42 protein-coding genes are annotated in these 42,852 nt (G+C 73.2%); 30 read left to right on the top strand and 12 right to left on the bottom strand.

Translation table 11 applies throughout. The features are described from left to right. Positions 1 to 160: 160 nt before the first annotated feature. Both FXF52_RS28525 and FXF52_RS28520 read right to left on the bottom strand, forming a co-directional pair. Entirely contained in the window at positions 161 to 2,131 is a 1,971-nt protein-coding gene (locus FXF52_RS28525; protein ID WP_148801424.1) for a PQQ-binding-like beta-propeller repeat protein, read from the bottom strand. A gap of 54 nt (positions 2,132 to 2,185) precedes the next feature. After that, complete coding sequence (locus FXF52_RS28520) at positions 2,186 to 3,433, bottom strand: Gfo/Idh/MocA family protein (RefSeq protein ID WP_148801423.1); 1,248 nt, start codon at positions 3,431 to 3,433, stop codon at positions 2,186 to 2,188. Positions 3,434 to 3,580: 147 nt separating this feature from the next. Between FXF52_RS28520 and FXF52_RS28515 the strand changes: the two genes are divergently transcribed. From FXF52_RS28515 to FXF52_RS28485, 7 genes are all read left to right on the top strand, one after another. Further along, complete coding sequence (locus FXF52_RS28515) at positions 3,581 to 4,822, top strand: ABC transporter substrate-binding protein (protein ID WP_148801422.1); 1,242 nt, start codon at positions 3,581 to 3,583, stop codon at positions 4,820 to 4,822. Between the two features lie 63 nt (positions 4,823 to 4,885). Further along, the gene (locus FXF52_RS28510) at positions 4,886 to 5,779 is read left to right on the top strand and encodes a carbohydrate ABC transporter permease (protein WP_222870726.1); all 894 of its coding nucleotides are present in this window, start codon (positions 4,886 to 4,888) and stop codon (positions 5,777 to 5,779) included. Beyond that, on the top strand, positions 5,776 to 6,669 hold the full coding sequence (locus tag FXF52_RS28505; RefSeq protein ID WP_222870725.1) for a carbohydrate ABC transporter permease: 894 nt from the start codon (positions 5,776 to 5,778) through the stop codon (positions 6,667 to 6,669). The genes FXF52_RS28510 and FXF52_RS28505 overlap by 4 nt, the downstream gene beginning before the upstream one ends. Positions 6,670 to 6,724: 55 nt before the next feature. After that, on the top strand, positions 6,725 to 7,738 hold the full coding sequence (locus FXF52_RS28500) for a hydroxyacid dehydrogenase (protein ID WP_222870724.1): 1,014 nt from the start codon (positions 6,725 to 6,727) through the stop codon (positions 7,736 to 7,738). 55 nt (positions 7,739 to 7,793) lie between these two features. Further along, positions 7,794 to 8,675 carry a Gfo/Idh/MocA family protein gene (locus tag FXF52_RS28495; RefSeq protein WP_148801421.1) on the top strand — a complete coding sequence of 294 codons (882 nt, stop codon included), beginning with the start codon at positions 7,794 to 7,796 and terminating at the stop codon, positions 8,673 to 8,675. A gap of 106 nt (positions 8,676 to 8,781) precedes the next feature. Further along, complete coding sequence (locus FXF52_RS28490; RefSeq protein WP_148801420.1) at positions 8,782 to 9,798, top strand: NAD(P)-dependent oxidoreductase; 1,017 nt, start codon at positions 8,782 to 8,784, stop codon at positions 9,796 to 9,798. Positions 9,799 to 9,806: 8 nt separating this feature from the next. Next, positions 9,807 to 10,862: a dihydrodipicolinate synthase family protein gene (locus FXF52_RS28485; RefSeq protein WP_222870723.1), complete on the top strand. Its 1,056-nt coding sequence runs from the start codon at positions 9,807 to 9,809 to the stop codon at positions 10,860 to 10,862. 42 nt (positions 10,863 to 10,904) lie between these two features. On the opposite strand, the gene FXF52_RS28480 is transcribed toward FXF52_RS28485, so the two are convergent. After that, complete coding sequence (locus FXF52_RS28480) at positions 10,905 to 12,125, bottom strand: hypothetical protein (protein ID WP_148801419.1); 1,221 nt, start codon at positions 12,123 to 12,125, stop codon at positions 10,905 to 10,907. 82 nt (positions 12,126 to 12,207) lie between these two features. Here FXF52_RS28480 and FXF52_RS28475 point away from each other — a divergent pair, with 82 nt between their 5' ends. From FXF52_RS28475 to FXF52_RS28440, 8 genes are all read left to right on the top strand, one after another. Beyond that, positions 12,208 to 13,383 (top strand): DegT/DnrJ/EryC1/StrS aminotransferase family protein, encoded by a 1,176-nt coding sequence (locus FXF52_RS28475; protein WP_148801418.1) that lies wholly within the window; start codon positions 12,208 to 12,210, stop codon positions 13,381 to 13,383. After that, positions 13,380 to 14,276, top strand: coding sequence for a dihydrodipicolinate synthase family protein (locus FXF52_RS28470; RefSeq protein WP_148801417.1), 897 nt, complete (start codon positions 13,380 to 13,382; stop codon positions 14,274 to 14,276). Before FXF52_RS28475 ends, FXF52_RS28470 begins: the two co-directional genes overlap by 4 nt. Next, positions 14,273 to 15,022, top strand: coding sequence for a hypothetical protein (locus tag FXF52_RS28465; protein WP_148801416.1), 750 nt, complete (start codon positions 14,273 to 14,275; stop codon positions 15,020 to 15,022). The genes FXF52_RS28470 and FXF52_RS28465 overlap by 4 nt, the downstream gene beginning before the upstream one ends. Continuing rightward, positions 15,019 to 15,756, top strand: coding sequence for an amidohydrolase family protein (locus tag FXF52_RS28460; RefSeq protein ID WP_148801415.1), 738 nt, complete (start codon positions 15,019 to 15,021; stop codon positions 15,754 to 15,756). The genes FXF52_RS28465 and FXF52_RS28460 overlap by 4 nt, the downstream gene beginning before the upstream one ends. Positions 15,757 to 15,800: 44 nt before the next feature. Continuing rightward, positions 15,801 to 16,223: a hypothetical protein gene (locus FXF52_RS28455; protein ID WP_255472429.1), complete on the top strand. Its 423-nt coding sequence runs from the start codon at positions 15,801 to 15,803 to the stop codon at positions 16,221 to 16,223. A 404-nt stretch (positions 16,224 to 16,627) separates the two neighbouring features. Beyond that, the gene (locus FXF52_RS28450; protein ID WP_148801414.1) at positions 16,628 to 18,853 is read left to right on the top strand and encodes a PQQ-binding-like beta-propeller repeat protein; all 2,226 of its coding nucleotides are present in this window, start codon (positions 16,628 to 16,630) and stop codon (positions 18,851 to 18,853) included. A gap of 354 nt (positions 18,854 to 19,207) precedes the next feature. Continuing rightward, on the top strand, positions 19,208 to 19,762 hold the full coding sequence (locus FXF52_RS28445; RefSeq protein WP_255472427.1) for an RNA polymerase sigma factor: 555 nt from the start codon (positions 19,208 to 19,210) through the stop codon (positions 19,760 to 19,762). After that, complete coding sequence (locus tag FXF52_RS28440) at positions 19,755 to 21,023, top strand: sialidase family protein (protein ID WP_148801412.1); 1,269 nt, start codon at positions 19,755 to 19,757, stop codon at positions 21,021 to 21,023. The genes FXF52_RS28445 and FXF52_RS28440 overlap by 8 nt, the downstream gene beginning before the upstream one ends. 39 nt (positions 21,024 to 21,062) lie before the next feature. Here the strand turns inward: FXF52_RS28440 and FXF52_RS28435 are convergent, their stop codons facing one another. Together FXF52_RS28435 and FXF52_RS28430 are read right to left on the bottom strand one after the other, a co-directional pair. Further along, positions 21,063 to 21,773, bottom strand: a complete 711-nt coding sequence (locus tag FXF52_RS28435; RefSeq protein WP_148801411.1) for a B3/4 domain-containing protein — start codon at positions 21,771 to 21,773, stop codon at positions 21,063 to 21,065. Positions 21,774 to 21,782: 9 nt separating this feature from the next. Further along, positions 21,783 to 22,394: a LysE family translocator gene (locus FXF52_RS28430; RefSeq protein ID WP_148801410.1), complete on the bottom strand. Its 612-nt coding sequence runs from the start codon at positions 22,392 to 22,394 to the stop codon at positions 21,783 to 21,785. A gap of 29 nt (positions 22,395 to 22,423) precedes the next feature. On the opposite strand from FXF52_RS28430, the gene FXF52_RS28425 reads away from it, so the two are divergent. Continuing rightward, complete coding sequence (locus FXF52_RS28425; protein WP_148801409.1) at positions 22,424 to 23,899, top strand: PLP-dependent aminotransferase family protein; 1,476 nt, start codon at positions 22,424 to 22,426, stop codon at positions 23,897 to 23,899. Between the two features lie 77 nt (positions 23,900 to 23,976). Here the strand turns inward: FXF52_RS28425 and FXF52_RS28420 are convergent, their stop codons facing one another. Then, positions 23,977 to 24,969 carry a YafY family protein gene (locus tag FXF52_RS28420; protein ID WP_148801408.1) on the bottom strand — a complete coding sequence of 331 codons (993 nt, stop codon included), beginning with the start codon at positions 24,967 to 24,969 and terminating at the stop codon, positions 23,977 to 23,979. A gap of 44 nt (positions 24,970 to 25,013) precedes the next feature. Here FXF52_RS28420 and FXF52_RS28415 point away from each other — a divergent pair, with 44 nt between their 5' ends. Genes FXF52_RS28415 through FXF52_RS28405 form a run of 3 tightly spaced genes read left to right on the top strand, consistent with a single transcriptional unit; the run spans position 25,014 to position 26,489 of the window. After that, entirely contained in the window at positions 25,014 to 25,490 is a 477-nt protein-coding gene (locus FXF52_RS28415; protein WP_148801407.1) for a hypothetical protein, read from the top strand. Beyond that, a complete protein-coding gene (locus FXF52_RS28410) occupies positions 25,490 to 25,945 on the top strand; it encodes a hypothetical protein (RefSeq protein ID WP_148801406.1) in 456 nt (151 codons plus the stop codon). Before FXF52_RS28415 ends, FXF52_RS28410 begins: the two co-directional genes overlap by 1 nt. 10 nt (positions 25,946 to 25,955) lie before the next feature. Continuing rightward, complete coding sequence (locus FXF52_RS28405) at positions 25,956 to 26,489, top strand: hypothetical protein (protein WP_148801405.1); 534 nt, start codon at positions 25,956 to 25,958, stop codon at positions 26,487 to 26,489. On the opposite strand, the gene FXF52_RS28400 is transcribed toward FXF52_RS28405, so the two are convergent. Beyond that, on the bottom strand, positions 26,459 to 27,121 hold the full coding sequence (locus FXF52_RS28400; RefSeq protein WP_148801404.1) for a TetR/AcrR family transcriptional regulator: 663 nt from the start codon (positions 27,119 to 27,121) through the stop codon (positions 26,459 to 26,461). The genes FXF52_RS28405 and FXF52_RS28400 overlap by 31 nt on opposite strands. A gap of 116 nt (positions 27,122 to 27,237) precedes the next feature. Between FXF52_RS28400 and FXF52_RS28395 the strand changes: the two genes are divergently transcribed. Genes FXF52_RS28395 through FXF52_RS28385 form a run of 3 tightly spaced genes read left to right on the top strand, consistent with a single transcriptional unit; the run spans position 27,238 to position 30,490 of the window. Then, on the top strand, positions 27,238 to 28,731 hold the full coding sequence (locus FXF52_RS28395) for an NAD(P)/FAD-dependent oxidoreductase (RefSeq protein WP_148801403.1): 1,494 nt from the start codon (positions 27,238 to 27,240) through the stop codon (positions 28,729 to 28,731). A gap of 17 nt (positions 28,732 to 28,748) precedes the next feature. Continuing rightward, positions 28,749 to 29,642, top strand: a complete 894-nt coding sequence (locus tag FXF52_RS28390; RefSeq protein ID WP_148801402.1) for an SDR family oxidoreductase — start codon at positions 28,749 to 28,751, stop codon at positions 29,640 to 29,642. Further along, the gene (locus tag FXF52_RS28385) at positions 29,639 to 30,490 is read left to right on the top strand and encodes an alpha/beta fold hydrolase (protein WP_148801401.1); all 852 of its coding nucleotides are present in this window, start codon (positions 29,639 to 29,641) and stop codon (positions 30,488 to 30,490) included. The genes FXF52_RS28390 and FXF52_RS28385 overlap by 4 nt, the downstream gene beginning before the upstream one ends. A gap of 11 nt (positions 30,491 to 30,501) precedes the next feature. On the opposite strand, the gene FXF52_RS28380 is transcribed toward FXF52_RS28385, so the two are convergent. After that, on the bottom strand, positions 30,502 to 31,299 hold the full coding sequence (locus tag FXF52_RS28380; RefSeq protein WP_148801400.1) for an inositol monophosphatase family protein: 798 nt from the start codon (positions 31,297 to 31,299) through the stop codon (positions 30,502 to 30,504). A 65-nt stretch (positions 31,300 to 31,364) separates the two neighbouring features. Here FXF52_RS28380 and FXF52_RS28375 point away from each other — a divergent pair, with 65 nt between their 5' ends. From FXF52_RS28375 to FXF52_RS28365, 3 genes are all read left to right on the top strand, one after another. Beyond that, entirely contained in the window at positions 31,365 to 32,468 is a 1,104-nt protein-coding gene (locus tag FXF52_RS28375; protein WP_148801399.1) for a CapA family protein, read from the top strand. 71 nt (positions 32,469 to 32,539) lie between these two features. Beyond that, a complete protein-coding gene (locus tag FXF52_RS28370) occupies positions 32,540 to 33,202 on the top strand; it encodes a GntR family transcriptional regulator (RefSeq protein ID WP_148801398.1) in 663 nt (220 codons plus the stop codon). Next, the gene (locus FXF52_RS28365; protein WP_148801397.1) at positions 33,199 to 34,506 is read left to right on the top strand and encodes a nitrate/nitrite transporter; all 1,308 of its coding nucleotides are present in this window, start codon (positions 33,199 to 33,201) and stop codon (positions 34,504 to 34,506) included. The genes FXF52_RS28370 and FXF52_RS28365 overlap by 4 nt, the downstream gene beginning before the upstream one ends. Before the next feature lie 64 nt (positions 34,507 to 34,570). Here FXF52_RS28365 and FXF52_RS28360 read toward each other — a convergent pair whose 3' ends face one another. After that, entirely contained in the window at positions 34,571 to 34,990 is a 420-nt protein-coding gene (locus tag FXF52_RS28360) for a hypothetical protein (protein ID WP_148801396.1), read from the bottom strand. 145 nt (positions 34,991 to 35,135) lie between these two features. Between FXF52_RS28360 and FXF52_RS28355 the strand changes: the two genes are divergently transcribed. After that, positions 35,136 to 36,224 carry an S-(hydroxymethyl)mycothiol dehydrogenase gene (locus tag FXF52_RS28355; protein WP_148801395.1) on the top strand — a complete coding sequence of 363 codons (1,089 nt, stop codon included), beginning with the start codon at positions 35,136 to 35,138 and terminating at the stop codon, positions 36,222 to 36,224. Then, positions 36,221 to 36,850, top strand: a complete 630-nt coding sequence (locus tag FXF52_RS28350; RefSeq protein ID WP_148801394.1) for an MBL fold metallo-hydrolase — start codon at positions 36,221 to 36,223, stop codon at positions 36,848 to 36,850. The genes FXF52_RS28355 and FXF52_RS28350 overlap by 4 nt, the downstream gene beginning before the upstream one ends. Positions 36,851 to 36,896: 46 nt before the next feature. On the opposite strand, the gene tsaA is transcribed toward FXF52_RS28350, so the two are convergent. From tsaA to FXF52_RS28335, 3 genes are all read right to left on the bottom strand, one after another. Further along, positions 36,897 to 37,319: a tRNA (N6-threonylcarbamoyladenosine(37)-N6)-methyltransferase TrmO gene (gene tsaA / locus FXF52_RS28345; RefSeq protein ID WP_148801393.1), complete on the bottom strand. Its 423-nt coding sequence runs from the start codon at positions 37,317 to 37,319 to the stop codon at positions 36,897 to 36,899. 117 nt (positions 37,320 to 37,436) lie between these two features. After that, positions 37,437 to 37,898, bottom strand: coding sequence for a helix-turn-helix domain-containing protein (locus FXF52_RS28340; protein ID WP_148801392.1), 462 nt, complete (start codon positions 37,896 to 37,898; stop codon positions 37,437 to 37,439). Positions 37,899 to 38,191: 293 nt separating this feature from the next. After that, a complete protein-coding gene (locus tag FXF52_RS28335) occupies positions 38,192 to 38,932 on the bottom strand; it encodes an AraC family transcriptional regulator (protein WP_148801391.1) in 741 nt (246 codons plus the stop codon). Between the two features lie 1,131 nt (positions 38,933 to 40,063). Between FXF52_RS28335 and FXF52_RS28330 the strand changes: the two genes are divergently transcribed. From FXF52_RS28330 to FXF52_RS28320, 3 genes are all read left to right on the top strand, one after another. Beyond that, the gene (locus tag FXF52_RS28330; protein WP_148801390.1) at positions 40,064 to 40,528 is read left to right on the top strand and encodes a VOC family protein; all 465 of its coding nucleotides are present in this window, start codon (positions 40,064 to 40,066) and stop codon (positions 40,526 to 40,528) included. A gap of 51 nt (positions 40,529 to 40,579) precedes the next feature. Next, complete coding sequence (locus FXF52_RS28325) at positions 40,580 to 41,683, top strand: DUF3626 domain-containing protein (protein ID WP_148801389.1); 1,104 nt, start codon at positions 40,580 to 40,582, stop codon at positions 41,681 to 41,683. A 260-nt stretch (positions 41,684 to 41,943) separates the two neighbouring features. Continuing rightward, positions 41,944 to 42,792 carry a hypothetical protein gene (locus FXF52_RS28320; RefSeq protein WP_148801425.1) on the top strand — a complete coding sequence of 283 codons (849 nt, stop codon included), beginning with the start codon at positions 41,944 to 41,946 and terminating at the stop codon, positions 42,790 to 42,792. Positions 42,793 to 42,852 lie beyond the last annotated feature (60 nt).

Genomic DNA, 42,852 nt, shown 5'->3' with positions numbered 1-42,852 from the left:
TTCGGCCGTGTGCTCTCCCGTTCGGGCCCCCCCGCCCGTCGGCCTGCCTGCCCGTCGGTTCTGCGCCGCCGACGGCGGACCCGGCCCGGCGCCGCGGTGGTTGCGCCATCAGCACGGGGGGGGGGGGGGGCATGGCCGCCCGCCCCCGCGCCTGCCGGGCTCAGCGGGTGAGCCGGTAGAGCTCACCGCCCCGCGCGTAGTACATGACGCCGTCGGCGTCCATGGTCCAGACGTCGTCGATGCCGGTGGCCAGCCGGTCGACCGCCAGTGTGGTGGTGTCCACGCACGCGACGGTGTTCCGGAAGTTGCCGCACAGCGCGCCGTCCGGGGCGAACGCCAGGTGGTCGCTGCGCCAGACGTGGTCGACGTTCCAGTCGAAGGGCTGCACCTCGAGCGTCCGGAGCACCGTACGGTTCACCGGGTCGAACTCGAACAGCGTGCCGGCGGTCGACCCCCACACGTGGCCGTTCGGTGCGACGATCAGTGCGGTGATCGCCTTCGCGCCGGGGATGGCGGGGCCCTCCCAGACCTTCGTCGCGGTCGCCGGGTCCCAGAGGAACAGCCTCGCCTCGGTCTGGGTCGGTACGGTGCCGAGACCGCCCCACACACCGGTGCCGGCGAGCACCAGGTCGCCGACGGTGGTCAGCGCGGTGACGCTCTGGTCCGGCACGACGTTGCGGTGCACCTCCTGCGCCCCGGTTGCTGGGTCCACGAACGAGAGCGCCCCGCCGAGCTGCCCGTACTCGGGGATGGTCCCGAAGGCGACGCGCGCGCCGACGCCGGTGATGGCGAACGGACGGTCCTGGTGGTCGTTGCGCAGGGTCCCGAACTGCCGGGGATTGCTGCCCCGCACGACGGGCTTCGCCGGGTCCAGTTCGAACAGGTTCGCGCCCGGGTAGACGCCGGCGTAGATCTTGCCCTGGTAGGAGCGCAGCCCTTCCGCCTGACCCAGCGCGCCGGCGTTCTCGCTGAAGGTGCCGGTGGCGGGGTCGTACGCGGTGATCCCCCCGCTGGGGTAGGCGCTGGACCAGATCCGGCCGTCCGGGCCGGCCACCAGCGTCTGCAGTTGCGCCGGCAGCCCCGGTACCCCGGACGGCGCGACCTTGTGCGCCCCGGTCTGCGGGTTGTAGTAGTACAGCACCCCGCTTAGGTTGATCGTGACCAGCGTCCGGCCCGGCCACTCCTTCGTGTCCAGGTGCGTCCAGCCGTAGCCACGGGCGGTGCCGAATCCGGTGAAGCCGGTCGGGGTGAGGGCGCGGGTGTCGAGGTTGTAGGCCATCAGCCGGCCGCTGGTCGAGCCGAAGTAGACGTTCTTCTTCGCGTCCGGCGGCGAGACGTTGAGCCCGTTGCTGGTGCCCAGGTCGGCGATCCATTCGCCGGTCCGCAGGTCGTGCACCAGCATCCGGTTGCTGTTGGCGAGCCGGGCGAACAGCGTCTGCTGGTACACGTCGAGGTCGTAGACGAACTGTTCGGCGCGGTACGGCTCGGGCAGCGGGATCTCCCGCCGCGTGCCGGCGGCGATGTCGATCTCGACGAGTCGGGCGACGGTGCCGAGACCGGCGTAGAGCTTGCCGTTCGCCGCGGCGATGCTGCGCACGTACTGCTCGCCGGGCCAGATCTGGCCGTAGTCGCGTACCTCGCCGGTGCGGTGGTCGAAGGAGTAGACCTTGCCGCCGGGGTAGGTCCCGACGAAGACGTGGCGCCCGTCGTTCGCCAGCCGCCAGGCCGTCGTCTCGCCGGGCACCGGCGAGCCCAGGTCGTCCACGCTCGCGGCGCCGGGCCGGTAGCGGAAGAGCTTGCTGTCGGCGCCAAGGTAGGCCGTGCCGTCGGGCATGACCGTGCCGCCCCAGGAGCCGCCCGCTCCTGGTAACGGCATGGTCCGAATGACGGTGGCCGTCCGGGTGTCGATGACGCTCAGCGCGCCGGTGGTGCCCCGCGCGACGGCGTACGCGTAATCGCCGTCGGGGCTGGAGCCGAAGGTGGCACCGTAGATGGCGAGGTTGTGATGCGGCACGCCGACCAGGGTCTCCGTCGGCGTGGCGGCGTGGGCGGGAGGGGCCGCGGCGGCCGCCGCGAGCAGGGTGGTGAGGACTGCCAGCGGTGCGGCGCGGCGTAGTCGGTGAAGAACCATGGGCCGTCCTTTCCTGGATTATGGCCCCCACCGTAATCCTCGAGACATCGAAGATCAAACGTCCATCGGGAGTCCGCCGGCGAGTCGGCTGCGCTCCGCGGCGAACGCCATCCGGTGGCTGTCGAGCGACTCCCGCGGCCCGGAATGCACCAGGGACCGGTCGCCGGTCCCGACCGCCTCGACGAACGCGGCCATCAACCCGTGGTCGCCGCCGCCGTGGCCGGACCCCGCGTCCGCCCCGCCGGCCGCCGTGTCCAGCGTGGACGTCTCTCCGGTCACGAAGTCGGTCAGCGTCACCCGCTCGCCGTCACCCTCCAGGTAGCCGCGGGTGCCCATGATGCGCGTACGCCGGTGGCCGCCCGGGGTGAAGGCGCTCATGGTCAGGGTCGCCGTGGCCCCGCCGGCGAACGACACCGTGACCGTCTGGTGGTCGACCACGTCGTTCCCGCCGGTGTAGACGCACCGGCCGTACGGTCCCTCGCGCAGCGCGGTCCGCACCCCGTCCGGGCTGAGGTCCCGGGTGACCACGGACAACGGCCAGACGTGCCGGTCGGGGTCGGCCAGGCACTCGGCGTAGAAGCGGTCCGCCGCGTACGGGCAGGTGCCCCGCAGTGGGCAGTCGAGGCAGCGGTCGGCGGCGCCGGCCGGCCGGTTGCCGGGGTGGAAGTGGTACAGCGCGCCGACGCTGCTGACCCGCACCGGCACGTCGTCCACCACGTAGCGCAGCCAGTCCAGGTCGTGGCAGCACTTGGCCAGCAGGCTGGAGGAGGACTCGTCGGCCCGACGCCAGTTGCCCCGCACGTAGGAGTGCGCGAAGTGCCACCAGCCCACCGGTTCCAGGTGGTCCACGCCGACGATCCGGCCGACCGCCCCCGCGTCGAGCAGCCGCTTCACCATCGCCGTGTAGGGCGTGTAGCGCAGCACGTGGCAGACCGTCAGGAGCACCCCGGTACGCCGGGCCACGTCCACGACCGCGTCGCACTCCTGCTCCGTCGGCGCCATCGGCTTCTCCAGCAGGATGTCGTAGCCGAGGGCGGCGAGCCGGGCGACGGGTGCGAGGTGCTCCCGGTCCGGGGTGGCCACCACCACCGCGTCGGCCAGGCGGGGCTGGTCGGCGAGGGCCTGCCAGGAGGGGAACCGGCGGGCCGCCGGCACCTGGTGCCGGTCGGCCAGCGCGTCGCGGTGGCCGGCCCGGGGCTCGGCGACGGCGACGACGCGGGCGCGCTCCGGGAACCGCTCCGCGTATCCCGCGTAGGTGCCGCCGCGGTTGCCCGCGCCGACGATGGCCAGAGAGACAGTCATCCGAGCCTTCCCTATAACGGATATGGGTCGATACGGTCAGTAGTTGCCGGAGCAGTGGCGATACGACCTCGAAATGTCTCGGGCCTAGTATCGGCCCGGACCGTAAGTTAACCTACTGCGAACCAAGCTCCCCTGGAAGGATGCGAGATGCGTGTTCGGAAGAGCCTGACGGCCGTCGCGGTGGCGCTCGTCGCCGCGCTCGCCGCCGCCGGCTGTGGAGGCTCCGGCTCCGGTGACTCGGGCAAGAAGACCGTGACAATGTGGATATACCCGGTGATCTTCGACGAGGCGAAGCACCGGGCCTTCTGGGACGAGACCGTCAAGGCGTTCCAGGCGCAGCACCCCGACATCCAGGTCAAGACCGAGATCTTCCCGTGGGCCAACCGCGACCAGGCGCTGGCCACCGCGATCGCCGGCAACAAGGGCCCGGACGTCGTCTACCTCATCCCCGACCAGCTGCCGAAGTACGCCCGCAACATCGAGCCGGTCGACGCCTACCTGGACGACGCGGCCAAGAGCGACTACCTCGACAACGTGGTCAAGTCGGTGACCATCGACGGCAAGATGATGGGCGCCCCCATCCTCACCAGCGCCGTGACGATGATGTGCAACAAGAAGGTGTTCGAGGCGGTCGGCCAGACGACCTACCCCGCGACCTGGAACGACCTGCTCACCATGGCGCCGGCCTTCAAGGCCAAGGGTTACGACGTCACCGCCTACCCCGGCGACGTGAAGAACACCCTGAACCAGACGTTCTACCCGCTGCTGTGGCAGGCCGGCGGCGACGTGTTCAGCCCGGACGGCAAGTCGGTGGCCTTCAACAGCGACGCCGGCCGCAAGGCGCTCACCTTCGTCAAGCAACTGGTCGACGGCGGTTACGTGGACAAGACCCTGCTCACCACGCTGCCGCCCACCGAGCAGACCCGGATCGCCCAGAACAAGGTGGCCTGCCTGTGGCACTCGGCTCCGCAGGAGGTGGAGCAGTTCTGGGGCAAGGAGAACATCAAGGTCCTCCCGCCGCTGACCGAGACCAAGCAGATCGGGTACGGCACCGTCGGCTCGCTCGCCATGCTGAAGGGCGCGAAGGACAAGAAGGCCGCGGGCGAGTGGATCGCCTACGCCTCCGGCGCCGATGTCACCAAGAAGTACGACACCGCGTCCAGCTTCTTCTCCCCGAAGAAGTCGGCGGGGACGCTGTTCGCCGGGGATCCCGTCCTCGGTGAGCAGGAGAAGTACGTAGGCGTCACCACCGTCGGTCCGCTGCACGAGAAGGCCCGGGATGTGCAGGGCGTGCTCGCCCCGGAGATCCAGGCCGCGCTGCTCGGAAAGAAGTCCGTCGACCAGGCGCTCAGCGACGCGGCCAAGGCCGCGGACGCGCTGCTCGGCTAGTCCCGTGTGACGCTGCTCCTGGTGGGCCCCGCGCCCGCCAGGAGCAGCGAGAAAGGTGTGGACGTGGTCACCCTGTCTGCCCGCCGGCGCCTGCGCCGTCCCTCGCTGCGGGAGGCCGGCACGGCGTTGCTGTTCGTGCTGCCGTGCCTGCTGCTCTTCGTCGCCTTCCGGTTCGGCCCGGCGGTGGCCGGGGTGCTGCTCGGCTTCACCGACTACACCATCGGCGGCGACGCCTCCTGGGTCGGCCTGGACAACTTCCGCCGGTTGATCGACGACCCCACCTTCTGGTCGGCCCTGAAGGTGACGGTGATCTTCGCGCTGCTGTCCGTGCCGCTGTCGATGGTCGCCTCGCTCGGCATGGCGCTGCTGACCCGCCGGGTGTTCCGCGGCGTGAAGCTCTTCCGGTCCATCTTCTTCCTGCCCGTGGTCACCAGCCTCATCCTCGCCGGCGTGGTCTTCACCTGGGTCTTCGCCGAGCACGGACCGTGGTCGCGGCTCATGGGCGCGTTCGGCCTGCCGGCCCAGTCCTGGCTCGCCGACAGCACACTGGTGCTGCCCGCGATCGTGCTCGTCTCGGTCTGGTCCCGGTTCGGGTACGGGATGCTCATCCTGCTCGCCCGGCTGCAGGAGATCCCCGCCGAACTGGAGGAGGCGGCCCTCAGCGACGGCGCGTCCGCGTGGCAGCGGTTCCGGTACGTGACCCTGCCGCAGCTGCGTCCGGCGCTGTTCTTCCTGGCCATCATCGAGACGACCATGTCGTTCCAGGTCTTCGACATCGTCTACGTGATGACCGGCGGCGGGCCGGTACGCGCCAGCTACACCCTCGTCTACCAGCTGTACGAGCAGGGCTTCCGCTACTTCGACCTGGGCTATGCCAGTGCGGTCGGGCTCGCGCTGTTCGTGATGACCGTCATCGTGGCGCTGATCCAGCGCCTGACCCTGGGGAGGGAAGAGTGACCGACACCCTGGTCCCCTCGGCCACACCCGCCGCACCGCCGGCCAGGCGCTCCCGGCGGCCGCACCGGCCGCAGCAGGCGAGCCGGAGCTGGCGAGTCACCCGGGCGGTGCTGCTGTTCGTCGCGGCGCTCGCGACGATCTTCCCCTTCTACACGATGGTCGTGCTGTCGTTCAAACCGACCGGCCCGGTCACCTTCCCGGACAGCCTGCTGCCCTGGCCGTTCTCCACCGAGGCGTACGACCGGCTGCTGGGTGCCAAGAGCATGCTGGGCTGGGCGTGGAACACGCTGGTCTACTCGATCGTGTCTGTGGTCGGCGTGCTGCTGCTGTCGTCGCTGGCCGGCTACGCGTTCGCCAAGAAGCGCTTCCCCGGCAAGGAACCGATGTTCTGGTCGTTCCTGGCCATGCTGATGGTGCCCTACCACGTCACGATGATCCCGACCTTCATCATCATCTCCGAGCTGGGCGGCGTGGACACCTACTGGGGCCTGATCGTGCCGACCCTGGCCAACGCCCAGGCGGTGTTCCTGATGCGACAGTTCATCGCCTCGCTGCCCGACTCGCTCTTCGAGGCGGCCCGGCTGGACGGCTGCTCCGAACTGCGGGTGTACGTCTCGATCGTGCTGCCCCTGATCAAGCCGGTCCTGGCCACCCTCGGGGTCTTCGTGTTCCTGTGGCACTGGAACGACTTCATGTGGCCGCTGATCATCGGGCAGAGCAGCGACATGCGTACCCTGACCACCGGCATCGCCTCGATGCAGCAGGAGAACGTGCCGCTCAACATGCTCCTCGCCGGCTCGGTCCTCGCCTTCGTGCCGATCTTCATGGCGTACCTCGTCGGGCAGCGGTACTTCACCGAGGGCGTCACCACCTCCGGGATCAAGGGGTGAGCGCGAGGCGTGCCGCGCTGCGGAGCCCCGCAGTCGCGAACGGAAGGTCGATCGGGTGAGCGGCGTGGTGCGCGTCGCCGTGGCCGCGTCGCCGGCGCTGCGGTCGATGTTCTTCCCCGGGGCACGCTGGGACGCGCTCGCCGCGCTCGGTCCGGTGCGCCTCCCGCCCGACGGGGCCGACGTCGCCGACCCGGCGGTGCTGGCGGACCTGCTGACGGACGCGGACGTCGTGGTCACCGGCTGGGGCTGTGCGCCGCTGACGGCACGGGTGCTCGACGCCGCCCCACGGCTGCGGCTGCTCGCGCACACCGGCGCCTCGGTGAAGCCGTTCGTCACGCCGGAGAGCTTCGCCCGCGGCGTGCGGGTGACCCAGGCCGGCGACGCCATGGCGTACGCGGTGGGGGAACAGGCGCTGGCGCTGACCCTGGCCCTGCTGCACCAGGTGCACCGCTTCGACCACGCGCTGCGTACCGGGGCCGCCTGGTCGGCCGCGAAGTCCGCGCCGCCCCGGCGGGAGCTGCGCGGCGCGGTGGTCGGCGTAATCGGCGCCTCCCGCACCGGGCGGGCGTACCTGCGGCTGGTCCGGGCGCTCGGCGCGCGGGTGCTCGTCACCGATCCGTACCTGTCCGCCGAGGAGGCCGAGGAACTCGGCGCGACCCTGGTCGGGCTGGACGACCTGCTGCGCTCCGCGCGGGTGGTGTCGCTGCACGCGCCCGTGCTGCCGGCCACCGTCGGCCTGCTCGGCGCCCGGGAGCTCGCGTTGCTGCCCACCGGGGCCCTGCTGGTCAACACCGCGCGTGCGGCGCTGGTGGACGGGGACGCCCTGCTGGCCGAGCTGCGCGCCGGGCGGATCGACGCGGCGCTGGACGTCTTCGACGAGGAACCGCTGCCGGTGGACCATCCGCTGCGGCGGTTGCCCAATGTGCTGCTGACGCCGCACGAGGCGGCGGGCACGGTCGAGTCGCGGCGGCGGGCCGGGGAGATCGTGGTCGACGAGATCGACCGGTTCCGGCGCGGCGAGCCGCTGCGCCACGAGGTACGCCCGGAGCAGCTGGCGAGCATGGGCTGACGCCCGCACAACCCGTCGCTGACCTGCGGTGGCGCGCTGAGTAGCCTGTGCGACCATGCGGATCGCCCTTGCCGGACTGGCCACCAGTCACCCGTACACCGACGCCAAGGCCCTGTGCCGGCACGCCGACCTCGTGGTCTGGGAGCCGGACCCGCAGCGGCTGGCGCGGTTCCGCGCGGAGCACCCGGACGCCACGGTGACGCCGGACCTGTCCGCACTGCTGGCCACCCGGCCGGACGGGGTGGTGCTCACCGTGCCGACGTCGGAGGTGCCCGAGGCGCTGGCGCGGGTGCTCGACGCCGGGCTGCCCTGCTTCGTCAACAAGCCGGCGGCGGCCACGGTGGACCAGCTCGACCGGCTCGACCGGGTGGTCTCCCGCAGCCCGGAGCTGGTGCTCTCCTCCTCGGTGCTGCGCTTCGCCCCCGACTTCGCCGCGTTCGCCGTGCCGCGGGAGGAGGTGCTCGCGGTCCGCGCCACCGTCCGGCACGACGTCGGCCTCTGGGCCACCGGCTACAACCCCTGGCAGGACGACCCGGCCGTGGGCGGCGGAACGCTAGTCATGATGGGCCTGCACGGGGTCGAACTGCTCGTCGCGCTGCTCGGCCCGGCCGTGCGGCTGGTCGGCGCCGCCGCCACCACCCGCAGCTACCGCACCCTGCGCTCGGAGGACACCGGGCTGCTGGCGGTGCAGTGGGACGACGGCGTGCCAGGCGTCGTCGAGGTGCTCGGGGTGAGCCAGGGCGAGTCGTACGAGGTGACCGTGCACACCGCGACCGGGGAGCACCGGGTCAACCTGCGCGGCGGGGCCGACGAGCTGGGCTACGGCGCGACCATCGACGCGTTCCTGGGCATGGTCAAGGGCGCGCCGAGCCCGGTGCCGTGGGCGCAGACCCGTTCCGTCCTGGGCGTCCTCGCGGCGGCCCGCGCCCAGCTCTGATCGGCCGCCCGCCGGGAAGCCCGGCGCGGCGACCGCGACCACGCCTTGACGACCTTCTCCGCCGGAAGTTACGGTCAGGACCGTTAATCCGGAAGGGGCTTGTGGTATGCGTTCGGTGGCGGAACTGGAGGAGCGGCTGTCGCGCCCGCGGGATGTCCTGGTGGACGACCTGCGCAAGCTCGACGGCGACATCCTGGTGCTGGGAGCGGGCGGCAAGCTGGGCCCGAGCCTGGTCCGGCTGGCCCTGCGCGGGGTGGCCGCGGCCGGCACAGGTGCCCGCGTCATCGCGGTCTCCCGCTTCTCGGAGGCCGGGCTGGCCGACGCGCTCCGCGGCGAGGGCGCCGTGGTGGTCGAGGCGGACGTGACCGACGACGCCGCCCTCGCGGCCCTGCCGGACGCGGCCAACGTGGTGTTCCTCGTCGGCGCGAAGTTCGGCACGGCGGGCCGCGAGCACGCCACCTGGGCGACCAACACCTACCTGCCGGGCCGGGTCGCGCAGCGCTTCGCCGGGTCGCGCCTGGTGGCGCTCAGCACCGGCAACGTCTACCCGCTCGTCCCGGTCGCCTCCGCCGGTTGCACCGAGCAGACCCCGCTCGACCCGGTCGGCGAGTACGCCATGTCGTGCCTGGGCCGCGAGCGCATCCTCACCCACTTCGCGCAGCGCAACGACACCCCGCTGGCCCTCATCCGGCTCAACTACGCCGTCGAGATGCGCTACGGCGTCCTCGTCGACATCGCCCGCACGGTGCACGCCGGTCAGCCCGTCGACCTCACCATGGGGCACGCCAACATCGTCTGGCAGGGATACGCCAACGAAGTGACCCTGCGCGCCCTGCACCACACCGCGACGCCGCCGTTCGTGCTGAACCTGACCGGACCCGAGCTGGTCTCGGTCCGCCAGGCCGCCACCGCCCTCGCCGCCCGGCTGGGCCGAGAGCCGGTGTTCACCGGCACCGAGGCCCCCACCGCGCTGCTGTCCAACGCCCAGCTCTGCCACCGGCTCTTCGGCTACCCCGACGTGCCGGTCGCCGAGCTGATCGAGCTGACGGCCGACTGGATCGCCGGCGGCCGGCCGCTGCTCGACAAGCCGACCGGCTTCCAGCGCCGCGACGGCAAATTCTAGGAGAGACCGTGTTGACTGCTTCGACCACCCGGCACCAGTCGGCCCTGGCCCGGTTCCGGCGTGGCTGCGTGATCCCCGCCCATCCGCTCGCCCTCGACGCCGAACGCCGGCTCGACGAGCGGCGCCAGCGGGCGTTGACCCGCTACTACCTGGCCGCCGGTGCCGGCGGCATCGCGGTCGGCGTGCACACCACCCAGTTCGCCATCCATGACCCGCAGGTCGGCCTGCTCGCCCCGGTGCTGGAGTTGGCCGCCGAGACCGCCGCCGGGTCGGACGCCATCCTGGTGGCGGGCGCCTGCGGACCCACCGCGCAGGCGGTGGCCGAGGCCGAGCTGGCCGCCTCGCTCGGCTACCACATGGTCCTTCTGTCGCCGTATGCGGGCCTTGACGAGGACGGCCTCGTCGAGCGGGCCCGCGCGGTCGGCGAGGTGCTGCCCGTGGTCGGTTTCTACCTGCAACCGGCGGTCGGCGGACGGGAGCTGTCCCGCGCGTTCTGGGCCCGGCTGGCCGGGCTCGAATCGGTGGTCGGAATCAAGGTGGCGCCGTTCGACCGGTACCGCACGCTGGACGTCCTGCACGGGGTGTGCGCCGCCGGCCGCAACGGGGACCTGGCGCTCTACACCGGCAACGACGATCACATCCTCGCCGACCTGGTGGCCCCGCACCGCATCATGGTGGACGGCCGGCAGGTGGAGGTCGAGTTCGTCGGCGGGCTGCTCGGGCAGTGGGCGGTGTGGGCGAGGACCGCGGTCGGCCTGCTCGACGAGGCCCGGCGCGCCCGCGCGGGCGACGACGCCGCGCTGCGCCGGCTGCTCACCCTGGACGGCCATCTCACCGACGCCAACGCGGCCATCTTCGACGCCGCGAACGGCTACCACGGCTGCATCCCCGGCATCCACGAGGTGCTGCGCCGGCAGGGGCTGCTCGCCGGCCGATGGTGCCTCGACCCGGCGGAGGAGTTGTCGCCGGGACAGCTCGCCGAGCTCGACCGGGTGCACCGGGCCTACCCGCACCTGCGCGACGACGAGTTCGTGGCCGCCCACCTCGACGAGTGGTTGGCCTGAGGGTCGCTCCGGGAGGCTCTCGCGGGAGCCTCCCGGTAGTGCTCACAGGGTCAGGCGGTAGAGGGTCAGCGGACGTCCGCTGGTGCCCGAGGACAGGTTGCCGGTCCGTTCGGCCAGGCCCGCCAGCTCCAACCGGTGCAGCATCCGCCGGGCGGTGCGCTGCTGCACGTTGAGCTGGTCGGCCACCTCCCGGCTGGTCAGCGGCTCGCCGCCGACGGCGTGCCGCACCTCGCGCAGCCGCAGCAGCGTCGGCACCGACAGGCCGACCCGCTGCGCGATGACCGCCAGGCTCACGTCCGACACCGGCGGCGGTGCGGTGGTCGACTCCAGCACGATGTCGGTGTCGCCGCGCAGGGAGAGCACCGCGGCGGCGGCGCCCACCCGCCGGGCCCGGCTCAACGCGCGGCGGGCCAGGTTCTCCGCCTCCGCGGCGCTGCGACCGAGGCCGAAGCCGATCTGCACGGTGTCGTGCCGGTCGGCGAGCCGACGCAGCATCGGCAGCGCGGTGAAGCCGGCCGTGGCGTCGTGCAGCGGCCCGCGGGTGGTGACGATCAGGTGGGTGTCGCCGCCGAACCGGGCGAGGGTGCCGCCCAGCGCGGCCACCTCCTTGAGCAGCCCGCCGTCCCCGTCGGGCAGGCAGGCCAGGCCGAGCGCGATCTGGGCGTCCTCCTGCGCCTGGCTGCTGGCGTACAGCAGCAACTGCCGCAGGGCGGTGCGGACCGAGTGGTTCGACGGAGCCAGCCGGAACACCGGCAGCTCGTCGCGCAGCGCCTCGTGCACCGAGCTGATGCAGGTGACCGCCACCGCGGCGCCCGCCCGCCGCTGCCGCCGGTGGAAGGCGACCACGTCCGCCGAGTTCAGCCCGCTGCGGTACGGCAGCGAGCGGACCCGGTCCACCGGCAGGCCCGCCTCGGCGAAGGTGGTGCTGACGTCGGCGCCGGTGAGCGTGTCGATCGAGATCCGGGTGACGTCGTGACCGGCGCGCAGCAGCCGGACGGCGGCCTGCAACAGCGTCGCCCCGGTGTAGTCGACGAACGTCGCCGGCCGGGTCAGCACCTCCGCCTCCCGGGCCAGCGTGTACGGCACGACCCCGGTGAACAGCCACGCCTCCACCTGGCCGGCGTGCGCCTCGACGATCGCCGGGGCCTGCGACTCGTGGTCGTAGTCCAGCCGCCGGGCGGAGACGCCGGGCTGTTCCTCGCAGGTCGCGGCCACCTCGTCGACGAGGTCGTGCGGTCCGACGACCCCGATCACGATGCTCACCAGCGCCTCCTTTGGGGGGTTGCATTGGCACTCGGCACCAGATTACGGTCAGGGCCGGTATTACTGTAGCTCTGGAGGGCGAGTGTCCTACCCCAGCATGGCCGATGCCAGCGGTCGAACGATCGGCGCCGAGGAGCTGGAGGCGGTCACCCGCGTCCTCCGGTCGGGCATGCTCAGCTCCGTCTGGGGGACGGAGGTCCGTGCCCTCGAACGGGAGATGGCCGACCGACATGGAGTGTCGCACGCCGTGGCGTGCAGCTCCGGCACCGCGGCACTGCACCTCGCCGTCGCGGCCGTGGCCCCCGACCCCGGCGACGAGATCATCACCTCTCCGATCAGCGATTTCGGCACCGTCGCGCCGATTCTCGCGCAGAACGCCGTGCCGGTGTTCGCCGACGTCGATCCGTACACCGGGAACCTCGACCCCGAGGCGGTGGCCGCCGCCATCGGACCGCGCACCCGCGCGATCATCGGCGTGCACCTGTTCGGCGCCGCGGCCGACCTGCGGGCGGTGGCCGACGCCGCCGGCGTACCGCTGATCGAGGACTGCGCCCAGGCCTGGCTCACCCGATACCCGGACGACCGGCTCGTCGGCACGGCCGGCGCGATCGGCTGCTTCAGCCTGCAGCAGTGGAAGCACATCACCTGCGGCGACGGCGGCCTGGCCATCACCGACGACCCGGTGCTCGCCCGGCGGATGCGGCTGTTCGCCGACAAGGGCTGGCCGCGGGACGGCGCCCGCCGGCACGTCAGCTTCGGGATCAACTACCGGATGACCGAGCTGGCCGGGGCGGTCGCCCGGGCCCAGTTGGACAAACTGCCGGGCGTCGTGGCCGACCGGCGGCGGACCGCCCGGCGCCTGCTGGCCGCCCTGGCCGACGTGCCGGGCCTGCGGCTGCCGGCGGACCCCGAGCGGCACGCCTGGTGGCTCTTCCCGATCGTGCTGGACCCGCCGCTGACCAACACGGAGATCGCCGAGCGGCTCACCGCCGCAGGGGTGCCGGCGCGCGCCGGCTACCTCGACGAGCCCCTGCACCGCGCGCCCGCGCTGACCGAGTCGGCGGTCTACGGCACCTCCCACTACCCGCTGACGATGCCGCCCGCCGACCGGCTTCCCGACTACGGCTGGGGCACCCGGCCGAACGCCGAGCGGCTGATCAGGCAGACTCTGCTGGTGATCGACTGGAACGAGCGCTACACCGACGCCCACGTCGACGAGATCGCCAAGGCGGTCCGAACCGCGGTGACCGAGGCATGATCGACCCGAGCGCCGCGGCGCTTCGCGACCTGCTGCGGTGGCGACTGATCGCCGCCGCGGCGACGCCCGGCACCGCCGCCGGCGAGGTCGATCCGCCGCTGGTCGGGGCGTACCTGCGCGGGCTGGTCGCCGACGGCGCCGACGCCCTCGCGGTGCTCGCGCACACCGGCCGCGGCCCCTACCTCGACCCGTCCACCCGGGCGACCGTCATCCGGCAGGCGGTCGCCACCGCCGTGCCGGTGGTGGTCGGCGTAGGCGGGCGGCCGGGGGAGACCCGGGCGGCGGTCGCCGACGAGGCCGTCCAGGCCGCCGAACTGGGGGCCGCTGGGCTGCTGGTGTTCCCGGTCGAGGACGATCCGGTCGCCCACCACGAGGCGCTGTGGCGGGCCGCCGCGCTGCCGATGCTGGCGTTCGACCTCTACCTGCGGCCGTACCCGGCGGACGCGCTGCGGGCGCTGCTGGCTCACCCCGGCGTGGCCGGGGTCAAGGTGGCCCGGCTGCACGACGCGATCGCCTGCCAGGAGGCGCTGGCCGCGGCCCACCGGGCCGACCGGCTCGCGGTGACCGGCGAGGACCGGATGTTCGGCCCGTCCCTGCTGTGGGGCGCCGAGGCCGCGCTGGTCGGCCTGGCCGCCGCCGCGGTCCCGGTGACCGCGACGGTGCTGCGGGCCTTCGCCGACAAGCGGTACGACGAGTTCGTCGCCGCCTCGGCGCGGCTTGACCGGCTCGCCGCCGCCACCTTCACCGAACCGATGGCAGGTTACGTGCAACGGATGCTCTGGATCGCGGCCCACGAGGGACGCGTCCCGCCCCGGTACGCCGTCGATCCGTACGGTCCGGACCTGCCCGCCGAGGACCGGGACCGGGTGCTGCGGGTGGTGACTCCACTGTGACCGGTGAACCGCGGAAGCCGTTCGCGGCGGAGAACCTGCCACCGGTCACGCTGGACGTCGACGTCCTGGTCGGCCGGTACGCCGACCGACCCGGACCGGTCGGCGACCCGGCCCAGGTACGCGCGGCGCTCGCCGCCAACGGCATCGCCGCGGCCGCCGTGGCCAGCCTGCGGGCGGCGCTGTTCGACGTACCCAGCGGCAACGACGAGGTGGCCGCCCTCGCCGGCCCGACGGTGGTGCCGGTGGGCGCCGTGGACCTGCGGGACCCGCTGGGCGCCGAGCGGGAGGTGGTCCGGCTCGCCGAGCGGGGCGTCCGGGCCGTCCGCCTCTTCCCCGACGAGCAGCGGGTGGAGCCGGACTTCCCGTCCGTGCGGCACGTCGCCCGTCGCGCCACCGAGGCCGGACTGGTGCTGCTGGCCGGCGGCGACGTACGCCGGTTCTGGCGGCCCCTGCGCGGCGCGACCGTGGTCTTCCTCGACACGCACTTCTACCACCTGGGCGACTTCGTCGTCATCGCCCGCGACGAGCCCGGCTTCCACACCTCGACGCGGCTGCTCAACTCCCCGGACGCCCTGGAGACGGTGGCCGCGCAGGTCGGCGTCGAGCGCCTGCTCTACGGCTCGCGCACCCCGTTCTACGAGGCCGTCGTGCCCCGGCTGCGACTGGCCCACGCCGACCTGGACGCGACGGCGGTGGCGGCGGTGGCCGGCGGCAACGCCCGACGGATCCTGGGAGTGACCGCATGATCATCGACGTGCACGCGCACTGGGGCCCGTGGTTCTTCAGCATGGAGGTCGGTCAGGTCGCCACGAACCTCGCGGTGATGGACCGGTACGGCATCGACCTGGCGGTCGTCTCGGCCACCGAGGCGGTCATCTACGACGTCGCCGCCGGGAACCGGGCCATGGCCCGGGTGCTGGCGGAGCACGACCGGCTGCTCGGCTACCTGACGATCAATCCGCGTCGGCTCGACGACGCCGAGCGGGACCTGCGCGAACTGCTGCCCACCGGCCGGTTCGTCGGCGTCAAGATCCACACCGACTACACCGGCTCCCCGGTCACCTCCCCGCAGACCCGCGAGGCGCTGGCCCTGGTCGCCGCCCACGACCTGCCCGCGCTCGTGCACACCTGGGGCCCGACCCCGCTGGACCTCGCGCAGGCCTGCGCCGACATCCCCGGTCTGCGGGCCATCGCCGGGCACATGGGCGCCGACGGCTGGCGGCACGCCGTGGAAGCGGCCAACTCCGTCGACCGGCTCTGGCTGGAGCCCTGCTTCTCGCACACCGAAGCGGGCCGGTTCGCCGCCGTCGCCGCGGCCGTCAACCCCCGCCGGCTGCTCTTCGGCACCGACGCCACCCTGATCGACCCGGCCGCCGCGTACGGGGCGGTGGTCGCCGCCGATCTCGATCCCGAGCTCGGCGAGCTGGTCGCCTGGCGCAACGCCGCGGAGCTGTTCCGGCTCGACCTCGGCACGGACTGACGGGCCGGCCGGAACTGTCGCACCGGCCAGCTACCGTGCCGGACATGATCGCCGACGACTCCGACGCCGTGACCGTGATGTTCCACCGGATGATGCGCGCCGCGTTGCGCGCCGAGAAGGTGGGGGAGGACACCCTCGGCCGGACGGTCGAGCTGGCCCGGTCCTGGGGCGCCAGCCCGAGCGCCGACGCCCGCCTCGCCGTGGCGCTGCGGGAGCTGCACGGCGAGCCGGTCGACCCCGACGACCCGCGCCAGGTCGCGGACGAGGCCCGGTCGTTGGCCGCGGCGAGCGGTCTGGCCCCGGAGCCGGACCCGCGGGGCGCGGGGATGGCCCGCTTCGTCGCCAACGTCCGGCGGCTGCGCAGCGGGGAGATCACCCGGGCCGAGTTCGAGGAGATCCTCGGCCCGGACGCCGGGCGGGCCCGCTGGATCGAGGAGCCCGACCCGCGCTGGCCCGACGAGGACTGATACCCGCCGGTCGCCACCCGCTCGTCGGTCATGCGGGTGCAACGACCGTAGTCAGTGTTGACCTGCCCGAGTAGCGCCATTACGGTCACGACCATAATTAGAGGGCTCGACGAGACAAGTGGGCGTCGCACACCCTCCACTCCTGTTTGGGAGGCCGACCCGTGACCATCTCCGCACGAAGGCTGTACCTCGCTCTGGCCGTTGGTCTTGCGATATTGCTGTCAAGTAGTGGTGCGTTCGCCGCCTCGCCCATCGCGCCGGCGGCTGCCGAACCTGTAGTACGCAATGGAGGATTCGAGGAGCCGGCAGCCGTCGGCTCCATTCCGGGCTGGACCCAAAGGTATGGAACGAGTGGGTTTAGCGTGCTCGCCTCGCCGACACGCTCCGGCGGACAGGCGCTGGCGATGGAGGACCCCAGCAACACCATGCAGATCGGACTGCTCAGCGACCCGGTGCCGGTCGACGCCGGCCGTATGTACGACTTCGGGGCGTGGGCGCTGGTCAAGCGCGGCATTCCGTCCATTGTGGTCTATTACCACGACGCCGCCGGCCGGCAACTGTCCAGCAGTTCGTACCGCATCTCCTACGGCGACCCGACGGCCTGGTCCTGGGAAGCGGTGACCGCGAAGACCCCCGAGGGCACGGCCACCGCGCGCATCCTGCTCTACTCGTCCACCCTGGACGCCACCAGCGTCGTCTGGGACGACGTCATGGTCCGGCCGGCCCCGCCGTGGACGGAGGCCTCGCTCGGGCACCCCGTGGTGGCCGCCAACATCCTCGACACCGCCTACGGGGTGGGGCCGGACGGCCGTGAGGAGGTGTACGCGGTGACCACCGGCACCCCGGCTCGATTCGAGGTGATCGACGTGGCGACCGGCAAACTCAAGCACGCGGCATCGCTGCCGGCCGGGGCCCAGGGCTCCTGGTCGATTGTTACCGGCGGCGACGGCTCGGTGTACGTCGGTGCGTACAACAACGGCGAGCTCTACCGCTGGTCACCAACGACCGCCATGCTCGAATCGATGGGCCGGGCCACACCGAACGCGCTCTACCTGTGGGACCTGGAGGTCGACCAGAAGGGGATCGTCTGGGGTGGCACCTACCCCAAGGGAGAGGTGTTCAGCTTCGATCCGGCCAGCGGCGAGTTCACCAGCTACGGCAGCGTCTCCGACGAGGCGTACGTGCGCAGCGTTGCCCTCGCCGACGGTCTGGTCTATGCCGGCCTGGGCAGCTCGAAGCCACGCATCGTCGTCCTCGACCCCGCAACCGGCGCTCAGCGCACCATCGAACTGCCGGCCGAACACCGCGACAACGAGTTCGTCTACTTCCTCGATATCCGGGGGAACACGATGTTTACCCGGGTCACGCCCGGCAACCACCTGCTCGCCTACGACCTCAAGCGGGGCGAGTGGATCGCCGACCTCGGGCCGACCTCATTCGGCAGCGTGTCACAGCCCGGGCCGGAGCGGGACGTGTACTACATCGACGCGGCCGGTGAGCTGCGGGCCTACAACCTCACCTCCGGCAAGGTGCGGGCTACCGGCATAAAGAACCTCAAGCCGGCGCGGGACTTCGGTTGGGTGCACCTGGGCGGCCGTGACTTTCCGGGCAACACGCTCGCCTTCATGTACCAGACCGGCGAGATGGCCTACTACAACCCCCTGACCGGGGCACACGACATCCGCCTGACCGATGTGGAGACGGCCCCGATCAAGATCCAGTCGATCGGCAAGGGCCCCGACGGCCGGATCTACGTCGGCGGCTACATGTACGAGGGGATCTCGGCGTACGACCCGGCGACCGGGACCACCGATACGCTCCCGCGCGGCTACGTCGGGCAGGTCGAAGGGATGCTGGCCCACGACGGGGACCTCTACCTGGGCACCTACACCAGGGCCAACCTCTACCGCTATGACCCGAGCAAGCCGTGGGACGGCAACAACAACCCGGAACACTTCGGCGCGCTGGAACACCTCGAACAGGACCGGCCCTTCGCCTGGGCATCGGTCGGTGACCGGGTGGCCTTCGGCACCGTCCCCTCCTACGGCAAACTCGGCGGGGTGCTCGGCCTGTACGACCCGGCCACCGGACAACTGGCGACGCACCGGGACGTCGTTCCGGGGCAGAGCATCGTGTCGTTGGCCGCGGCGGGACAGGTGCTCTTCGGCGGCACCTCCGTCTACGGTGGGCTCGGCTCCACACCGACGGGGCAGACCGCGAAGGTCTTCGCCTGGGACACCACCCGAGGGGCCAAGCTGTGGGAGATCGAACTCGCCCCGGAGGTGCAGGCGGTAACCGCCCTGGCGGTCGCGCCGGACGGCAAGCTCTGGGCGATCGACGTGGGCCGGCTGTACGAATTGGACCCGGCGACCGGTCAGGTGCTACGCCGGACGCAGCTCATGCCGTACCTGTGGCAGGGCGCCTCCCTCTGGGTCAGCGCGGACCTGGAGTTCGCCGAGGACGGCACCCTGTACGCGTTGAGTCGCGGAACCCTGTTCCAGATCGAGCCGGCGACGCTGGAGTCCCGGAAACTGACGACCGGGATCACCAACTTCACGTTTGCCCGCGACGGGCACGCGCTGTACTACGCCCGGTCCGACGAGGTGTTCCGGCTCAGCCCGGATCAGTAACCTTGCCGGCGAAGCTGTGAGCGGCAGGGGTGCTCCCGGCTCAGGCCGACCGGGAGCACCCTCAGCCGGACGGTCGAGCCGGCCTGGTCCCGGGGCGCCAGCCCGGCCGCCGACGCCCGTCTCGCCGTGGCGCTGCGGGAGCTGCACGGCGAGCCGGTCGACCCCGACGACCCGCGCCATGTCGCGGACGAGGCCCGAACGTTGGCCGCGGCAAGCGGCGACCCGCGCTGGCCCGACGAGGACTGACGCCCTCCGTCGACCGGATGTCACCTCGCCGCCCACTCGTCGGTCGTACCGGGTGTAACGACCGGTATGGGAGGGGACGATGTGGACCCACAGCAACAGATTAGAGAGGTGTACGCCGCTTCCGCGGCCCGCCTGGTGGCCCAGATGTACGCGATGACCGGCAACTACGCGGAGGCGCAGGACGTCGTGCAGGAGGCGTTCGTCCGGGCCCTGGCGCGGCCCGGGCGCTTCCAGCAGGTGGAGAATCCGGAGGCGTGGCTGCGGACGGTGGCGTTGAACGTCGCCCGGTCCCGGCACCGCCGTCGGATGGTCCTGGGCAGGATCGTCCACTCCGGCCGGCTCGATCCGGCGCAGCGCACCGCCCCTGCCCTGTCGCCGGACCACGTCGCCCTGGTGGCGGCGCTGCAGCGGCTGCCCCGGCAGGCCCGGGAGACGGTGGTGCTGCATCATCTCGCCGACCTGCCGGTGAGCGAGGTGGCGGTCGCGATGGGGTGCTCCGTGGAGGCGGTGAAGACGCGTCTGGTGCGGGCGCGTCGCACCCTGGCCGAGCACCTCGGCGACGCCGACCCGGTCGACCGGGAGCGGCTCACCCCCACCGGCGCGGCGCCGCCCGGGCGCCCGACCTCCCCGACCTGCGCCGAGCGGGAGGCCCGCCATGCCTGAGCTGGACTTCGCCGGGCTGAACGCCGCCGCCCAGGCCGGCTTCAAGCCGCACTTCGAGCAGGTGGCCTTGCGCGCCCGGCGGCGGCGTCAACGGCACCGGATCGTCACCGTTGCCGCGCTGGCCATGCTGGTGGCCGGATCGGGGGTTGCCGTCGCGGCCCGGCCCGCGCACGAGCGTCCCGCGGTGCCGGCACCCGGCTTCAGCCCGGAGCACACCCCCGAATTCATCCCCACCCCAGGCCCCACGCTCACGCCCGGCCCCGGCCGGCAGGTCTCCACCGGGCGCCCGGGAGCCGGTGATCTCGACCACATCTACCTGCGCTACCACGAGTGCCGTACCGGGTGCCCGCCCCGTTGGGCGGGCACCGACGACCGGGGCCGGCATTGGCGCACCGGCCCCTTGCCGGTGCCGGACGACGCGATGGTGGACCTGCGGGTGGTGGCACCGCGCACGCTGGTTGCCTGGTATCTCTCCCGCTCCGCTCCCGACAGCCGATCCGCCCGGTGGGCCGCCAGCAGCGACGGCGGGGCGACCTGGCGGCAGGTCGAGGCGCGGCAGGTGGACGCGCTGCCGGCCGGGTGGCGGGTGCTGGCCCGCGAACCGGGTCCGGACCGTGAACCGCTGGTCGCGGTGGATCCGGCCACCGGGGACGTCGCGCAGCTCACCAAGCGGTCCACGCTGCAGAACACGGCGACCGTGGCGAGCGCGCCGATCGGCGCCGGCCTCTGGGTCAGCGGCCGTACCGGGAAGAAGGTCGGCGATGGCGGTCGCGTGATCTGGACCGGCAGCGCCGTCGAGGTCAGCCGGGACGGCGGCCGGACCTGGCGGCGGCACGAGTTCCCCGACGGGCTCACCGCCTCCGATGACATCGGCGGCCCGGCGGTGGCGACCCAGGACGGTCGCACCGTCTACGCCGTCGGCCGGGTCCGGGGTGCCCTGGTGGTCTGGCGCAGCGCGGACGGCGGCGCCACCTGGGCGCGTACCGCGGGAACGGCCAAGGTCGGGGAGCGCACGATCCGTGCGGCACTCCGCCCCGACGGGGTGCTGCTGGTCCAGGCCGGCGTCAGCGCCGCCGAGGAACCGCTGATGTTCGCCAGCTCCGACGACGGAGCGGCGCTCCACCCCGCTCCCCTGGGGCCGGGCGCCGACCCCCGCCCGGTGACCGGCGGATACGTCCAGACCGGCTGGCCGGACAGCACGGGCGCCTGGCTCTCCGCCGACGGCGTCACGTGGACCTGGATCGACCCGCCCGAGCTGTGACCTGAGGTGCTCCCGGCGGCTCCGGCCGCCGGGAGCACCTCAGCCAGCCGTCGTCGGCGTCAGTGTGAAGACCGGCGTTTCGGCGGTCAGCACCGCCGTCCGGGCCGGCACCCGCCACACGTCGCCGAGGGCCGAGGCCAGTTCGGCGAGCATCCGGGGTACGGTCTCCGCCCCGCCGTCGTGCAGTGCCTCGATCACCACCAGCACCTCCGTGGTGCCGTCGCGGACCGCCGACCAGCCGCTCTGCCGGTGCGTCCAGCGCCGCGAGTGCGCCCGCCTGGCCGAGTCCGCGAAGACCACCTCGCCCGGCTCGGGGCGCTCGTCGTCCCCGCCGAGGGTCTGGTAGGTCTCCTCGCCGGTGGCGGGCCCCACGGTCAGGTCGCCGCTGATCCGGCCGGCGTCGAGGACGGCCACTGGCACGGCGTACCCGAGGGAGAGGGCGTTGCCCAGGTCGACCAGCGGGTGCAGCCGGGGTAGCGCTCCGTCGCGGCGGAAGCGGCGCAGCAGCGACTCGGCGGCGCACCGGTAGCGGGTCGGCGCGAGCCCCATCCGGGCGAAGGCCCGCCGCCACGCCTGGATCTCCGGGAAGCCGCTCTCCGGTCCGGCGGCGAGACGGGCCCGGGCGGCGTCGCCGTACCGGGTGAGGGCCGGGCCGACGTCGGCGGTGGGGGTGATGCCGGTGACGTGCAGGACACCGCAGACCAGCTCGGGAAAGGCCGACCAGACCTGCGGGGCGTGCCGGAAACGCACGGGAAGCTCCTATCGGGCGGTGAGGGCCAGGCCGAGGCCCAGGGCGAGGAAGCTGCCGGCGAAGCCGCGTCGCAGCAGCGCAGTCAGCCGGGGTCGGGCCAGCACCCGGTGCCGGAGCGTGCCGGCCAGCACGCCGTACCCGGCGAAGACCACGAAGGTGGTCAGCATGAACACCGTGCCGCAGGCCAGCATCCGGGCCGTCGCCGCGGGCGCGTCCGGGGGTACGAACTGCGGCAGGAACGCCACGAAGAACACGGTCACCTTCGGGTTGAGCAGGTTCACCAGCACCCCGTCGAGGACCAGCCGGGCGGCCGGGCGGGGCGGGGCGCCGTCGCCGAGCGACAGCGGGCCCCGGTCGCGCAGCGCCGACCAGGCCATCCAGAGCAGGTACGCCACGCCCAGCCAGGTCACCACCCGGAACGCCGGGGTGCCGGCGCGCAGCACGGCGGCCAGGCCGGTGACCGCGGCGGCCAGATGCGGGACGAGGCTGACCGTGCAGCCGACCGCGGCGACGAGTCCGGCGCGACGGCCCGCGGCGAGCCCGGCGGAGAGCGTGTACACCACCCCGGTGCCCGGGGTGGCCACCACGACCAGCGTGGTCAGCAGGAAGGCGATGCTCATGCGATCCACCCTGCGGCCATAATGGCCCGATGGACAGAGCCAAACCGTCGGCGGTCGAGGGGTCCATAACGGCCGGCGCCGATTTCCTCCAGCTCGACGTCGGCCAGGCCCCGCCCGGCGGGCGCGCCGACTGGCTGGCCGGGCGGCTGCGCGCGGCCATCGCCGACGGGCGGGTGCCGGTGGGGGCCCGACTGCCGGCCAGCCGGGTGCTCGCCGCCGAGCTGGGCGTGTCCCGGGGCGTGGTGACCGAGGCGTACCAGCGGCTGACCGAGGACGGTCACGTGGTGGGGCGGGGCCGGGCCGGCACCGTCGTGGTGGCCACGCCCGCCGCGGTGGTCAGCCGCCTGCCGGTGCCACCCGCCCGCGCCGAGGTGTTCGCCGACCAGCCCGGCACCGACGTCTTCGACGCCCTGCGTACCGCTGTGGCGGAGCTCGACCTGACGCCCGGCGTACCGGATCTGGCGGCCTTCCCCCGCGCGGCCTGGCTGCGCGCGGAACGCGCGGTGCTGCACCGCCTCGCGCCCGCCGCCTTCGGGTACGGCGACCCGACCGGCACCCCCGCCCTGCGGCTCGCGGTCGCCACCTGGCTGGCCCGCAACCGGGGCATCCGGGTGGACCCGGCCGAGGTGGTGATCGTCGCCGGGGTGTCCCAGGGGCTCGGCCTGCTCGCCCAGGTGCTGCACGAGGACGGCGTGCACACCGTGGCGGTGGAGGACCCCGGTTCCCTCGGCGTACGCCAGCACCTGCGCAACTGGCGGCTGGACACCCCGCCGGTGCCGGTCGACGAGCACGGGCTGCGGGTCGACCTGCTGGCGGCCAGCGGCGCCCCGGCGGTGATGCTCACCCCGGCGCACCAGTTCCCGACCGGCGTGGTGCTCGACGGTGAGCGGCGCCGCCGGCTGCTGCGCTGGGCGGACCGGGGTGGCCTCGTCATCGAGGACGACTACGACGCCGAGCACCGTTACGATCGCCCGCCCGTGCCGGCGCTGCGCGGCATGCTGCCCGATCGGGTCTGCTACGCCGGCAGCGTCTCCAAGCTGCTCGCTCCCGCGCTGCGGCTCGGCTGGATGCTGGTGCCGCGGCGGTACCACCCGGCGCTGGTGGCGGCCAAGCGGATGGCCGACCTGGGCAACGCCGCGCTCCCCCAACTGGTGCTCGCGGAGCTGATGGACTCCGGCGCGCTGGAACGGCACCTGCGGCTGCTGCGCCGCCGGCACGTCCGCCGCCGGGACGCGATGATCCGGGCGGTCCGTGCGCACCTGCCCGGTGCGGTCGTGCACGGCGCTGCCGCCGGCCTGCACCTGCTGGTCACCCTGGACGGTGACGTCGATGACGTCGCGCTGGCCGCCGCCGCGCTGCGCAGCGGCGTCAAGGTGCAGCCGCTGTCCTGGCACGGGCAGCGGCCGCAGCCGCCCGGCCTGGTGCTCGGCTACGCCGCCAACCCGACCGGCGACATCGAACGTGGCATCGCCACCCTCGCCGCCGCCCTCCGCGACCTGCCCTGACCGCGGCCCCCGCGAAGTCCCCGTTGATCAAGAGGTTCGCGTCGCTACGGAGATCAACACCGACGCAACCTTCTTGATCAACCCGATAGGGGTGGGGCGGAGGGGTGGTAGAGGGTGGCCAGGGCGGCGGCCGTGGCGGCGAGGCGGTCGCGGAGCGCCGTGGGGGAGAGGACCTCCACCTCGGCGCCGAGCCGCAGCAGGTCGCCGTGGGCGTGGGTGAGTGACTCGATCGGGATGACCGCGTGGATCCAGCCCGCCGCGTCCGGCGGGCCAGCGCTGGCGTCCACGGCGGCGACCACCGCGTCGCTGGCGATCTCCCGCAGCCGTTCCCGGCCGCGCGGGGACAGCCGGATGGTGGCCTCGTCCCGGTGCAGCCGGGCCCGGAAGTCCACCACGTGCGCCCGCCACCAGCCGGGCAGGTCGAACTCGGGCCGCTCGAACGGCTCGTCCAGCGGGTTGAGGTCGAGGATCTGGTTGACCCGGTAGGTCGCCGGCTCGCTACGGTCCGGCCGGGCGGCCACCACGTACCAGCGACCGCCCTTGAGCACCAGGCCGTAGGGCTCCAGCACCCGGGTCACCTCGCCGGTCCAACTGCGGTAGCGGACCCGGATCCGGTGCTGCCGCCACACCGCCTCCGCGGTGGGCGCGAGGTACGGCGACGGATCGCCGTCGGAGTACCAGCCGGGGGTGTCCAGGTGGAAGCGCTGTTCGAGCCGGGTGGCCCGCTCGGCGAGCGGGGGCGGCAGCGCGGCCCGCAACTTGAGTTGCAGGGTCGCCACCACCGACTGGTAGCCGAGTTCGGCGGCCGGCCCGGGCAGTCCGGCGAAGAGCAGCCGGTCGGCCTCCTCCGCGGTGAGCCCGGTCAGCCGGGTCCGCCAGCCGTCGACCAGCCGGTAGCCGCCGGCGTGCCCGGCCTCGCCGTACAACGGGATGCCGGCGGCGTGCAGCGACTCGACGTCCCGGTAGATGGTGCGGACCGAGACCTCCAGGCGGCGCGCCAGGTCGGCGGCGGTGAGCCGGTCGTGGGCCTGGAGCAGCAGGAGGATCGACAAAAGGCGGCTGGCTCGCATTCCACTGACAGTAGCTGTCAGGGGAGTGGCCGTACCGTCCCGGCATGGCATTCCGAGACAAGGAACTGACCGTGCCGGGGACCATCGAGGTCGCCGGCCGGCACGTCAAGCGCTACCACATCGACCAGCCGGAGCCCCGGCTCGAACCGGCCGTGATCGAGGCCGCGTACGCGTACCTGCCGAAGCTGCTGCCCGGCCCGGACGGCGGCACCCCGCCGGCGAGCTGGGTGGTGCTGCACCGGGGTGCGGACACCGGGGCCTACCTGCTGGCGTACAGCTGGTTCTGGGACAACGTGGTGGAGTGTCGGATCGCCATCGCCGGGCAGCCCGCGCTGGACTGCCCGGACGACAACCCCGCGCACTTCGTCCCGCTCGACCGCCCCGGGGTGGGCTGCGTCTGGGAGCTGGGCGTGTTGGAGCACGAGCGGGCCGCCTGGGTCCGGCACATCCTTGCGCCGGACCGGCCGGACCTGGCCGGCTACCTGGCCGACACCCGCACCGCCGGGCCGGTGGGCCACTGATGGGCGACTTCGACTTCCTCGTGGGCAGCTGGGACGTGACCAGCCGGCGGCTGAAGCAGCGGCACGTCGGCAGCGACGACTGGGACGAGTTCCCCGGCAGCACGGTGGCGCACCGGTTCTTCGACGGCGCGGGCAGCTTCGACGAGATCCGCTTCCCGACCCGCGGCTTCTCGGGGTCGACGGTGCGGATCCTCGACCCGTCGACCGGGCTCTGGTCGATCTACTGGATGAACAGCCGGCGCGGAATCCTCGAACTGCCGCCGGTGGTGGGCCGGTTCGTCGACGGCGTGGGCGCCTTCTACGCCGACGACACCGACGAGGGACGGCCGGTCCGCTGCCGGTTCATCTGGTCCGGCATCACGCCGAACGCCTGCCGCTGGGAGCAGGCGTTCTCCACCGACGGCGAGCGCACCTGGGAGACGAACTGGATCATGGAGTTCGCCCGTACCGCCTAGGGTGACCGGGGTGAGGCGATGGAGACGGGCCGATCCCTGGACGGTGCGGCGGCAGGTCGTTGCCGGGGTGGCTATCCTGTACGGCAGCCCGGCGCTGCTCCTCCTGTCGGCCGGGATGATGACCGGGCTGGCCGCCGGTCGGCTGACCGTCCGTCAGGCCGGGCCGATGGCCGTCGGCGTCGCGGTGATCGTCGCGGTTCTGCTCGTCGCGGTCCGGTTCCACCTGGTCGGCATCTACTACGGCAAGCGTGGGCTGCTGATCCGATACCTGCACCGCTCCCGACTGTTGCCCTGGCCGGAGGTCACCGGTTTCGACGTACGCCCGATGACCGTCCTCTTCGGCCTCGAGGGCCGGCAGCAGGCCGCTTGGGTGCTGACCCGGGACGGAGCCGTGGAGACGCCCGTGCGGGCGGGCGGCCCGGTGCGTCAGTTGGAGAGCCGGAGCGGCCCGGCGCTGCCCGCCGCCGACTTCAACCAGATGATGCGGCGGCTGTGCGAGGCGCACGCCGCCGCTCAGGCCGGCGAGGGCGTGGTCGTCCGGTAGATCGCGGTCAGCCAGACGTCCAGCAGCACGTCGACCACGTCCCGCTCGGCCACCGCCGGACCGTCGCCGGCGAAGGTGGCGTACCACACCCGCTCGTTCATCGAGTTCAGCGCGATGGCGAGGTCCCGGGCGGGCAGCCCGTCCGGGGCCGCGCCGCGCCGGCGCTCGCCCTCGATGGCCGCCTCGACCGCGCGTACCCAGCGCTCCAGGACCTCGGCCCAGAGCCGGCGCACCTCGGCGTTGGTGCCGCGGACCTGGGCGCAGGCCAGCACCACCGCCCGGTGACCGCCGAACGTGGCGTGAAACCGGGCGATCAACTCCCGCCAGCGGGCCCGCGGGTCCTCCGCGAGCCGGTCCAGCACGTCGCCCGCGGCGGCGTTCGCCTCCTCGGTGACCCGGTCGAGCAGGGTGAGCAGCACCGCGTCCTTCGACGAAAAGTAGAAATAGAAAGTGGGCCGGGAGATCCCCGCGCCCTTCGCCAGGTCGTCGATGGAGATGTCGCCGAAGGGGCGTTCCCGCAGCAGCCGCTCGGCGGTGGCGAGGATCGCCACCTCCCGGTCGTCGCCGGTGGAGCGGCCAAGCCGCCGCCCGCGCGTCGGTGCGGCGCCGGTCGGCGTACGGGCGATCGTCATCGGCCGATGCTACACCGATTCAACACCCTGTCGATCCCACTCGACATGGTGTTGACCGGGGTCGACGGCGGTGGATAGGGTCCGGGTCCACTGCCGCCCCCGAACGGGAGACGCCCATGGCCTCCGACCACGTCGACGTCCTCATCGTCGGTGCCGGGCTCTCCGGCGTCGGCGCCGCCGTCCACCTCCAGCGCAACTGCCCGGGGAAGACCTATGCGGTGCTCGAGGCCCGCGACGCCATCGGCGGCACCTGGGACCTGTTCCGCTACCCGGGCATCCGCTCCGACTCCGACATGTACACCCTCGGCTACTCGTTCAAGCCGTGGACGAACCCGAAGGCGATCGCCGACGGCGAGGCCATCCGGGAGTACGTGCGCGAGACCGCCCGGGAGTACGGCGTACGGGAGCACATCCGCTTCCACCACCGGGTGATGCACGCCGAGTGGGACAGTGGCACCGCCCGCTGGACCGTGCACGCGCACCGCGACGACACCGGCGAGGACGTCGTCCTCACCTGCGCGTTCCTGTTCACCTGCGCCGGCTACTACCGCTACGACGAGGGCTACACCCCCGAGTTCCCCGGCGTCGGCCGGTACGCCGGGCAGTTGGTACACCCGCAGCACTGGCCCGACGACCTCGACCACGCCGGCAAGCGGGTGGTGGTGATCGGCAGCGGCGCCACCGCGGTCACCCTGGTCCCGGCGATGGCGGAGCGGGCCGCCCACGTCACCATGCTGCAGCGTTCACCCACGTACGTCATCGCGCTGCCGTCGCGCGACCCGCTCGCCGACGCGCTGCGGCGCCGGCTCCCGGCGAAGGCCGCGTACTCCCTGGTGCGCTGGAAGAACGTGCTGCTCGGGGTGGTCAACTTCCAGCTCAGCCGGCGCGCCCCCGGCCTGGTGAAGAAGTTCCTGCGCCGGGCCGCCCAGGGTCGGCTGCCGGTCGGCTACGACATCGACCGGCACTTCGCGCCCCGCTACAACCCCTGGGACCAGCGGCTCTGCGTGGTGCCCGACGGGGACCTCTTCGCCGCCGTCAGCGACGGGCGGGCCGCGGTGGTCACCGACACCATCGAGACCTTCACCGAGCGGGGCATCCGGCTCAGCTCCGGCACGGAACTGCCCGCCGACATCGTCGTCACCGCCACCGGGCTCAACCTGCTCGCCCTGGGCGGCATGACCCTCGCCGTGGACGGCACCGAGGTCGACCTGGCGCAGACGGTCGCCTACAAGGGCATGATGCTCTCCGGCGTGCCGAACTTCGCCCTGACCATCGGCTACACCAACGCCTCCTGGACGCTGAAGGCGGACCTGGTCGCCACGTACGTCTGTCGGCTGCTACGCCACCTGGACGCCACCGGCCAGCAGATCGTCACCCCGGTCGCCCCCGACACCAGCGAGCTGGTGCCGCTCATCGACCTGCAGTCCGGGTACGTGCTGCGCGCCGTCGACCGGCTCCCCAGCCAGGGCCCGGCGGCGCCCTGGCGGCTGTACCAGAACTACCCCCGGGACGTGCTGCTGATGCGGCACGGCCGGCTCACCGACTCCGGCGTCCGCTTCTCCCGTGCCGACGCGCCCGCCCCCGCCGAGCCGGCCGCGCCCGTCGCCTGACCGAGAGGAGCACCGCCATGCGTGACTTCGTCTTCCCTGGCGCCACCGCGGTGGTCACCGGCGCAGCCAGCGGCATCGGTGAGGCCCTCGCCCACGGGCTGGTCTGGCGCGGCGCCGACCTGGTCCTGCTCGACCGGGACGCCACGCGGCTCGACGCCGTGGTCGCCGCGATCCGCGCCGGCCACCCCGACCGGCGGATCGAGACCCACCTCGTGGACCTCGCCGACCCCGACGCCACCGACCGGGTGGCCGCCGAGCTCCGCCGGCGGCATCCCCGGATCCGGCTGCTGATCAACAACGCCGGAGTGGCCCTGGGTGGTCGGTTCGACCAGGTCACCCTGGAGGAGTTCCTCTGGGTGATCGAGATCAACTTCCGGGCCGTGGTCCGGCTGACCCACGCGCTGCTGCCCACGCTCAAGGCGGAGCCGGGCGCCCACCTGGTCAACGTCTCCAGCCTCTTCGGGCTGATCGCGCCGCCCGGGCAGGCCGCCTACTCGGCCAGCAAGTTCGCCGTCCGCGGCTTCACCGAGGCGCTGCGGCACGAACTGGTCGACGACGGGGTGGGGGTCACCTCCGTGCACCCGGGCGGCATCCGCACCCGGATCGCGGCCAGCGCCCGGGTGGGCAGTGGCGTCCCCCGCGAGGAGTACGAGGCCGGCCGGAAGGAGTTCGAGAAGCTGCTCTCCATCGACCCGGCGAAGGCCGCCGAGGTGATCCTGCGTGGCGTCGAGCGCCGCCGGGGCCGGGTGTTGATCGGCTGGTCGGCGAAGCTGCCCGACCTGCTGGCCCGGCTCGCCCCCGCCTCGTACGGGAAGGTGCTGGCACTGGGGATGAACCGGCGCGCGGTGCGGGTGCCGGCGCCGCGGCCCGCATCGGAGCCGGTCGCGCCCGACACGGAGCGCGCGCCGTGACCGTCGCCCTGCCGCCGGCCGACACCCTGACCGTGGCCGGCCGCCCGATGCGCTGCCGCGTCGCCGGGGCCGGCCCGCCCGTGGTGCTGCTGCACGGCATCGGGCGCACCCTGGAGGACTTCACCGCCCAGCACGAGCTGCTGGCCCGCGACCACCGGGTGATCAGCCTCGACCTTCCCGGCCACGGCGGCAGCGCGCCGCTGGACACGCAGCACACCCTGCCCGCCCTCGCCTCGGCCGTCGCCGGGTTCCTGGACGCCGCCGGGGTCACCAGCCCGGCGCACCTGGTCGGCAACTCCCTCGGCGGGGCGGTGGCGATGCGGCTCGCCGCCGACCAGCCGGCCCGGGCCGCGAGCCTGGTGCTCGTCAACAGCGCCGGCTTCGGCCGGGAGGTCACCGTGGCACTGCGGCTGCTCGCCCTGCGCCCGCTGGCCCGGCTGCTGCTGCGCCCGCACCCGGCGATCGCCCGCCGCACCGAGCGGGCCATCTTCCACGACCCGGCGTACGCGACCGAGGAACGGATCGCCCTCGCCCTGGCCGTGGCCCGCCAGCCGCACGCCGCCCAGGTGATGGTGGAACTCGTCCGCAGCCTCGGCACCTGGCGGGGCGTACGGCCGCAGTGGCGCGCGGAACTGCTCGCCGCGGTGGCCGCGCTGGACCTGCCCATGCTGGTGGTCTGGGGCGACCGGGACCTGATCCTCCCCGCACGGCAGCTGACCGCCGCCCGGGCCCGGCTGCCGAAGGCGCGGACCCACCTGTTCCCCGACACCGGGCACATGCCGCAGATCGAGCGGGCCGCGGCGTTCCACGCGCTGGTCACCGGGTTCTGGTCACACCCCGGCGGGTAGCGGCAGCGGCGTCAACCCGCGAACTGCTCCTCGACGAGGGCCAGCAGGGCCCGGTGCGTCTCCCGGTCCGCCGCCACCAGCAGCCCACCCGCGCCGGTGTGCAGCGGCTCGCCCCGCAGGCCGGTGAGCACGCAGCCGGCCGCCCGGCACAGGGCGATCCCGCTGGCGAAGTGCACGCTGTCCGCCAGGTGGCCGTCGGTCACGTACGCGGCCCGCCGGCCGGCGGCCACCCAGGCCACCGCCAGCGTGGTGGAGACCACCCGGGGCCGGAACCGCGCCCCGAACCCGGGGTGGGCGAGCAGCCGGGCGGCCTGGAACGCGGGACCGTTCGGAAACGGCGGGTCGAGGTTGACGTCCACCAGCCGCGACCCGGCCGACGGCGTGAGCGCCTCGTCCACCCCGTCCCGGCGTACCTGGGCGGGGCCGCCGTCGGTCCAGAACACCTCACCGGTGAACGGGTCGGCCGAGGCGGCCGCCACGACGTCGGCGTCGATGCGCAGCGCCACGTTCACCGCGACCAGCGGCATCCGCGCCGCGTAGTTCAGGGTGCCGCAGAGCGGGTCGACGAGCCAGGTGCGGTCGGCGTGCTCGGCACCGGTGCGTCCGCTCTCCTCCCCGATCACCGCGTCGGCGGGTCGGGCGGCGCGCAGCACGTCGAGGATCGCCTGCTCCGCCTCGAGGTCGGCGGCGGTGGCGAAGTCACCCCCCGACTTCTCCACCCGTGCCAGCGATGCCCCGTACCGGGACCGCACCACCGCGGCCCCCGCCTCCGCCGCGGCGATCGCCACGTCCCGATCCATGATCATCATGGGTGGAGAATAGACCGGGTGCGTCCGGGAGGTGCGGGAGCGCCCGAGGCGGGAAGTAGACAGGCATGCCGGAGGTGACCCTCTTCCTCGCCGGGGACGTGATGACCGGCCGGGGCGTGGACCAGATCCTGCCCCACCCGGGGCCGCCCGCGCTGCGCGAGCAGGTCGTCACCGACGCCCGCCGCTACGTCGAACTGGCCGAGTCCGTCTCCGGCCCGGTGCCGCGCCCGGTGCCGCCCGACTGGCCGTGGGGGGAGGCGCTGGAACTGCTGAACGCGCTGCGCCCGGACGCCCGGATCGTCAACCTGGAGACATCGGTGACCGGCCGCGGTGAGTACGCCCCCGGCAAGGGCATCCACTATCGGATGCACCCGGCGAACCTGGCCTGCCTCACCGCCGCCCGGCTCGACGTCTGCGCGCTGGCCAACAACCACGTCCTCGACTTCGGCCCCACCGGGCTCGCCGACACCCTCGACGCCCTGGAGGCGGCGGGCATCCGGACAGCCGGCGCCGGCCGGGACGCCGACGAGGCGTGGCGGCCCGCGGTGGTACGCCTCACCGGCGGCCACCGGCTGCTGGTCTGGTCGGTGGGCGCCCCGTCCAGCGGGGTGTACCCACCGTGGGCGGCGGCCGACGGGCGACCCGGGGTGGCGTACCTGCCGGAGATCTCGGTCGCGTCGGCCGAGGCGGTGGCCGGCCGGATCGCCCGCGAGGCCCGGCCGGGCGACCTGGTGCTGGTCTCGGTGCACTGGGGGTCGAACTGGGGCCATGAGGTGCCGGACGAGCACGTCCGCTTCGCGCACGCCCTGGTCGACGCCGGGGTGCACGTGGTCCACGGCCACTCGTCGCACCACCCCCGGCCGGTCGAGCGCTACCGGGGACGGCTCGTCCTGTACGGCTGCGGCGATCTGATCGACGACTACGAGGGGATCGGCGGGCAGGAGTCGTACCGGCCGGAGCTGCGCCTGCTGCACCTGCCCACGCTCGACGCGGAGACCGGCGAGTTGCGCCGGCTGCGGCTGGTGCCGGTGCGGATGCGGCGGATGCGGCTGCAGCGGGCGGCCCCGGAGGAGGCCCGCTGGCTGGCGGACCTGCTCGACGGGCTTGGCACCCCGTACCGGACCCGGTTCGCGCTCGACGACGGCATGATCGCCCTGCGCCCCGCCTGAGCGGGTGGGCTGGGTCACCCTTCGCGGGGGCGAAGGGCCGTGCGGGGCGCCCCGGGACGCATCATAGATACATGACGCATCCCACCGTCCCGGCGCGCACCGCCGGGCCCTCGGCCGCGGAGCGGGCGTACCAGCACCTCAAGCGGGCCATCCTGGAGCAGCTCTACCCGGGCGGCCAGCTGATCAGCGAGGGCGAGATCGCCGAGGCGGCCGGAGTCTCCCGCACCCCCGTCCGGGAAGCGCTGCTGCGCCTGGAGGCCGAGGGACTGGTCGCCCTCTACCCGAAGCGCGGCGCGCTGATCCGGCCGGTCTCCGCCCGGGAGATCACCGACGTCATCGAGGCCCGCCGCCTGGTCGAGCTGCACGCCGCCGAGCGGGTCTGGCCCCGCCGGGCCGAGATCAGGGCCGACCTGGCCCGCTGGCTCGACGAGATGCGCCGCGCGCACGCCGCCGGCGACGTCACCGCCCTGATGGCCGCCGACCGGGCCTTCCACGCCACCGTCGTCGAGGCGGCCGGCAACGAGATCCTCGCCGAGCTGTACCAGCGGCTGCGCGACCGGCAGCTCCGGATGGGCGAGGCCAGCTTCCGCCTCTCGCCGGACTGGGCCGAGGTGGTGCTCGCCGAACACGCCGGCCAACTCGCCGCGCTCGACGGCGACGACCCGCAGGTCTGGCTCGACGCCGTCGGCGCGCACGTCGACAACGCCGCGACCGTGCTGCGGACGCTGCGGTGAGCGCCGCCACCCGTACGGTCGCCCCGCGCCGCCCCGCCGCCCTGGTCTTCGCGGTCGCCGTCACCGCGTACGTGGCCGCCGTCTTCCACCGCAGCTCGCTCGGCGTCACCGGGGTCGACGCGGCGGACCGCTTCCACATCAACGCCGCCGCCCTGGCCACCTTCTCCGTCGCCCAACTCGCCGTGTACGCGGCCATGCAGGTGCCGGTCGGGGTGCTCCTCGACCGGTTCGGCTCCCGCCGGCTGCTGCTCGCCGGCGGCGCACTCATGGTCGCCGGCCAGCTCTGCTTTGCCCTCGCCACCGACGTCCGGCTCGCCGTCGCCGCCCGCGTGCTGGTCGGCCTCGGCGACGCGATGACCTTCATCAGCGTGCTGCGGATCGTGGCGTTCTGGTTCCCCGGGCGGCGCAACCCGCTGCTGGTGCAGCTCACCGGCACCATCGGGCAGCTCGGCGCGGTGCTCGGCGCCGTACCCCTGGTGGCACTGCTGCACCACGCCGGCTGGACGCCCGCGTTCCTCACCTCGGCGGCGCTCGGCGTGACCGTGCTGCTGCTGGTCCTCGTCGCGGTCCGGGACACCCCGCACGCCGAGCACACCAGCGCCGTCGCCCCCGACCTGGCCACCGTCCGCCGGCAGCTCGCCGACTCCTGGTCCCAGCCGGGCACCCGCCTCGGCCTGTGGACCCACTTCGTCACCCAGTTCTCCGGCTCGGTCTTCGCGCTGCTCTGGGGCTACCCGTTCCTGGTGCAGGGGCAGGGCTTCTCGCCCACCGCGGCGGCGTCCCTGCTCACCCTGATGACCGTGGTGACCCTGGTCTGCGGGCCGGTGATCGCGCACCTGTGCGCCCGGCACCCGTTCCACCGCTCGGTGCTGGTCTTCGCCATCACGGCGGCCACCGCCGCCGTCTGGGCGGTCGTGCTGACCTGGCCGGGACGCGCGCCGCACTGGCTGCTGGTCGCCCTCGTCGTCGTCCTGGCGGTCAACGGCCCCGGCTCGGTCATCGGCTTCGACTACGCGCGCACCTTCAACCCGGTGCACCGGATCGGCAGCGCCACCGGGATCGTCAACGTCGGCGGGTTCGTCGCCTCGATCCTGCTGATCCTGGCCGTCGGCGTCGTGCTCGACCTGGCCACGCCGGCCGGCCGCGGCACCCCGCCGCTGGACGCGTTCCGCTGGGCGTTCGCCGTGCAGTACCTGCTGTGGGGTCTCGGCGCGGTGCAGGTGCTGCGCTACCGCAACGCCGCCCGCCGTCGGTACGCGGCCGAGCCCACCGCCACCGCGGTGCCCGCGCCGGCCGGCGCCTGATCGGCCGGTCGCCGGGCGTCCGGTGCCGCCGTCTGCGGGGCGACCGCGCCGCCGCCGGGGCCGCTCAGAGCTGCTTGCGGCGGTGGGTGAGTGAGTCCAGCACCAGGGTCAGCCCGGCGCCGACCAGCCAGACGTCCTTGGCCAGGCCGATCCCCGCCTGGCTCGGGCGCAGGCTGTTCTGCTCCCGCATGCCGGGCGTCTTCAGGTAGAGCTGCACCAGGCCGGCGCCGAACGCGGTCAGGCCCGCACCGGCCAGCAGCGAGGGCACGAACGGGGCGAGCAGCGCGGCGCCCAGGGCCATCTCCGCCCGGGACAGCAGCTTGGCGAACCGGTCCGGCTCGAACTGCTGCAGCTGGGGCATCGCCCCGACCGCCATGCCGTGCATCCCGGCGGCGGCCTCGCCCTCCAGGCTCCGCTTGCCGAGCCCGGAATTCAGGATGAACGCGCCGATGGCCAGCCGCAGCGGCGCATGCGTCAGCTTCATGATCACTCCCGTCGGTGCCGGACAACCCGGGCCCCCGCGTACCCGGCGACGCGCCGGATAACCCGCCTCACACCGGCGAGCCCGGCAGTGGTGATCGGCGGTAGGTTCGCTCCAGAGACGTGATCGTCGACGGCAGGAGGGGCCAGTGAGCCAGGAAGTCCGGGGAGTCGTGTCGCGGCGCAAGGGCGCGCCGGTGGAGGTCACCACGATCGTGGTGCCCGACCCGGGGCCGGGCGAGGCGGTGGTCCGCGTCCAGTCCTGCGGGGTGTGCCACACCGACCTGCACTACCGCGAGGGCGGCATCACCGACGAGTACCCGTTCCTGCTCGGCCACGAGGCGGCCGGCATCGTCGAGCAGGTGGGGGAGGGGGTCACCGAGGTGGCCCCCGGCGACTTCGTGGTGCTCAACTGGCGGGCGGTCTGCGGCCAGTGCCGCGCCTGCCGCCGCGGCCGCCCCTGGTACTGCTTCAACACCCACAACGCCGCGCAGAAGATGACCCTCACCGACGGCACCGAGCTCACCCCCGCCCTCGGCATCGGCGCGTTCGCCGAGAAGACCCTCGTCCACGCCGGGCAGTGCACCAAGGTCGACCCGGCCGCCCGGCCCGCCGCCGTCGGTCTGCTCGGCTGCGGCGTGATGGCCGGCCTCGGCGCGGCGATGAACACCGGCCAGGTGACCCGCGGCGACTCGGTCGCGGTGATCGGCTGCGGCGGCGTCGGTGACGCGGCGGTCGCCGGGGCGGCCCTGGCCGGGGCGACGACGATCATCGCGGTGGACACCGACTCCCGCAAGCTCGACTGGGCCCGCAAGTTCGGCGCCACCCACACGGTCAACGCCTCCGACGACGATCCGGTTGAGGCGATCCGCGCCGCCACCGGCGGCTTCGGCGCCGACGTGGTCATCGACGCGGTGGGCCGCCCGGAGACCTGGAAGCAGGCCTTCTACGCCCGCGACCTGGCCGGCACGGTGGTGCTGGTCGGCGTACCCACCCCGGACATGAAGATCGAGCTGCCGCTGCTGGACGTGTTCGGCCGCGGCGGCGCGCTCAAGTCCAGCTGGTACGGCGACTGCCTGCCCAGCCGCGACTTCCCGATGCTCACCGAGCTGTACCGGCAGGGCCGCCTCGACCTGGACGCGTTCGTCACCGAGGAGATCGCCCTCGACCAGGTCGAGGAGGCGTTCACCCGGATGCACCACGGCGACGTGCTCCGCTCGGTGGTGGTCTTCCCGTGACCGCCCGCGTCGATCACACCGTCACCTCCGGCACGTTCTCCCTGGACGGGCAGACCTTCGACGTCGACAACAACGTCTGGGTGGTCGGCGACGACGCCGAGTGCGTCGTCGTCGACGCCCCGCACGACGTGGCCGCCATCCGCAAGGTCGTCGACGACCGCCGGGTCGTCGCCATCCTGGCCACCCACGCGCACGACGACCACGTGCGGGTCGCGCCCGAGCTGGCCCGGGCCACCGGCGCCCCGGTGCTGCTGCACCCCGCCGACCGGGTGCTCTGGGACCTCGTCCACCCGGACACCCCACCCGACGGGGAGCTGACCGACGGCCAGACCATCGCGGTCGGCGGCACCACCCTGCGCGTGCTGCACACCCCCGGGCACAGCCCGGGGGCCTGCAGCCTGCACGCCGCCGACCTCGGCGCCGTCTTCACCGGCGACACCCTCTTCGCCGGCGGGCCCGGAGCCACCGGCCGCTCCTACAGCGACTTCGGCACCATCATCGAGTCGATCCGGACCCGGCTGCTCACCCTGCCGCCGCAGACCGTGGTCCACACCGGACACGGCGACGACACCACCATCAGCGCCGAGGCGCCACACCTCGACGAGTGGATCGCCCGCGGCCACTGAGCCGACCGCCCGGCCGGGTCGCCGACCCGGCCGGGCACCGCCGGCATCAGCGCTCGCCGTCTAGCACCGGCTTGAGGTCGAGTACGGGCGTGCCGTCCACCGCCTCCAGGTCGGCCACCCGCACCCGCAGGCCGGTCACCTCCCGTACTCGCACCCGGTGCAGCCCGATCGGGTTAGGCCGGTGCGGCGAGCGGGTGCCGAACACCCCGGTTTCCGGGCGGGACCGGTCGCCCCGCGGGTGCACCACGAGCACGTCCCGCTGCGCCCGGTCCAGCCAGGTCAGCACCAGCAGGTCCGCGCCGGGCGCCAGGCCGCGCAGCGCCGGGGCGTACGCCTCGTCGAAGACCAGCCACGCCTCCGGTGCCCCCTCGTCGCCCTGCTTGGGCGCCAGCGCCGGATCGGTCAGCGGGGACTCGACCCGGCCGACGGGCCGCAGCGCGTACCCGGCGCCGGACTCATGAGTGTGCATCAGTACAAGCTCGCACAGGGCGTGCCCGATCACCAGGCCGCGCGGCCGCGGCAGCACCGCGAACTGGGCCGCCGGCGGGTGGCCCGACCTGGGCGCGGCCGTCGTGCCGGTCCGGCGTCACCGGGGCGGAACGTGCTCCGGGTTGGGGCGGGTGGTCACCTCCGCGGGGGTGAGCGGCCGGTCGCACTCGACGCAGTGCATGACGGCCCGGGCCGCTCCGCCGCAGCCGTCGTGCGCGGCGAGCCGGGGCGGGCCGGCCGGGCCGGCGAAGTGCCGGTCCCCCCACTGCATGAGGGCCAGGACGACCGGCACCAGTTCCCGTCCACGGTCGGTGAGGTGGTACTCGTGCCGCAGCGGGCGCTCCTGGTAGGGCACCCGCTGCAGCACGCCCCCGCCCACCAGCGTGCCGAGCCGGTCGGCCAGCACGTTGCGGGCGATCCCGAGGTTACGCAGGAACGCGTCGAAGCGGGTCGCTCCGAGCAGCGCCTCGCGGACGATCAGCAGGCTCCACCGCTCGCCGACCACGTCGAGAGCCCGGGCGATCGAACAGGTCTGGCCGGCGTAGAACCGGTTGTGCATCCGGTCATCTTAATGACGGCGTCGACATCGACCGATGGGTGGCGGACCGCCGGGCGGTGCCGTCCGGGACGAGGGAGCGGACTGTGCGAGGTTGACTGCGCGTCATTACGGTGACCCCTCCGCGGCCTGCCGCCGTCCGGCTGGGCGTTCCGCTGCGGAGCGACGCGGGCCGCGCCGACCGGTTCGTCGGCGCCGTGCGACTCGGCATGGGGCGCTCCGGCGTCGCCGGTGACGGGCACGGGTGGGGCCCCCGCACCGACGACGGCGGCGGTGCGGGGGACCTGGGGTCGACGTCAGCCGTGGACGGCGCCGACCGCCCGCCGGCGTGCCCGCTCCCGCCGCAGCGCCGACTGCCGGGCGTCCAGCAACGCGAGCAGTACGGGCGGGTCGACGATCCGCATGGGCTGCAGCGACAGCTCGACCTCCAGGAAGCTGTTCCGGGTGATCAGCAGGGGTCCGATGCTGCCGACCCAGGTGGCCTCCGCCGCCGGCACCGCCTCCTCGTCGGGCCCGACCGAGTGGGCCAGCAGGTGCCAGGTTCCGGCCGGTACCGGGTCGAGCGTGAACGGTCCCGGAGTGTCGAGAATGCGGCACTGCACGGGCCGGCCCTCGGGGATCCGCTGCGGGAACATGCCCACGAAGACCCGGCTGGTGGGCAGCCCGGGGGCACCGGTGATCCGCCCGCGTACCGTCCCTCTCGGACGGTTGGCGACCGCGTGCCCATCGGCGATGGGGACGTGGGTGGTGAATCCCCCCAGCCGCCGGTACCGGGTGGGTGACAGGCCGACGCTGCGGGTGAACCGCGAGCTGAACGTCCCGACGCTGGAGTAGCCGACTTGTAGGCTCACGTCCGCGACACTGAGCGAGGTGGACCTCAGCAGGCGCTTGGCCTGCTGCAGTCGCAGGGCGAAGAGGAACCGCCCGGGCGAGACTCCGGTGGCTCGCTGGAAGATACGGGAAAAATGGAACTTGCTGAACAGGGCTGTCTTTGCCATGTCGTCAATGGTCAATTGATTTGCAAGATTCTCCTGCATGTATTCAATGACTCGTTCGGCAGCCCTCACACACGGATCCTTCAAAGCCTCCCCCTTGCCGAAACGGCGGAACGGTGGCTCGTCGACGCATTGTTCTACCCATTCGGAAATGTTGCCACGGCGGATCCGCCGCCACTGGAGTTGGCCTATCCGTTCGTATCCGATGGGCCCGAGCAATTGGCGTCTGCCACTGTTCTGGCGCCGAGCCGATGCTAGCGGGGGCCCACTGGCCGGTGCAACATCCACCGCGACGAGCAGACTACTGTCGGTGATGGCTGGGGCGGGCTGCTGGGGTGACAGAGTGCGACGACGTGGCGGCCCGGTGGCTGAAGATGATGATTTATGGCTTCTATTCTGCGCTCCGCAACGATTCGGTGAAGTGTCCTTAATGGTACTGGGATCGCTTCCAGTGGGCCGTACGGAGGTGTCATATATTTGTCAGAAGGCTTCCCCATCCATCGACTGGGCTCGATGCATATCCCGACACCCGGTAGGTGTGGTGGGTTTTCGACAGCAACCGTCAGGTATCGCCGGTCTGAGGGTGGTTGTCGGCCGCGTGTACTGCGCCCAGCCAGGCCCAATGCGCGCCGCGGCCGCGTCGCCTTCCATTTCGGGCCCAGGCCGCCATGGCCGGTTTGCGCGGGTTCCCGGATGGGTGAGGGGCTGCCACGGCCGCCCGGCGTCGGCTGTCGCGTCGGCCAGGCTCTGGCACCCGCCCCCGGGCAGGTGAACGAACCCTCGCCGAATGCCGAGCCGTGGCTCCCGAGCTCTCCCACAGGACGCCGACGGGCTGGCGTGGCAGCATCTCGACAGCTCCAGCGGAGCGGCAGCGGGCGGCGGCCGGGTCGAAGCGCGGCCGGCTCGGCCAGGCGCGGGATGAGACGACGGTGACGTACGCTGCCGCCACCGCCATCTCGTCCAGCGTGTCAACGACGTTGGCACCGAAAGGTTACGGTCCGTTGCGGAAGTGGCACGCTTGAGCAACATTGAAGAAGGGTTCCGGCGGGGCGGGCCCGCCCCGCCGGATTCCGCCACTCCCGCCGTGTCCCGCCCCACGCCGAGGCCGTGGTCGATGGCGTCGCCGCGCAGCTCACATTTCCGTCTGCCGGGGCGCGACTAGGATCGGCTGCCATGACCGCACAGGGAGACCACCGGCCGCCGACCGTCCGCCAGTTGCGTCTCGTCGTCGAGGCCGACGACTACGACGCCGCGGTCGCCTTCTTCCGGGACGCCCTGGGCCTGCCCGAACAGGCGGCGTACTCCGGCGGCGACGGTGCTCGGGTGGTGATCCTGGACGCCGGCCGGGCCACCCTGGAGTTGGCCAACCCCGCGCAGAAGCGGATGATCGACGAGGTGGAGGTCGGGCGACAGGTCGCGCCGCGGTTGCGGGTGGCGTTCGAAGTGGATGACAGCCGCGCGGTGACCGACCGCCTGGTCGCCGCCGGCGCCACGGAGGTCGCCCCGCCGACGGTCACCCCGTGGCAGTCGCTCAACGCCCGCCTCGACGGACCGGCCGGCCTGCACCTCACCGTCTTCCAGGAACTGCTCACGCCAGAGGAGCGCGGCACCCGGAACGGGTTCGGCACCGACGCCTGACAGGTGGAAATACGCCAGCGGAGCGGCCGACCGCCGGCCATACTCGCGGCCGTGTCCGACCCCGCCGCCCCACCCCTGCTGACCCCGGCACAGACCATCGCCCTGCGGCACGTCCGCGACGTGGCGCTGCGGGACCGGCCCGCGGCGCTGGCCGCCATCGCCCGACACCTCGCCGGCTCGGGTACGGCCTACCGGACCGACGAGGTCATGGCGGCGGTGGCCGCGCACGGGCGGTTGACGCTGAACTTCCACCCGGACCGGCTGCTGCGCGACGGCCGCACAGTGGCCGAGGCGCTCGACCGGGAGGGCATCTACCGCAGCCAGTTCGAAACCGGCATCTCCAATGGGGGACTGACCGCATTCCCCGGCGGTGACCGGGACCGCTGGGAGGAGATGCTCTTCGGCGGGGCGTACCAGCGGCCCGGCGTGCTCCCCGCGGAGCGCCCGAAGTACGGCGGCCTGAACCTGCTGGACCACGCCGACGGCGCCTGCCCCCGGTTCGGCTCCTGCCACCTGCGGCTGCGCCCCGCTACCCTGGCCCGAACCACCTTCAGCTTCGGCGACAGCCACACACAGCCAACGGACTTCGGCACCCTCGAGATCTTCGAGCCGGTGCTCGCGGCATTGCTGGCCGCAACCGCCGGCACCGGGGCCAGCCTCGGTGTGGCCGGCATGGACACCGACAGCCTGCTGCGGGCGCTGTTGCGCCGCGGCGAGCGGGAGTCGGGAGCGGTCGGGCGGGCCCTGGACGACTACATCGAGGCGCAGATCCACGGCGACGTGAGCCTCGCCCACGACGTCGAGGCCCTGGTGGTCGACCCGTCGTTCCGCGGCACCGAGGTGGGCGGGATCCTCGCCGGCATCGCCCGGCGGCACGGCTTCCCACTGCGCTGGCACGCCGGCTTCGCGCTGCCGGTCGACGGCATCGACGCCGAATTCCGGGGTCCGGCGATCCCGCCGCTGGCCGCGCGGGTGCACGCGGAGTTCGCCCGCCCGGGAGAGCCGGTCGATGCCGCCCTGATCGGCCGGGCCGCCGCCTCGGTGGTGCGGGAACCGGACCGGTGGGCCGACCGGGGACCGGTCGAGGTCACCCTCCAGCACCTCAAGCAACTCTGGCACGTCCTCGTCCGGTTCGGTACCCCGCCAGCCCGCTGAGCGCTGGGTGCTCGTCTCGCCCAGGCGGCTGACTGCCCTTTTCAGGAATTTCCTCCGGTTTGCTACGCCTTGGGGCCGCCGTCCCTGACTCCGAGTGACCTGGACCGCAGCCACCCGCCACTCCGGCATTTCCGGAATGACCGACACGTCAAGCTGGTTGTGTCCCCCGTACCGCCGGAACGTAAACCCGTACCGCTCAGTAGTTCCCCCGAGGCTCGCTCACCCCGGAGCGCGTCGTAACGATCGAAAGGGCAACCATCGTGAAGCAGCACTTCACTCGATGGCTCCCGGCCATCGCCAAAACCGCCCAAGGCAAGACCGAACTCGTCGCCCGCCGGCTCCCCGCCCTCGCGAAGACCGCGCAGGCAGAACTTGTCGCCCGCCGGCTCCCCGCCCTCGCGAAGACCGCGCAGGAGAAGGCCGAATTCGTCACCCGCTCGCTTCCCGAATTCACCAAGACCCCGCGCCGTAAGGCCGCCCTGAGCATCGCGGGCGTGGCCGCCCTCGGTGGGCTGGCCGTCGGTCCGAGCGCCTTCGCCGCGCCGGTCACCACCGGCCCGCACGCTGGCGCTGTCGCCGCCATCGACATGGCGACCGGCGAGAAGACCGCCACGGTCGAGTCCGGTCTCACCACCGGCAGCGACAAGGTCGCCAGCAAGGGCGACCGCCCCAGCCGGGACGAACTCATCCCGCACGGCGTGGAGGGTGCCCAGTCGCGCATCCCGCTCGACGACGCGCAGGTCGACAACGCCAAGGCCATCGTCAAGGCGGCCAAGGAGACCGGCGTGGGGAAGCGGGGCGCCGTGATCGGCGTCGCGACCTCGCTGCAGGAGTCGAAGCTGTACAACCTCGGCCACCTGGGCACGTACAACGACCACGACTCGGAGGGCCTGTTCCAGCAGCGCCCGTCGGTTGGTTGGGGTACGCCCGAGCAGATCACCGACCCGGACTACGCGTCCAAGGCGTTCTTCAACGCGCTGAAGAACGTCGGCGACTGGCAGGACCTGCCGCTGACCACGGCCGCGCAGACCGTGCAGGTGTCCGCCTACCCGTACGCGTACGCGCAGTGGGAGGAGCAGGCGGCGGATATCGTCCAGCAGCTCTGGTGACCTCCTGCACCTTTCGCGAACCGGCCGGCCCCTTGTTTGGGCCGGCCGGTTTCGTCTGGT

The sequence above is a fragment of the Micromonospora sp. MP36 genome, assembly GCF_008119785.1.
Taxonomy (GTDB): Bacteria; Actinomycetota; Actinomycetes; order Mycobacteriales; family Micromonosporaceae; genus Micromonospora.
Note: the sequence above shows the minus strand (reverse complement) of the source record. Positions and strands in the feature narration are given on the sequence as shown.

Coding starts and splice junctions, on each gene's coding strand:
- FXF52_RS28525 (WP_148801424.1), bottom strand. CDS start 2,131: ATGGTTCTTCACCGACTACGCCGCGCCGCACCGCTGGCAGTCCTCACC.
- FXF52_RS28520 (WP_148801423.1), bottom strand. CDS start 3,433: ATGACTGTCTCTCTGGCCATCGTCGGCGCGGGCAACCGCGGCGGCACC.
- FXF52_RS28515 (WP_148801422.1), top strand. CDS start 3,581: ATGCGTGTTCGGAAGAGCCTGACGGCCGTCGCGGTGGCGCTCGTCGCC.
- FXF52_RS28495 (WP_148801421.1), top strand. CDS start 7,794: ATGCGGATCGCCCTTGCCGGACTGGCCACCAGTCACCCGTACACCGAC.
- FXF52_RS28490 (WP_148801420.1), top strand. CDS start 8,782: ATGCGTTCGGTGGCGGAACTGGAGGAGCGGCTGTCGCGCCCGCGGGAT.
- FXF52_RS28470 (WP_148801417.1), top strand. CDS start 13,380: ATGATCGACCCGAGCGCCGCGGCGCTTCGCGACCTGCTGCGGTGGCGA.
- FXF52_RS28460 (WP_148801415.1), top strand. CDS start 15,019: ATGATCATCGACGTGCACGCGCACTGGGGCCCGTGGTTCTTCAGCATG.
- FXF52_RS28455 (WP_255472429.1), top strand. CDS start 15,801: ATGATCGCCGACGACTCCGACGCCGTGACCGTGATGTTCCACCGGATG.
- FXF52_RS28450 (WP_148801414.1), top strand. CDS start 16,628: ATGGAGGACCCCAGCAACACCATGCAGATCGGACTGCTCAGCGACCCG.
- FXF52_RS28440 (WP_148801412.1), top strand. CDS start 19,755: ATGCCTGAGCTGGACTTCGCCGGGCTGAACGCCGCCGCCCAGGCCGGC.
- FXF52_RS28430 (WP_148801410.1), bottom strand. CDS start 22,394: ATGAGCATCGCCTTCCTGCTGACCACGCTGGTCGTGGTGGCCACCCCG.
- FXF52_RS28425 (WP_148801409.1), top strand. CDS start 22,424: ATGGACAGAGCCAAACCGTCGGCGGTCGAGGGGTCCATAACGGCCGGC.
- FXF52_RS28420 (WP_148801408.1), bottom strand. CDS start 24,969: ATGCGAGCCAGCCGCCTTTTGTCGATCCTCCTGCTGCTCCAGGCCCAC.
- FXF52_RS28415 (WP_148801407.1), top strand. CDS start 25,014: ATGGCATTCCGAGACAAGGAACTGACCGTGCCGGGGACCATCGAGGTC.
- FXF52_RS28410 (WP_148801406.1), top strand. CDS start 25,490: ATGGGCGACTTCGACTTCCTCGTGGGCAGCTGGGACGTGACCAGCCGG.
- FXF52_RS28400 (WP_148801404.1), bottom strand. CDS start 27,121: ATGACGATCGCCCGTACGCCGACCGGCGCCGCACCGACGCGCGGGCGG.
- FXF52_RS28395 (WP_148801403.1), top strand. CDS start 27,238: ATGGCCTCCGACCACGTCGACGTCCTCATCGTCGGTGCCGGGCTCTCC.
- FXF52_RS28390 (WP_148801402.1), top strand. CDS start 28,749: ATGCGTGACTTCGTCTTCCCTGGCGCCACCGCGGTGGTCACCGGCGCA.
- FXF52_RS28380 (WP_148801400.1), bottom strand. CDS start 31,299: ATGATGATCATGGATCGGGACGTGGCGATCGCCGCGGCGGAGGCGGGG.
- FXF52_RS28375 (WP_148801399.1), top strand. CDS start 31,365: ATGCCGGAGGTGACCCTCTTCCTCGCCGGGGACGTGATGACCGGCCGG.
- FXF52_RS28370 (WP_148801398.1), top strand. CDS start 32,540: ATGACGCATCCCACCGTCCCGGCGCGCACCGCCGGGCCCTCGGCCGCG.
- FXF52_RS28360 (WP_148801396.1), bottom strand. CDS start 34,990: ATGAAGCTGACGCATGCGCCGCTGCGGCTGGCCATCGGCGCGTTCATC.
- tsaA (WP_148801393.1), bottom strand. CDS start 37,319: ATGCACACTCATGAGTCCGGCGCCGGGTACGCGCTGCGGCCCGTCGGC.
- FXF52_RS28340 (WP_148801392.1), bottom strand. CDS start 37,898: ATGCACAACCGGTTCTACGCCGGCCAGACCTGTTCGATCGCCCGGGCT.
- FXF52_RS28335 (WP_148801391.1), bottom strand. CDS start 38,932: ATGCAGGAGAATCTTGCAAATCAATTGACCATTGACGACATGGCAAAG.
- FXF52_RS28330 (WP_148801390.1), top strand. CDS start 40,064: ATGACCGCACAGGGAGACCACCGGCCGCCGACCGTCCGCCAGTTGCGT.